General features: G+C 56.1%; 50 protein-coding genes (1 of these 50 only partly in view). 25 read left to right on the forward strand and 25 right to left on the reverse strand.

Going from position 1 to position 57,671, the window contains the following annotated elements; translation table 11 throughout:
- The 3 genes from V2S86_RS07475 to V2S86_RS07485 all read left to right on the forward strand — a co-directional run.
- Positions 1-1,905: the 3' portion of a glucose/quinate/shikimate family membrane-bound PQQ-dependent dehydrogenase gene (locus tag V2S86_RS07475; RefSeq protein WP_330761879.1), read on the forward strand. It extends 531 nt beyond the left edge of the window; 1,905 of the gene's 2,436 nt are visible here — the last part of the coding sequence; the start codon falls outside the window, past its left edge; the stop codon is at positions 1,903-1,905.
- Between the two features lie 265 nt (positions 1,906-2,170).
- Positions 2,171-4,270: a putative bifunctional diguanylate cyclase/phosphodiesterase gene (locus V2S86_RS07480; RefSeq protein WP_330761880.1), complete on the forward strand. Its 2,100-nt coding sequence runs from the start codon at positions 2,171-2,173 to the stop codon at positions 4,268-4,270.
- A 129-nt stretch (positions 4,271-4,399) separates the two neighbouring features.
- A complete protein-coding gene (locus tag V2S86_RS07485; protein ID WP_330761881.1) occupies positions 4,400-5,323 on the forward strand; it encodes an ABC transporter substrate-binding protein in 924 nt (307 codons plus the stop codon).
- 84 nt (positions 5,324-5,407) lie between these two features.
- Here V2S86_RS07485 and V2S86_RS07490 read toward each other — a convergent pair whose 3' ends face one another.
- Positions 5,408-7,216 (reverse strand): sigma-54-dependent Fis family transcriptional regulator, encoded by a 1,809-nt coding sequence (locus V2S86_RS07490; RefSeq protein ID WP_330761882.1) that lies wholly within the window; start codon positions 7,214-7,216, stop codon positions 5,408-5,410.
- Positions 7,217-7,493: 277 nt separating this feature from the next.
- On the opposite strand from V2S86_RS07490, the gene exaC reads away from it, so the two are divergent.
- Together exaC and adhP are read left to right on the forward strand one after the other, a co-directional pair.
- Entirely contained in the window at positions 7,494-9,014 is a 1,521-nt protein-coding gene (exaC, locus tag V2S86_RS07495; protein WP_330761883.1) for an acetaldehyde dehydrogenase ExaC, read from the forward strand.
- A 45-nt stretch (positions 9,015-9,059) separates the two neighbouring features.
- Positions 9,060-10,085: an alcohol dehydrogenase AdhP gene (adhP, locus tag V2S86_RS07500; protein ID WP_330761884.1), complete on the forward strand. Its 1,026-nt coding sequence runs from the start codon at positions 9,060-9,062 to the stop codon at positions 10,083-10,085.
- A gap of 9 nt (positions 10,086-10,094) precedes the next feature.
- Here the strand turns inward: adhP and V2S86_RS07505 are convergent, their stop codons facing one another.
- The 4 genes from V2S86_RS07505 to V2S86_RS07520 form a co-directional block, all read right to left on the reverse strand.
- On the reverse strand, positions 10,095-11,123 hold the full coding sequence (locus V2S86_RS07505; RefSeq protein ID WP_330761885.1) for a zinc-binding metallopeptidase family protein: 1,029 nt from the start codon (positions 11,121-11,123) through the stop codon (positions 10,095-10,097).
- Between the two features lie 96 nt (positions 11,124-11,219).
- Complete coding sequence (locus tag V2S86_RS07510; RefSeq protein ID WP_119802828.1) at positions 11,220-11,432, reverse strand: hypothetical protein; 213 nt, start codon at positions 11,430-11,432, stop codon at positions 11,220-11,222.
- Between the two features lie 41 nt (positions 11,433-11,473).
- Positions 11,474-11,572, reverse strand: coding sequence for a YoaK family small membrane protein (locus tag V2S86_RS07515; RefSeq protein ID WP_330761886.1), 99 nt, complete (start codon positions 11,570-11,572; stop codon positions 11,474-11,476).
- A gap of 166 nt (positions 11,573-11,738) precedes the next feature.
- Complete coding sequence (locus tag V2S86_RS07520; RefSeq protein WP_330761887.1) at positions 11,739-12,842, reverse strand: succinylglutamate desuccinylase/aspartoacylase family protein; 1,104 nt, start codon at positions 12,840-12,842, stop codon at positions 11,739-11,741.
- Between the two features lie 14 nt (positions 12,843-12,856).
- Here V2S86_RS07520 and V2S86_RS07525 point away from each other — a divergent pair, with 14 nt between their 5' ends.
- Positions 12,857-13,312, forward strand: a complete 456-nt coding sequence (locus V2S86_RS07525; protein ID WP_004944442.1) for an Lrp/AsnC family transcriptional regulator — start codon at positions 12,857-12,859, stop codon at positions 13,310-13,312.
- 6 nt (positions 13,313-13,318) lie between these two features.
- On the opposite strand, the gene V2S86_RS07530 is transcribed toward V2S86_RS07525, so the two are convergent.
- The 5 genes from V2S86_RS07530 to V2S86_RS07550 form a co-directional block, all read right to left on the reverse strand.
- A complete protein-coding gene (locus V2S86_RS07530) occupies positions 13,319-14,041 on the reverse strand; it encodes an ABC transporter permease (protein ID WP_330761888.1) in 723 nt (240 codons plus the stop codon).
- Positions 14,041-14,733 (reverse strand): ABC transporter permease, encoded by a 693-nt coding sequence (locus tag V2S86_RS07535; protein ID WP_330761889.1) that lies wholly within the window; start codon positions 14,731-14,733, stop codon positions 14,041-14,043. Before V2S86_RS07535 ends, V2S86_RS07530 begins: the two co-directional genes overlap by 1 nt.
- Positions 14,734-14,786: 53 nt before the next feature.
- Positions 14,787-15,560: an ABC transporter substrate-binding protein gene (locus tag V2S86_RS07540; protein WP_330761890.1), complete on the reverse strand. Its 774-nt coding sequence runs from the start codon at positions 15,558-15,560 to the stop codon at positions 14,787-14,789.
- Positions 15,561-15,587: 27 nt separating this feature from the next.
- Positions 15,588-16,349, reverse strand: a complete 762-nt coding sequence (locus tag V2S86_RS07545) for a dimethylarginine dimethylaminohydrolase family protein (protein WP_330761891.1) — start codon at positions 16,347-16,349, stop codon at positions 15,588-15,590.
- A gap of 160 nt (positions 16,350-16,509) precedes the next feature.
- Positions 16,510-17,448, reverse strand: a complete 939-nt coding sequence (locus V2S86_RS07550; protein ID WP_330761892.1) for a LysR family transcriptional regulator — start codon at positions 17,446-17,448, stop codon at positions 16,510-16,512.
- Positions 17,449-17,544: 96 nt separating this feature from the next.
- Here V2S86_RS07550 and V2S86_RS07555 point away from each other — a divergent pair, with 96 nt between their 5' ends.
- Positions 17,545-18,762, forward strand: coding sequence for an MFS transporter (locus tag V2S86_RS07555; protein ID WP_330761893.1), 1,218 nt, complete (start codon positions 17,545-17,547; stop codon positions 18,760-18,762).
- 31 nt (positions 18,763-18,793) lie between these two features.
- On the opposite strand, the gene V2S86_RS07560 is transcribed toward V2S86_RS07555, so the two are convergent.
- The 3 genes from V2S86_RS07560 to V2S86_RS07570 form a co-directional block, all read right to left on the reverse strand.
- Complete coding sequence (locus tag V2S86_RS07560) at positions 18,794-19,717, reverse strand: substrate-binding domain-containing protein (protein ID WP_330761894.1); 924 nt, start codon at positions 19,715-19,717, stop codon at positions 18,794-18,796.
- A 93-nt stretch (positions 19,718-19,810) separates the two neighbouring features.
- A complete protein-coding gene (locus V2S86_RS07565) occupies positions 19,811-20,590 on the reverse strand; it encodes a TIM barrel protein (protein WP_330761895.1) in 780 nt (259 codons plus the stop codon).
- Complete coding sequence (locus V2S86_RS07570) at positions 20,590-21,606, reverse strand: Gfo/Idh/MocA family oxidoreductase (protein WP_330761896.1); 1,017 nt, start codon at positions 21,604-21,606, stop codon at positions 20,590-20,592. The genes V2S86_RS07565 and V2S86_RS07570 overlap by 1 nt, the downstream gene beginning before the upstream one ends.
- 195 nt (positions 21,607-21,801) lie before the next feature.
- On the opposite strand from V2S86_RS07570, the gene V2S86_RS07575 reads away from it, so the two are divergent.
- Entirely contained in the window at positions 21,802-23,772 is a 1,971-nt protein-coding gene (locus V2S86_RS07575) for a sigma-54-dependent Fis family transcriptional regulator (RefSeq protein ID WP_330761897.1), read from the forward strand.
- A gap of 54 nt (positions 23,773-23,826) precedes the next feature.
- Entirely contained in the window at positions 23,827-24,120 is a 294-nt protein-coding gene (locus tag V2S86_RS07580) for a SelT/SelW/SelH family protein (RefSeq protein WP_330761898.1), read from the forward strand.
- Here the strand turns inward: V2S86_RS07580 and V2S86_RS07585 are convergent.
- Together V2S86_RS07585 and V2S86_RS07590 are read right to left on the reverse strand one after the other, a co-directional pair.
- Positions 24,117-24,935: a heme/hemin ABC transporter substrate-binding protein gene (locus tag V2S86_RS07585; protein WP_330761899.1), complete on the reverse strand. Its 819-nt coding sequence runs from the start codon at positions 24,933-24,935 to the stop codon at positions 24,117-24,119. The two genes, V2S86_RS07580 and V2S86_RS07585, sit on opposite strands and share 4 nt — an antisense overlap.
- Before the next feature lie 107 nt (positions 24,936-25,042).
- Positions 25,043-27,400 carry a TonB-dependent receptor domain-containing protein gene (locus V2S86_RS07590; RefSeq protein ID WP_330761900.1) on the reverse strand — a complete coding sequence of 786 codons (2,358 nt, stop codon included), beginning with the start codon at positions 27,398-27,400 and terminating at the stop codon, positions 25,043-25,045.
- 715 nt (positions 27,401-28,115) lie between these two features.
- On the opposite strand from V2S86_RS07590, the gene V2S86_RS07595 reads away from it, so the two are divergent.
- The 4 genes from V2S86_RS07595 to V2S86_RS07610 all read left to right on the forward strand — a co-directional run bounded on the left by V2S86_RS07595 (position 28,116) and on the right by V2S86_RS07610 (position 30,414).
- Complete coding sequence (locus V2S86_RS07595) at positions 28,116-28,610, forward strand: TIGR00645 family protein (protein ID WP_330761901.1); 495 nt, start codon at positions 28,116-28,118, stop codon at positions 28,608-28,610.
- Positions 28,611-28,868: 258 nt separating this feature from the next.
- Positions 28,869-29,324 (forward strand): 3-hydroxyacyl-ACP dehydratase FabZ, encoded by a 456-nt coding sequence (gene fabZ / locus V2S86_RS07600; protein ID WP_330761902.1) that lies wholly within the window; start codon positions 28,869-28,871, stop codon positions 29,322-29,324.
- 35 nt (positions 29,325-29,359) lie between these two features.
- Entirely contained in the window at positions 29,360-30,148 is a 789-nt protein-coding gene (locus V2S86_RS07605) for a spermidine synthase (RefSeq protein WP_330761903.1), read from the forward strand.
- 71 nt (positions 30,149-30,219) lie between these two features.
- Positions 30,220-30,414, forward strand: coding sequence for a ribbon-helix-helix protein, CopG family (locus tag V2S86_RS07610; RefSeq protein WP_004944384.1), 195 nt, complete (start codon positions 30,220-30,222; stop codon positions 30,412-30,414).
- 53 nt (positions 30,415-30,467) lie between these two features.
- On the opposite strand, the gene V2S86_RS07615 is transcribed toward V2S86_RS07610, so the two are convergent.
- On the reverse strand, positions 30,468-31,682 hold the full coding sequence (locus V2S86_RS07615; protein ID WP_330761904.1) for an MFS transporter: 1,215 nt from the start codon (positions 31,680-31,682) through the stop codon (positions 30,468-30,470).
- Between the two features lie 198 nt (positions 31,683-31,880).
- Between V2S86_RS07615 and V2S86_RS07620 the strand changes: the two genes are divergently transcribed.
- Positions 31,881-32,495 (forward strand): TetR/AcrR family transcriptional regulator, encoded by a 615-nt coding sequence (locus tag V2S86_RS07620; RefSeq protein ID WP_330761905.1) that lies wholly within the window; start codon positions 31,881-31,883, stop codon positions 32,493-32,495.
- A 32-nt stretch (positions 32,496-32,527) separates the two neighbouring features.
- On the opposite strand, the gene V2S86_RS07625 is transcribed toward V2S86_RS07620, so the two are convergent.
- Entirely contained in the window at positions 32,528-33,601 is a 1,074-nt protein-coding gene (locus V2S86_RS07625) for a LacI family DNA-binding transcriptional regulator (RefSeq protein ID WP_330761906.1), read from the reverse strand.
- A 267-nt stretch (positions 33,602-33,868) separates the two neighbouring features.
- On the opposite strand from V2S86_RS07625, the gene V2S86_RS07630 reads away from it, so the two are divergent.
- Entirely contained in the window at positions 33,869-35,134 is a 1,266-nt protein-coding gene (locus tag V2S86_RS07630; protein WP_330761907.1) for a maltoporin, read from the forward strand.
- A 144-nt stretch (positions 35,135-35,278) separates the two neighbouring features.
- On the opposite strand, the gene V2S86_RS07635 is transcribed toward V2S86_RS07630, so the two are convergent.
- The 6 genes from V2S86_RS07635 to V2S86_RS07660 form a co-directional block, all read right to left on the reverse strand.
- Positions 35,279-35,599: a PTS transporter subunit EIIB gene (locus V2S86_RS07635; protein WP_330761908.1), complete on the reverse strand. Its 321-nt coding sequence runs from the start codon at positions 35,597-35,599 to the stop codon at positions 35,279-35,281.
- A 69-nt stretch (positions 35,600-35,668) separates the two neighbouring features.
- The gene (locus V2S86_RS07640) at positions 35,669-37,729 is read right to left on the reverse strand and encodes a beta-galactosidase (RefSeq protein WP_330763168.1); all 2,061 of its coding nucleotides are present in this window, start codon (positions 37,727-37,729) and stop codon (positions 35,669-35,671) included.
- Between the two features lie 52 nt (positions 37,730-37,781).
- Positions 37,782-38,987 (reverse strand): glycoside hydrolase family 53 protein, encoded by a 1,206-nt coding sequence (locus V2S86_RS07645; RefSeq protein ID WP_330761909.1) that lies wholly within the window; start codon positions 38,985-38,987, stop codon positions 37,782-37,784.
- A gap of 4 nt (positions 38,988-38,991) precedes the next feature.
- Positions 38,992-39,843 (reverse strand): sugar ABC transporter permease, encoded by an 852-nt coding sequence (locus V2S86_RS07650; RefSeq protein WP_330763169.1) that lies wholly within the window; start codon positions 39,841-39,843, stop codon positions 38,992-38,994.
- Positions 39,844-39,847: 4 nt separating this feature from the next.
- Positions 39,848-41,155, reverse strand: a complete 1,308-nt coding sequence (locus V2S86_RS07655; RefSeq protein WP_442995104.1) for a carbohydrate ABC transporter permease — start codon at positions 41,153-41,155, stop codon at positions 39,848-39,850.
- A gap of 270 nt (positions 41,156-41,425) precedes the next feature.
- Complete coding sequence (locus V2S86_RS07660) at positions 41,426-42,661, reverse strand: extracellular solute-binding protein (protein WP_330761910.1); 1,236 nt, start codon at positions 42,659-42,661, stop codon at positions 41,426-41,428.
- A gap of 365 nt (positions 42,662-43,026) precedes the next feature.
- Between V2S86_RS07660 and V2S86_RS07665 the strand changes: the two genes are divergently transcribed.
- A complete protein-coding gene (locus tag V2S86_RS07665) occupies positions 43,027-44,133 on the forward strand; it encodes an ABC transporter ATP-binding protein (RefSeq protein WP_330761911.1) in 1,107 nt (368 codons plus the stop codon).
- Positions 44,134-44,334: 201 nt separating this feature from the next.
- On the opposite strand, the gene V2S86_RS07670 is transcribed toward V2S86_RS07665, so the two are convergent.
- Together V2S86_RS07670 and V2S86_RS07675 are read right to left on the reverse strand one after the other, a co-directional pair.
- On the reverse strand, positions 44,335-44,688 hold the full coding sequence (locus V2S86_RS07670; protein WP_330763170.1) for an MmcQ/YjbR family DNA-binding protein: 354 nt from the start codon (positions 44,686-44,688) through the stop codon (positions 44,335-44,337).
- A gap of 81 nt (positions 44,689-44,769) precedes the next feature.
- Positions 44,770-45,645, reverse strand: a complete 876-nt coding sequence (locus tag V2S86_RS07675) for a LysR family transcriptional regulator (protein WP_330761912.1) — start codon at positions 45,643-45,645, stop codon at positions 44,770-44,772.
- A 102-nt stretch (positions 45,646-45,747) separates the two neighbouring features.
- Here V2S86_RS07675 and V2S86_RS07680 point away from each other — a divergent pair, with 102 nt between their 5' ends.
- From V2S86_RS07680 to V2S86_RS07720, 9 genes are all read left to right on the forward strand, one after another.
- Positions 45,748-46,683 (forward strand): NADP-dependent oxidoreductase, encoded by a 936-nt coding sequence (locus tag V2S86_RS07680; RefSeq protein ID WP_330761913.1) that lies wholly within the window; start codon positions 45,748-45,750, stop codon positions 46,681-46,683.
- Positions 46,684-46,710: 27 nt separating this feature from the next.
- Entirely contained in the window at positions 46,711-47,580 is an 870-nt protein-coding gene (locus V2S86_RS07685; RefSeq protein WP_330761914.1) for an NmrA/HSCARG family protein, read from the forward strand.
- 283 nt (positions 47,581-47,863) lie between these two features.
- Complete coding sequence (locus V2S86_RS07690; RefSeq protein ID WP_442996136.1) at positions 47,864-48,460, forward strand: hypothetical protein; 597 nt, start codon at positions 47,864-47,866, stop codon at positions 48,458-48,460.
- A gap of 231 nt (positions 48,461-48,691) precedes the next feature.
- A complete protein-coding gene (locus V2S86_RS07695; protein ID WP_330761916.1) occupies positions 48,692-49,534 on the forward strand; it encodes a type 1 glutamine amidotransferase domain-containing protein in 843 nt (280 codons plus the stop codon).
- A gap of 559 nt (positions 49,535-50,093) precedes the next feature.
- Positions 50,094-50,618, forward strand: coding sequence for a hypothetical protein (locus V2S86_RS07700; RefSeq protein WP_330761917.1), 525 nt, complete (start codon positions 50,094-50,096; stop codon positions 50,616-50,618).
- An 83-nt stretch (positions 50,619-50,701) separates the two neighbouring features.
- Positions 50,702-52,309 carry a hypothetical protein gene (locus tag V2S86_RS07705; RefSeq protein WP_330761918.1) on the forward strand — a complete coding sequence of 536 codons (1,608 nt, stop codon included), beginning with the start codon at positions 50,702-50,704 and terminating at the stop codon, positions 52,307-52,309.
- 4 nt (positions 52,310-52,313) lie between these two features.
- Positions 52,314-54,065, forward strand: a complete 1,752-nt coding sequence (locus V2S86_RS07710; RefSeq protein WP_330761919.1) for a hypothetical protein — start codon at positions 52,314-52,316, stop codon at positions 54,063-54,065.
- Complete coding sequence (locus tag V2S86_RS07715) at positions 54,065-55,495, forward strand: hypothetical protein (RefSeq protein ID WP_330761920.1); 1,431 nt, start codon at positions 54,065-54,067, stop codon at positions 55,493-55,495. The genes V2S86_RS07710 and V2S86_RS07715 overlap by 1 nt, the downstream gene beginning before the upstream one ends.
- A 21-nt stretch (positions 55,496-55,516) precedes the next feature.
- Complete coding sequence (locus tag V2S86_RS07720; protein WP_330761921.1) at positions 55,517-57,661, forward strand: hypothetical protein; 2,145 nt, start codon at positions 55,517-55,519, stop codon at positions 57,659-57,661.
- Positions 57,662-57,671 lie beyond the last annotated feature (10 nt).

Consider the following 57,671-nt stretch of genomic DNA (forward strand, 5'->3'; position numbering starts at 1 on the left):
AATACCCCAGGCGGCAGCCGTTTCGTGGCGCTGGACCAGATCACCCGTGACAACGTGAAAGATCTGAAAGTCGCCTGGACCTTCCACACCGGCGATATCCCGATCAGCCCTGGCGGTAACGGCGCAGAAGACCAGCAGACGCCGCTGCAAATCGGCAACCGCATCTTCCTGTGTACCCCGCACAACAACGTTATCGCCGTCGAAGCCGACAGCGGGAAAGCGATCTGGAAGCGCGAAATCAACGCGCAATCGCAGGTGTGGAACCGCTGCCGCGGCCTGGCCTACTTCGACGCCACCAAACCCCTGCAACAACCGACAGTCCCAGGTTCAACCCCTGTGGCACCGGTTCAGCTTGCCGCCGGTGACAGCTGTCAGCGCCGTATTCTGATGAACACCATCGATGCGCGCCTGGTGGCGATCAACGCCGATAACGGCGAGTTCTGCCAGAACTTTGGCAACAACGGCGTCGTCGATCTGAAAGCCGGTCTGGGCGATGCCTCGGATCCGAAATACCAGCTGACCTCCGCCCCTACGCTGGCGGGCACTACCGTCGTCGTGGGTGGCCGCGTGGCTGATAACGTGCAAACCGACATGCCTGGCGGCGTGTTGCGTGGCTTTAACGTGATCACCGGTGAAATGCGCTGGGCGTTCGACCCAGGCAATCAAGACCCGAACGCGGCGTTGAAACCGGGCCAGACCTTTGTGCGCAGCACACCGAACTCCTGGGCACCAATGTCCTACGATCCGGCGATGAACACCGTGTTCATGCCGATGGGCAGCTCTTCTGTGGATCTCTGGGGCGCCAACCGCAATGCGCTGGACCACAAATACGGCGCGTCCATTCTGGCGCTCGATGCGACAACCGGTAAAGAAAAGTGGGTTTATCAGACCGTACATAACGATCTGTGGGATTTCGATGTCCCGATGCAGCCTAGCCTGATCGATTTCCCGATGAAGGACGGCACCACCCGCCCTGCGCTGGTATTCGGCGGCAAAACCGGGCAGATCTTCGTGTTGGATCGCCACACCGGCAAGCCACTGACCGAAGTGAAAGAGCTGCCGGTGAAACCCCGCAACATTCCGGGCGAGCAGTATTCGGCAACACAGCCCTTCTCTGTCGGCATGCCGCAGATTGGCGCAGAAAAGTTGACCGAATCCGACATGTGGGGCGCAACGCCGTTCGATCAGTTGATGTGCCGCATCAGCTTTAAATCGATGCGTTACGATGGCCTGTTCACCGCACCGGACACCGATCTCTCACTCAGCTTCCCAGGCTCGCTGGGCGGTATGAACTGGGGTGGATTGTCTACCGATCCGAACAACCACTACATCTTCGCCAACGATATGCGTTTGGGCCTGTGGGTGCAGATGATCCCGCAAAAAACCGACGCCAACGCCCCGGCCAGCAACGGCGGCGAATCGGTTAACGCCGGTATGGGCGCCGTGCCGTTAAAAGGTACCCCTTACGGCGTCAACAAGAACCGCTTTATGTCACCGCTGGGCATTCCGTGCCAGAAACCGCCGTTCGGCACCCTGTCCGCTATCGATCTGAAAACCCAGAAAGTGGTGTGGCAGGTACCGGCCGGTACGGTGCAGGACACCGGGCCATTCGGCATTAAAATGCGTGCCCCAATGCCGATAGGCATGCCAACGCTGGGCGGCACGCTGGCAACCCAGGGCGGGCTGGTGTTTATCGCCGGCACTCAGGATTACTACCTGCGGGCCTTTGATTCATCCACCGGTAAAGAAGTGTGGAAAGCGCGTCTGCCGGTCGGCAGCGGCGGCACCCCGATGAGCTACGTCTCACCGACCACCGGTAAGCAGTACATTCTTATCTCCGCCGGCGGCGCACGCCAGTCACCGGACCGTGGCGACTACGTGATCGCCTACGCGCTCGATAAGTAACGCTCAAGGTACGCAATAACAAAAAGCCCCCGCCACATGATGGGGGCTTTTTTTATGAATTATCGTGAATTAGCGTTAATCCATAGAAAGCCTCCCCTCACTTTACAAGAATAATCCTACTGTTTTACCCGGCATAATATCTCATTCTTTCAATCGGCTTTTTACCGCCCCAAGCCCGGTTATTGGCATATTCCCGCAGGCACGAATATTATTAAAACAGTTCCTTTTGGAGCGAATCTCAGGCGGCTTTCAGAAGGAAAAAAGCATGCATGTTTTACCTGTTCACAGTGATGACAATCATCCTGTTGATATAGCTAATGTAATTTTTGACGGTTTACCGAACCTCATTGGCGTGGGTAAAAGCCTGGGCGGACACTTTAATAAAGGGTGGCGTGAATATACCGGTGGGGCTTCATTTGATAATGAGGATGACGGCTGGTTGAAAGCCCTGCACCCGGCCGATCACGCGCTGGTTCGCAGCCTGTGGCAGCAGGCAATGGCTACCGCCACCTCGTTCGTGAATGAAAGCCGCCTGCGCCATTGCAGCGGTGAGTTTCGCTGGTTTTTGCTGTCATTCAACGCGGCCAAAGATCCCCTGCCTGAGGAACCGCGCTGGTGTCTCACCTGCGTGGATATCCACGAGCAAGTACTGGAAAAACACATCCTCGCCGCGACCTTGGCCGCGCAGCAAAACATGCTCGACGCCAGCGTCGACTGCATCAAGATCATCAATAATGACGGTTCGTTGCTGCACATGAACCGAGCGGGCTGCATTGCCCTTGGCCTGGATGAAAACCAAAAACAGTTTGGCATGTCGTGGCTGGGGTTGCTGCCGGTAGAAATACGCAAGCGCGGCAGAAAAGCGTTGCGCAAAGTATTGAATGGCCGCAATGCCAGATTCGCCGGCCTTAGCGTCACGCCAAATGGCAAGATGCAGCATTGGGATAATATCCTCAGCCCGGTCACCGATAACAATGGCCGGATACAAAATATATTGTGCGTTTCCCGCGATGTGACCTCGCAAAGAATAGCGGAGAAGCGTTTGCTGATCGCCAGTGAATATGACGACCTGACCGGTCTGCCTAACCGGCGGTTATTCAAGAAAAAATTAAAACAGGAAATGAAACGCGCCCTGAGCAACAATAAATTACTCGGGCTGATTCTGTTGGATCTCGACCACTTTAAACTGGTTAACGACACCCTTGGGCATGCTGCGGGCGATCATCTGCTGCGCGTGTTATCCAAAAGGCTCACGGCGCACCTGAACCCTGACTCTTTTGTTTCCCGGCTCGGCGGCGATGAGTTTGCGGTGGTCATCAGCGACATAGAGAATGAGCAGGATATCTTCAAAATCGCCAATAACTTCCTGCTGCAACTCGAATCGCCGATCACCCACGGCGGCAAGGCGCTGCATTGCGGCATGAGCATCGGTTGCGCCGTTTATCCTCAGGATGCCCATGACCCGTCGGAACTGATGAAGTGCGCCGATACCGCGCTGTATGAACTTAAGGACGGCGGCCGCGGCGGCGTTTACATGTTCAATCAACAGATGATGGAGAAAGCAAAGGCGCGTGCCTCACAGCTTAACCACGCGCGGCAGATTGTGCGTGATAACCGCATCCGCCCCAGCTATCAACCGAAGGTCAATTTGGTCAACGGCGAGATCGTGGGTTTTGAGGCGCTATTGCGCTGGTATAGCCCGGTGAACGGCATGCAGTTGCCGGATACCGTCAGTGAAGCCTTCAGCGACTATGAACTGGCGACAAAAATCAGCGAAGCCATGCAGATGAAAGTCTTTGCCGATATTTCACGCTGGATCGCCGCCGGCGTAGACGTCTTGCCGGTGTCGTTGAACGCGTCCCCTATCGAGTTTTTACGCGACAATTATGCCGAAACCTTCCTGCAACGATTGCTGATGTTCCGCATTCCGCACCACCTTATCGAGCTGGAAGTCACCGAACATGCGTTCAACAAACACGGTTCGAAGTATGTGTTGCGGGCCTTGCAAATGCTCAAGGAAATGGGCATCAGGATTGCGCTCGATGACTTTGGTACCGGACATTCTGCCTTTACGCACATCATGAATTACCCGCTGGACTGCATTAAACTGGATTGCGATTTTATCCGCCGGATGAACGACGAGCCGGCCATATTGGGCATCGTCGAAAGCATGGGTATTCTGGGGCAGAAATTGGCCATCGATATCGTCGCCGAGGGGATTGAAACCGAGCAGCAACGCCAGACGCTGTGCGCCGCCGGTTTTTATTTCGGCCAGGGCTTCCTGTTCAGCAAAGCCGTTGAGGCGCCCAAGGTGCTCAACCTGCTGCGGGCCAATGTGCGCGATAACGAAGAAATCGACGATTGAGGCGGGCAATATTCCGCTGCAACCCGATTTTTCTAAAATTAGTTAGTTAATTTTGTTCGTTCACAGATTTAGCGGCTTCGAGGATAGTGAGCAGACCGCCTCAACAACATAATAATGCAGGTAATAATCATGATGTATAGCGCTAAATTAACCGCAGCGGCGGCACTCCTGAGCATGTCCTTCATCGCCAATGCCGCACCGGGAATTGATCTGATCGCCAATGAAACCCCGATAAACACGGTTAAAAGCCCAGAGGCCGTCGCCAAGATCCCGGCGGGATTTAAGTTCGTTGAGCCAGGGACGCTAACCGTCGCCGTGTCGATATTGGGTAGCGGCCCGCCGTTCGGGCTGTACGCACGCGACAATAAAACGGTGATTGGCAGCGAGTCGGATATTGCCCGGCTGGTCGCCGATGGGCTTGGGCTAAAACTCAAGCTGGTGCCGACATCCTGGGAAGACTGGCCGCTGGGGGTGACCTCAGGGAAATACGACGCGGCAATTTATAACATCACCGTCACCCAAGAGCGTAAAACCAAATTCGATTTTGCCACTTATCGCCAGGACACGTTGGGTTTCTACGTGAAGGCCGACAGTAAAATCACCTCGATAAAGTCCGCACCGGATATCGCCGGCAAGAAGATCATCGTCGACTCCGGCACCAATCAGGAGGCGGTGTTGCTGGCATGGGATAAAGAGAATCAGGCCAAAGGGCTGCCCGCTCTCCAACCGATCTACGTCACCGACAAAGCGGCCTCGACGCTGGCGATCCAATCCGGCCGGGCCGAGGCGACTTTCGGGCCGAACGTAGCCGGCGCCTATCAGGCTAAATTAAACGGTAAAACCAAGTTGGTCGGCATAGTGCCGGGCGGCTGGCCGCGCAGCGCCAACATCGCCGTGACATTGAAAAAGGGCAACGGCCTGGTTGATGCCGTGCAGGCTTCGCTCAACAGCGCCATCGCCAACGGCAGCTACCTGAAAGTGTTGGATCGCTGGGCGGAAAGCGACGAGAAAATCGAACGTTCTGAAATCAATCCGCTGGGGTTGGGGGACTGATCTTCCGGCTTTCAAGGCGCCGGCTCTTACCCGGCGCCTGTCTTCAGCACTTCCGGGTTTGTTTTGCCTCAGCCGGCTAACCCGTCACTCATCTGCACCAAGGCGCTTTTTCTCCATTTTGCGATAAAGCGTGCTGCGCGATACGCCCAGTAATTTGGCCGCCTGGCTGATGTTGCCGTTGGCGTTTCTGATGGCGGCGAACACCTCCGGCTCGGTTTGCGAAACGGTGTTGGCTTCCGCGCAAAGCGGCGGCAGCGCGTTGAACTGTTCCGGCAGATCCTCAAGCGCAATCAGGTTGTCGTCATCCGCCAACGCCAGCAGCACCTTCAGCGTACTCAACAGCTGCCGTACATTGCCGGGCCACGAATAGCGGGCCAACGCGGCCAGCGCGTCCGGCGCCAGCCTGATGCCGCGCTTATCGGCGCCCAGCTCATGCCAAAGGCTGAGAATGAAGCGATCGACATGCGCCCGCTGCCGCAGCGGTGAGATGCACAGACTGAATTCCTGAATGCGGTACAGCAGATCCTCGCGGAATTCCCCGGCCGCCACCAATGTGTCCAGATTGCGGTTGGTGGCGCAGATCAGCGTAAAATCTACCGAACAGGCGTGGCGGCTGCCCAGCGGCGTGACGGTTTTTTCCTGCAGCACGCGCAGCAACCGCGTTTGCAGGCTCAGCGGCATATCGCCAATCTCGTCCAGGAACAGCACCCCGCCGTCGGCCTCCCTGATCTTGCCGGCATAGCCTTTGGGATTGGCGCCGGTAAAGGCGCCGGGCGCATAACCAAACAGCTCGGATTCGATCAGGTTTTCAGGCAGCGCCGCGCAGTTGATCGCCACGAAGTTGCCCTCCCGCCATTTGCTTTCCTGGAACAGCCGCCGGCTGAAGTGCTCCTTGCCGCAGCCGGTTTCCCCGGTAATGCACAGTGCAAGGCCGGCGTTCAAAATACGCAACGCTTTCTGTTTGTCTGCCCCGTCCCGATCAAAAGGCTGAACAAAGGGCCTGACGGCATGTGAATGCCGTTCGGGCATCTCCAGCAGCGAGTAATAACGGCGATGGTTGGCGGCCCGTGTCTGACAGGGCGCATTCAACGTCTGTCGCGACATCTCCGGGAACAGCGTGGCGAAATCCAGCGCCCCAAAGGACGCCGGTGAAAGGTTAAATTCTTGCATCGCCAGCCGGTTGGCGGCAGTAAGCACGTCATCGCGGAAGACCAGAATCAGTTCATGCGCAGTACCGAGGATATGCGCATCGCTGTGCAGGCTGAGCGTCCAGTGGTGAGCCGTGACCGTGCTCTTCACCCATTGATGTTCAATGTGTCGGACCGCCTGCAGAATCAGTGACCGGGCGTCGTCGTACGGGCGTTGCACCGGCGTTGAGATATCCAGCACCCCGCCGATTTGCCCGTCGGGCCGAAAAATCGGCGCGGCCGAGCAATAAAGCCCTGCGTTTTGATTGAGAAAATGCTCGTCGCCATTCACCTCGCACAACTCTCCCAGCGCCAGCGCGGTGCCGATCGCGTTGGTACCGCGCTCTTGCTCTCCCCACTGGTTGCCCGGTGCCAGCGCTATGCGCGACGCCTTGCGCAAGAAATGGGTATTGCCGCAGGTCTCCAGCACCAGCCCGCTGGCATCGGACACCACAATGATGGAAGGCTGTCGGTTGATTTCGCCACCCAAACGGGCAATCAGCGGTTGAGCCAGTTGCGCCACCCAGCCGTTTTGCCCGCGTACTTCATTCAGCGCGGCCGGTCGGACAAAGGGAACGTGGTCGTCGGCCCTGCTCAGGCCGTAGCGTTGGCTGCGCTGCCAGGACTCTGACAGGGGGTTGGGGAGAGGCCTGTTTTCATGGTCGGAGGCGAACCCCGTTACGGCTGTCCGGTCTTTATGCAACATGCCTTTCTCCCGCGCAAAAGTGTTGCATTTTTGTATCATGAATGTGTCTCATGCGTTGCGACATGGGACACAAAAAATAATAGAAATGAATGTTAATTCACCGTTCTTATTGGCGTCAGCGAATATTTATAATCACCAAGATGATGATATTAAAGAACTTAGCAAATAAACACCCAGGTAATGGAACAATGTGGCATAGGCAATGCTTATGTTTAGCCAAGGTGCCCCAGACTGGGCGCCCAACCTACAGCCCGTGTTCCTTTGAGAGGTGTTTAACATGAAATATGTCCATCCCGGTTTGCCTGGCTCGCTGGTTTCTTTCAAACAACGCTACGGCAATTACATTGGCGGCAAATTTGTCGAACCCGTTTCCGGTAACTACTTTACCGACACCTCCCCGGTAACCGGGAAAACCGTCGCCGAGTTCCCCCGCTCCGACGCGCAGGATATTGAGCGTGCTCTGGATGCGGCACACGCCGCCGCAGACGCCTGGGGCAGCACCAGCGTACAAAACCGTGCCAACGTGCTGCTGGCCATCGCGGATCGCATGGAATCGCAATTGGAAATGCTGGCGTTGACAGAAAGCTGGGACAACGGCAAGCCGATCCGCGAAACGCTGAATGCGGACATCCCGCTGGCGATCGATCATTTCCGCTACTTCGCCGGTTGCCTGCGCGCGCAGGAAGGTACCGCTACCGAGATTGACCAGTACACCCTGGCCTACCATATTTACGAACCGCTCGGTGTGGTGGGGCAGATTATTCCGTGGAACTTCCCGCTGCTGATGGCGGCCTGGAAACTGGCCCCGGCGCTGGCCGCCGGCAACTGCGTGGTGCTTAAACCCGCAGAACAGACGCCGCTCAGCATTTGCGTGCTGCTGGAGTTGATTGGCGATCTGCTGCCGCCGGGCGTGCTCAATGTGGTTCACGGCTTTGGCAAAGAGGCCGGTGAGGCGTTGGCGACCAGCAAGCGCATCGACAAAATCGCCTTTACCGGTTCAACCCCGGTGGGCAGGCATATCCTGGCCTGCGCGGCGGAGAATATCATTCCCAGCACCGTGGAGCTGGGCGGGAAATCGCCCAATATCTTCTTTGAAGACATCATGCAGGCCGAACCGGAATTTATCGATAAGGCGGTTGAGGGGCTGATCCTCGGTTTCTTCAATCAGGGTGAAGTTTGCACCTGCCCTTCACGCGCGCTGATCCAGGAGTCAATCTACCCGCAATTTATGGAAAAAGTGCTGGCGCGCATCACCACCATTCGTCAGGGCGACCCGTTTGACACCGACACCATGATTGGCGCACAGGCGTCCCAACAGCAGTTCGACAAGATCCTCTCTTACATCGAGATCGCCAAAAACGAAGGCGGGAAAATTATCGCTGGCGGCGAGCGCACCAGCCAGGAACAGACCTTGCAGCAAGGTTTTTATCTCCAGCCAACGCTCATCACCGGTAACAACAGCATGCGCTTCTTCCGTGAAGAGATCTTTGGGCCGGTCATCGGCATCACCACCTTCAAAGACGAAACCGAAGCGCTGGCGCTGGCCAACGACACCGAGTTCGGGCTGGGCGCAGGCCTGTGGACCCGTGACAACAACCGCGCCTATCGCATGGGCCGCGCCATCAAGGCCGGGCGCGTCTGGACCAACTGTTATCACCTCTACCCGGCGCATGCGGCCTTCGGTGGTTACAAAAACTCCGGCGTCGGCCGCGAAACGCACAAGGTCGCGCTGTCGCATTACCAGCAGGTGAAAAACCTGTTGGTTAGCTACGACGCCAAACCGCAGGGTCTGTTTTAACTGAATGTTGCCTGTTCCAACCCTACAACTTCTCGAGGTCTGAAAATGAAAACGATGAAAGCTGCTGTGGTGACTGCGTTTGGACAACCCTTGGTGATTAAGGAGGTTCCGATCCCGGAGGTCGCGCCCGGTAAAATCGTGGTCAAGATCGCCGCCACCGGGGTGTGCCATACCGATCTGCACGCCGCCGACGGCGACTGGCCGGTCAAACCCAACCCGCCTTTCATTCCCGGGCATGAGGGCGTCGGCCATGTAGTGGCGGTGGGCGCAGGCGTTACCCACGTAAAAGAGGGTGACCGCGTAGGCGTGCCCTGGCTATATTCTGCCTGTGGGCACTGCGAACACTGTCTCGGCGGCTGGGAAACGCTGTGCCATTCCCAGCAAAACTCGGGCTATTCGGTCAATGGCAGCTTTGCCGAATACTGCCTGGCCGATGCCAATTACGTGGGTATTTTGCCCGATAACGTCGATTTTCTGTCTATCTCACCGATCCTCTGCGCCGGTGTCACCGTCTATAAAGGTCTGAAAATGACCAATACCAAGGCCGGCGACTGGGTGGTCATTTCGGGTATCGGCGGTCTCGGGCATCTGGCGATCCAATACGCCACCGCCATGGGGTTGAACGTGGCGGCGGTCGATATTGACGATGACAAGCTGGCCTTCGCCAAAAGCCTGGGCGCTTCGGTAGTGGCCAATGCGAGAAACGTCGATCCAGGCCGCTATTTCCATCAGGAGTTCGGCGGCGCGCACGGCGTGCTGGTGACGGCGGTGTCGCCCAAGGCGTTTGAGCAGGCCACCACCGTGATGCGACGCGGCGGCACCATGGTATTGAACGGCTTGCCGCCGGGCAGTTTTGACCTTTCAATCTTCAATATGGTGCTGGACGGCACTACGGTGCGGGGCTCGATTGTCGGTACGCGCAAGGATCTGCAAGAAGCTCTGGACTTCGCCGGCCGTGAGAAAGTCGCGGCAACCATCTCGGTAGAGCCGCTCGAGCAAATCAACGACATCTTTGGCCGCATGCGTGAGGGCAAAATCACTGGCCGCGTAGTGGTTGATATGTTGCTTTAAGTCAACGCGTCAGGGCACTGGCAGTCCAGTGCCCTTTTTCTTCGCGTCGGCAAGGGTCTGGTGAATAAATCGCATTTTCTCCAGCACCGGTGCCGGCAACACAAAGGGATAAAGGTCGGCATGCCCCATCGAACGATTGAGCTGGTTCAGCGCCCAGGAGACCGGTAACCAGAGCGCGATCAGGCGATCAAAATCGGGCGTTTCAGCCGAATGGCCGAAAGCGGCGTCTGGCGCGGCGAAACCGTAAGCTGCCGCGGTGTCCAGGGTATCGCGAATATGCAGATAATGAGCAAAGGTTTCTGCCCAGTCCTCCGCCGCGTGCATGGTGGCATAGGCGGAAACATAACATTCATGCCAGCCCTCGGGAGCACCCAACTGGTAGTGTCGATCGAGCGCCTGCTGGTAATCCGCATCCGGGTCGCCAAACAGATCGACAAACGCCTGCCGCCGTTCGGGCTGAATGATCAATAGGCTGTAATAGTAATGCCCCACTTCATGGCGGAAGTGACCCAGTAACGTACGGTAAGGTTCGCCCATGGAAACGCGCAGTTGCTCACGGTGAACGTCATCCCCCTCCTCCAGATCCAGCGTAATTACGCCGTTCGCATGGCCGGTTAGCACCTGCCGCCGTTCGCTGGAAAGCAATTCGAAGATCAGTCCGTTGTCCGGATCGTCATTTTTACTGACGATCGGCAGGCCCAGTTCGGTCAACTCCAGTATCAGGCGGCGTTTGGCCGTTTCGGCTTCGGCAAACAGCGGGAGCGCTTCCGCATCATCATCCGCCGGCCGGGTTTGGGTCAGGCGACACGACGCACACAAATCCCCTTCTTGCTCCACCAGCCAGTTGCACTGCGCAATATGCATATTGGCGCACAGGTGCCCCTGTTCCGGCTCGTCGTCGCCCACAGGGCCGGGAGCCGCGATAACCACCAATCTCCGGCCAGGCAAATCGAACCCCAGGGAGCTTGAGCAAGACAAACACAGCGAATTTTCAAACGACAGCTGCTGCCCGCAGTTCGGGCAGGAAAAGTTGCGCATGGTCAGGCTTCCTTAGCGGCAGAGTACGTGTGGGCGCTGGCGCCAGAGACAAGTTAAGGGTAGCCAGACGGCCGTGGGTTCGTCAAACGCCCCGGTTCAGACCTTGGTCTTGGTTTTGGCTTTGGTGATTTTTGTCGCTTTGGCGGGGTTACCGGCAACGAATTCCAGGGTTGGCGAGTAGTAAAAAGGCAACCAGGCATTGTAACTGCTTTCCCACTCCCACTTGACGGGGCAAGGCCACAGAATATCTTCATATAAAATGTAATAGACCCATCGCCCATGCGGGCGGCGCGGTTTAGCTGTGCTCATAGACACTGACTTCTCTGGCCCGAACGGTTACACGATGGCGCTCAACCGCCCGGAGTGGCATAGCCGCCGACAACAAACAGGGTCAGCAGAGCCAGGGCCGCAACAATAATCGCAATAGGGAAAAAATAGCCGATCTTCATTTTTAATTCTCTTTGTCATCAGGCGTTACGGAGCACCCAGCAAATTTAACATGGACGGTGGTCGGCTAGCCATCTTTCCCGCTATTCATGTATTTCATTCATAAACTCAATATATTTGATGGGTTAATCACCTCCGCGTTCAGGCGGCGTGCGATCGCGGTGCTTATCACGACGCCAGGCCACCGCCCCCCTGATAAGGCGTTTTACCGGCAATCTTCATGATTTCCGCCCCCAGAGTGACAAAGGGTGCGCGGCGGCTGGCATAGATTAGCCCACCCGCCTGGGCACGCACCGCTTTTACGGTATCGGTGATCGGGTCAATGATTTCCGCCACGGCTTCATCCGCCTCCACCCATTCACCCGGCTGGCGCAACGGCAGCAGAATGCCGCTGGCGGGCGCGGTAACAATCTCTCCGGCGGCAAACGGCAACATGGCAACCTCCAACTGCGGTATTGCCGGCGGCTCGCCCGCAATGGCGCCACGGTGCTGCAAATAACGATAGAGACGTTCGGCATCGTTGCCGGCCAATGGGTGGCTGATATCCTGTTGTCCGCGCAGTTCCAACGTGACCGCCATGCAGCCGGGTTGCAGGTTTAACGCGGGATGCTGCTGCGCCAGCCGATGCCACGGCAACCCACAGGCTTCGTCAAACGAGCCGCCCCCGCTGTCTTGCGAAAGCAGCACCGCGCCGATCCCCATACAGCGCGCCAGCTCTTCCGCCTGCTCGCGCCAGGCCGGGTCGGCGTACATATGCAATATCGCGCGGTCATCGCAATGCAGGTCCAGCACCACATCGGCATCGCAAGCCAATAACAGCAGTTGCCGGCGCAGGGCTTCTGCCTCGCTGCGGTCCGGCATGGCATGCAAAGCTTTACGCATCGCGGCACGTACCTGCGGCACGGCAGGCTGCGACGAGACAAAGGCCGCATTGCGCAGCAACAGAGCCAAATCGGGAAAGTCGCGGTTGAAATTGCGGCCGCTGACCAGATCAAACCGCCCGACGCCGCCGTTGAGCAGCACCTGTGCCAGCCCCAAGGGATTGGCGACCGGGACAATGATTATTTCACTTTGCAGTTCCCCGCGCCGTTCCGCCTGGCTGAGTAATCTTTTAAGATAATGCAGCACCAGCATGCCGGGCAGTTCGTCGGCATGCAGACCGGCCTGCAGGTAAATCTTTTCGCCCTGGCCGGGCTGCCCGAAATGAAAACTGGTGAATTGGCGCTGCCCCCCCAGGGCATGTTCAGGTAACTTATGATGTTTACTTTTCATTGGACGCCCTATCTGTGGAAAAAAAAGCCCGGCTTGATCGAATCGACAAAAAAATCCTTGAAATACTGTGCCGGGATGGCCGCATTTCCTATCAAAAGCTCTCCGAGCAGGTCAACCTGACCGCTCGCCCCTGCCAGGAACGGGTACGCGGGCTGGAGCGCGACGGCATTATCCGCGGCTACAGCGCCATCATCGAACTGCCGGAACCGGAACATGCCTTTGTGATACAGGCGCAAATCGCGCTGGCCGATCACGGCCATTCTCAGCCGGCGTTCGAGCAGGAAATGCGCAATACGCCAGAGGTGCTGGATTGCTGGCTGGTGAGCGGCAGTTTCGATTTTCTGGTGCGTATCGGCTGCCGCAGCATGGAAAGCTACCGGTTGCTGGCCGACGCCTGGCTGACCAGCAAAAAATTCCGGGTGGATAAAATCGTGACGCTGACCGAGTTGCAATCCATCAAACGATCCTGAGCCGCCTCAGTCACGGCGAATAAAGGCCAGCCAGCGCCGTTCTGCCCGCGAAAACAGGAAAATCAGCAGGAAGGTGCAGAGCAGATAGAGCGCTGCCGCCATCAGGAAGGGAATAAACGGCGAATAGGTGGCGGCGTAAAAAGCGCGTGCCACCCCGGTAATGTCCAGCAGCGTCACCGTGCTGGCCAGCGACGTGGCGTGCAGCAGAAAGACCATCTCGTTATTCAGCGCCGGAATACCCCGCCGTAACGTCGCCGGTAACACCAGCCGGCGAATTATCTGCCACTGGCTCATGCCAAACGCCTCACCGGCGACCCACTCCTGCTTTGGAAAAGTGCCCATCATGCCGGCCAACAGCTCCGCGACGTAGGCGCTGGTATTGAGCACCAACGCCAGCGTGGCGCAAAAGGTGGCATCACGAAACAGCAACCAGAAAGGCTGATCGTTCTGCCAGCCCAACTGCACCACGTCGAACTGCGACAGGCCGTAGTAAATCAGCATCAATTGCAGATACAGCGGCGTACTGCGGAAAAAATAGGTCACGCAACGGATCAACCCGGACAGCGGGCGCGGGCCATACACCTGGCCGACCGCCATCAGCACCGCCAATAGCAGGCCCGGCACCACCGACAGCAAAAACAGTTTGGCCGTCAGCGCCAGCCCGGTCACATCCGAGCCGTCGCTCCACAAAAAACTGGGTGCCACGTCCAGCATATCTTGCAGAGTCATCAGCGTGCTCCCGCAGCGGTCGAGGAAGCCAGCGCGTAGCGACGCGCCAGCAGACTAAAGCCCCAGCTGGAGATCGCGGTAATCACCATATAGATCAGCGCCACCAGGAAGTAGAACAGGAAAGGTTTTTGCGTCGCTCGCCCCGCTTGCTCCGCCAGCCACACCATGTCCTCCAGCCCCAGGATCGACACCAGTGCAGAGGCTTTCATCAAGCCAAGCCAGTTATTGTTGATCCCGGGAATGGCGAAACTCAGCATTTGCGGCAGCAGGACGCGGCGAAACACCTGCCCTGGGCGCATGCCGTAAGCCATTGCCGCTTCCAGTTGGCCGCGTTCGACGGTGAGAAAAGCGCCGCGAAAGGTTTCCGTGTAGTAAGCGCCAAACACGAAACCAATCGCCAGCACGCCGGAGATAAAGGTGTTGAAGCGCAACGGCCCCAACCCCAGCAGGCCAAGAACGCCGTTGACCAGCATTTCGCCGCCAAAGAACAGCAACAGCATAATCACCAGTTCAGGAATGCCGCGCACCAGCGTGGTGTAACCCGTCGATAACCAGCGCAACCAGCGCGGGCCGAACAGCTTGATCAGCGCATTAATCAGGCCGAGCGCCAGCGCCACCGCCAGCGAAACCAGCATCACGCACAGCGACAGCGCCGCACCGTGAGCCAGCAACGGCAAATACTCGATGACCATTCCCGGCCTCCCATTCTTGTCTTAATGCCGGGCCAGCCGGCGTCAGTGTCGGTTTAGCCGCCGTAAATATCGAAGCTGAAATACTTTTTCTGGATGGCATCATAGGTGCCGTCGGCACGGATGGCCTTAATGGCGCCGTTGAGCGCGTCACGCAGCGCCGGGTTGTCTTTGCCCACCGCGATGCCCACGTCGGAGGAGATACTGCTGTCCGTAATCGCCGGGCCGGCGAAGGCAAATTTTTGCCCGCGCGGGGTATCGATAAAGCTGCTGGCCGCCTGGGTATTGTCCTGCAACGACGCATTAATCCGCCCGGACATCAAATCCAGATAAACATTGTCCTGATTGGCGTAAGAAACGATCTTCACGCCCTGTCCGGCCCAATGTTTCTTCGCATAGGTTTCATGAATGGAGCCGGTCTGCACGCCGACCGTTTTGCCTTTCAGGCTGGCGGCATCCGGCAGCAACGGGCTGCCCTTGCGCGCCACCAACTGCGCCGAACTGCGGTAGTAGCGATCGGTGAAATCCACTTCTTTCTTGCGCTCGTCGGTAATGGTCAGCGAAGCGATAATGGCATCGAACTTACGCGCATTGAGCGCCGCGATCATGCTTTCAAAAGGCTGTTTGACGAAAACACATTTGGCATGCAGCTGCGTACACAGCGCATTGGCGATATCGATATCAAAACCGGTGATCTCGCCGCTGGGCGAAAGCACGTCAAAAGGCGGGTAACCGCCGTCGACGCCAAAGCTGATGGTATCGAAAGACTGGGCCGCCGCCGGGCCACCCAGGGCCAGGCTGGTCAGTAGAACCGCTAATTTTTTTTTCATGGCTGAGATCCCCGGTGCAAGAAAGCGCTAGAAACGAAGTGACAGGCAGGTCAGGCCGCCGTCCATTTTTTTAAATTCGCTGGTGTCGAGCTGAACGATGGGCATGCCCAACTTTTCGATTTGGGCCAGCGTTTGCGGGTAACCCCGTGGGGTAATCAAGGTATCGTTGATCCACAGCGTGTTGCCGGCATAGGACTCTGCTTCCGGGATAACGATGGCGTTAAAACCGCTAAAGGCAGGATGGCGCTGGTAGTCTTCCGTCAACAGCAGGGTGTTGTGGCCAACATAGTTGACGATGGATTTCAGGTGCAGCCCGGCGCTGACTTCAATGGCGGTCACCCGGTAGCCATAAGGCTCGACCGCAGCGGCAAACTCGCCGATGCCGGCTTCATCGGTACGCGCCGTCAGGCCAATAAAAAACTGACGATCGACCAGCAGCACGTCGCCGCCGTCAAGGTGGCCGCGCCGGCTCATCCGTACCACCGGGCGCTCGCCTGCAAACAGCGGCGCAATGGTGTCCACCTCGCCCTGGCGGCTCGGCGCACCCGGGTGGGTGATCACGGCCAGCTCCGGCATGACCACCGCCGTGTCTTCCACAAAGTGGGCGTCCGGGAAGGCCGGGGCTGCCGGTAACACCGTCACTTTCAGCCCCAGGCGCAGCAAGGTCTCCACATAGGCCAAAAACTGACGGCCGGTGGCGGCGATATCCGGCGCGCCCAATTGAGCGGTGGTCTGGCCGCTGCCGCAGCTATCAGCAGGCAGTCTGGCAATGGCTTGAGTAAAGTGCATGGGCGATTCTCTCGAGTGAAATGGACGGTAGGTGTTTTTCGATTATCAAACAGATACCGTCGCCAATCAGGTTGAATCCGCCCGCCGGCACTCTACATTTACGCTGTTTATCGCGCCGCTGACGACCTATTCCGCTGTACGCCGCGCAAAGCCGCCGCTCTCACGGCAGTGGCGCCTGTGCACCGGTGATGCGTGGCATCACTTCTTTCATCAGCTCAAGGAATTTACGCAACCGCGCCGGATAATAACTGGCATAGGGGTAAAGCAGATAAATCGGCAAGGGCGCGGCGTGCCAGCCCGGCATCAACGGGGTAAGCAGCCCCTGCTCCAGATCCTGTTTAACCACCCAGGACGACAACATCGCCACTCCCACGCCGTTCAACGCCGCCTTGCGGACGGCATAAAGACTGTCGGTACTCAACCTGGGGACAATGTCAAAACGGTAATCTTCACCGCTGGCGGTATGCGTCAACGTCACTTCATTGCGATAAAAACTGTTTAGCGCCAGCCAGGGCAACTGTGCCAAATCACCGATCTGCGCCAATGGCGTATGGCGCGCCAGCAGTTCAGGCGCGGCCACCACAATGCGCGGTACCTGCGCCAGCAGCACCGCGACCACCGAAGGATCGGTCACCGCGCCGACGTGGATCGCGCAGTCCACGCCTTCGGGAATGAAATCGGGCGAATGATCGTTGAGCGTCCATTCCACGCTGGTCTGTCGGTAGCGTTGCAGGTAATCCCCCAACGGCCCAATCAGTTGATCCTGGCCAAAGGCATGCGGCGCACGTACCCGCAATACGCCCACAGGCTCATCACGCACACCGCGCAGTTCATCCTCCATGATTTGCCAATGCTCAATCAGCTTGCGCGCATGCTGATAACAACGCTCGCCGTCGTCCGTCAGCTTCATGGCGTGAGTCGTACGCTGGATTAATTTAACGCCAAGCAGTTGCTCCAGCACCTGGAGACGCCGGCTAATGGTGGGCTGCGAAGTGTTCATTTGCGCCGCTGCAGCCGAGAGACTGCCGCTGTCGACAATGCGCACCAGAGTTTGCAGCATGGCTATACGGTCGCCATTGGGAAATGGATTTTTATTCATACGTATTACGTATAACAGTTTTACCTGTCCAGGGGCTACAGTTTCCGCCGAAAACTGGCAAGAATAGCCCCACTTTACTTGTTCTGGATAACCATCATGAGCCTGATTTCATCAGCCACCACCGCGCCTGCCCCTGCGCTTTCCGCCAAAATCGTTTTCCTGCTGGCCGCCGGTGCCGGTCTGAGCGTGGCGTCCATTTACTACAGCCAGCCGATGCTGAGCATTATGGGCGATACGTTCCACGCCGGGGTCAGTGATACCGGCATGGTACCCACCCTGACCCAGGCGGGCTATGCGCTGGGCATCCTGCTGCTGGCCCCGCTGGGCGACCGTCACGATCGCCGCCAGATCATCCGGATCAAGGGCGTGCTGCTGGCACTCACCCTGCTGCTGTGCGGTTTTTCTTCTTCATTTCCGCTGCTGCTGCTCAGCAGCCTGGCGATCGGTTTGGCCGCTACGGTGGCGCAGGACATTATCCCTGCGGCCGCCACGCTCGCTTCAGACGCCAACCGGGGCAAAACGGTGGGCACAGTGATGACCGGGTTGCTGGCCGGCATTTTACTCTCGCGCGTGTTCAGTGGCGTGGTGGCGGAATATTTCGGCTGGCGCAGCGTTTATATGCTGGCGGCATTGGGGGTGCTGGTCATCACCCTCACCATCGGTGCGGTACTGCCGCGTTTCAAACCCAATACCACGCTGAGCTACCCGGCACTGCTGCGCTCATTGGGGAAACTGTGGGCCGATTACCCGGAACTGCGACGTGCCGCGTTGGCTCAGGGCTTGCTGTCGGTCGCGTTCAGCGCTTTCTGGTCGACGCTGGCGGTGATGCTGGCGGAAAAATATCAGCTTGGCAGCGCAGTAGCCGGCGCTTTTGGGCTGGCAGGCGCGGCCGGTGCGCTGGCAGCCCCTTTGGCGGGCATGCTGGCCGATCGTCACGGGCCGGACTATGTCACTAAAATCGGCGCCGCCATGGTGGTGTGTTCATTCGCTCTGATGTTTCTGCTGCCCTGGCTTCCGCTGCCCGCACAGCTGGCGCTCATCGCGCTGAGCGCGGTCGGTTTTGATCTCGGTATCCAGGCGACGCTGGTGGCGCACCAGACCATTATTTACGCCATCAACCCGGCAGCCCGCAGCCGCCTGAATGCCATCCTGTTTACCCTGGTGTTTATCGGTATGGCGAGCGGTGCCGCTCTCGGCAGCAAAGTCCTCGAAAGCGCCGGTTGGCAGGGCGTCGTGTTGCTGGCCACGCTGGCAGCGGCGGGCGGTTTGGCGCTGCGAATGCTGGCCAAACGCGCCCCGTCAGTGAAGCAGTAAAATCATCCAACAATAGCCGCAGAACCTGCGGCTATTGTTGATTGGCGGCCACAAACTCCGCCAGATTCTGTTGAGTGATGGTTTTATAAGGCACCCAGTTGTAAGCCTCGGTCTTTTGCTTTTCCAGCAGCGCCTTGGTGACCTGCACCGCCCCGATAGCCTGCCCTTTGGCGTCCTGGAAAATGGTCAACACCATGCCCCCGTTTTTAATAAACTGCAGACCGTCCGGCGTACCGTCAATGCCCGCCACCAGGACGCTTTTGTTTTTAGCCTGGTTCAGCGCCATGATGGCGCCAATCGCCATTTCATCGTTATTGGCGGCGATAGCGTCGATCGGTCGGCCGTTCAGCAACCACCCGGATACCACATCCACCGCTTCATTGCGCTGCCATTTGGCGGTCTGCTTTTCCAGTACCTTCATGTCCTTATATTTGGCGATCACCTCTTCCACCGCGCGGGTGCGTTCACGCGCCTCTTCGTTGGACAGCGCCCCCATCAGGATCGCCACATTACCGCGATAATTCATCTGTTTCGCCAGCGCCTCCATTTGCAACTTGCCCCCCTCCGCCGAGTCCGATCCCACATACGCCATGGCATTACCCAGCTTAACTTCCGGTTTGCGGTTGACGAAAATCAGCGGGATATGGGCCCGCTCGGCGGCATCCATCATCGGCTTCACGCCCTGGGTATCTACCGGGTTGAGGATAATGGCATCCACCCCCAGGTTGATAAAGTCGTCCACCTGCTGTACTTGCAGCGCCACGTCGCCTTTGGCGTCGACAAACTGGCCGTCCATGTTCAACTGCTTAAGCTCGCTCACCATTTGCGAGCGTAAAATGGACACGAAGTTGAGATCGAAATTGGCCAGCGCGACGCCGACCTTATAGGTTTTCGCCTGGGCGCCAAAGGCCAGAAACAGACTAAGCAATATCAACGGCAAGCTTCTGATTTTCATGATGTCATCCTGTAGGTTGAGATAAATTTATTATTAAAATCAATGCATCACTCTTCATCCCGGGCAACAGACCACAGCCCGGGTTTACTGCGGTTATAAAGTGAAATGGTCGCGGAACTGTTGCAGCGCCTCTGTGCTGTCATCGGATGCCCATCCTTCCATTGCCACTACGCCCCGGTAGCCGATCTCGTCCAACGTGCGGGCGATGGCCCGATAGTTGATTTCACCGGTCCCCGGCTGTTGCCGCCCCGGTACGTCGGCCACCTGGATTTCGCCTATCGCCGGCCCGCAGCGGCGAATAAGCTCGATGAGATTGCCTTCGCCGATTTGCGCATGGTAAAGATCGAGGTTCATCTTCAACCCCGGGCTGTTGACCGCTTCAACCAAGGCCAATGTGTCGCAGGCTTTGGCAAAGGGCGTGCCCGGATGGTCCCGCGGCAGGTTGAGGTTTTCCAGCGTGAACACCTTACCGGCGCGCTCCCCTTGCTGCGCCAGTTGGCCCAGCGTATCGGCCGCCTTCAGCCACATGGCACCGGTCACCACCTCCACCGGCTTCACCGGCAAGCCGTTGGGATCCAGGCCGGTGCCATGCAGATTCAGGCTGGGGCAGTTCAACCGCTGCGCGATGGCGAGCGACTGTTCCGCCGTTTGCAACAGTTGGGCGATATCCTCGTCGTCGGTCAGGTTACCGGCGAGATAACCGGTCATCGAAGTAAAACGCGCGCCGGTGGCAATCAGCGCATCAAGATCTTTATTTTCCCAGTTCCAGATCTCGACGCCGAAGCCGAGCGCATGAATACGCGCTACGCGTTCGACAAACGGTAGATCGAGAAACACCATCTCGGCGCACACTGACAGCTGATATCCGGCCATTATTGTCCCCCCAGCGCGATCGGTTTGCCCTGCTTCACCGATTCGATACAGGCCAATGCAATCTCCAGTGCATTGCGGGCGTCCTGTCCGGTCGCGCGCGGCGTTTCCCTCTGCTGGACACAGCGGGCGAATTCAGTCAGCTCCGCCACATAAGCGTCGTGCAGCAGATCGGTATCCTGACGCGAGGTTTCGATGGCGATGCCGCCGGCGTGATACCGCACGCAGTTATTCAGATTGATATTGCCCGCCTGCAGCATCCCTTTGCTGCCAAACACCTCGCCGCGCACGTCGTAGCCGTAGACCGCCTGGAAGTTGGCTTCTGCGGTGGCGATAGCGCCGTTATCGAAGCGAATAGTCACCACGGCGGTGTCCAGTAACCCCTTATCCTTGAAGTCCGGGCGCACCAGCGCATCCGCCAGCGCATACACTTCAACCGGCCGGGCGCCCGGGTTGAAGTGCAACAGCGTGTCAAAATCGTGGATCAGCGTTTCCAAAAAAATGGTCCAGGCGGGGATCGGCGCCGGATCGCGCAACTGAGGATCGCGGGTTACCGATCGGGAAAGCTGGGTAACGCCATTCTCCCCCTCCTTCACGGCGGCAATGGCGGCGGCAAAGCCGCTGACAAAGCGGCGATTGAATCCCACTTGCAGCACGACACCCGCCTGTTTGGCGGCGGCGATGGCCCGATCCGCCTCTTCCAGCGTAATGGCCATAGGTTTTTCGCAGAACACATGCTTACCGGCCCGGGCGGCGGCAATCACCCATTCCGCATGGGTGCGCGCCGGGGAGGCAATGACGACCGCATCGATTTCGCTGTCATCCAGCATGCTCTGCAAATCGCTAAAGGCGCGGACGCCCAGCCGGTCCGCCAACCGCTGCGCGGCGCCCGGCAGCGGATCGGCCACGGCGGCCAAAACGGCTCCCGGCACGCGCCGCGCCAATGATTCCGCATGGAAACTGCCCATTCGGCCGGCACCAATCAGACCAACGCGCACGTTTTGGGGTGAATGACTCATAGTGATTCCTTATGTGGGTTAACGCCCTTGTCGGGCTGCGGAGTTCACTGTGGGTATTGCAAAGGGGATGCCAGCTCGAAAAGCGGGGAATTTGTGAGGCGCTGCACAGATAGCCACAACAGAGTGACAACTAAATTGACATGTCAATTTCACATGTCAATAAAATGAACATTACATTCCAAACTGGAGAGCCGCATGCACATTGCCGCCGGACTGATGCCGATCAAAGATGAGAGCGACCCGATTTTCAGCCTTCCGGAAGGCCCGGAGGCCGGTGAGTGGGACAGCCTGTTTTGGCAAGGCTGGCAGGCGTTTAACGAGGGTGGGCAACCCGGCTGGATCCGCAAGTCGATCCTGCAATCCTGGCAACGTTCGCGTGAATACGGCATTGATCCCGAGGAGTTCCTATACCAGTCGCCGCCGGCAGATAAGTTGCAGATGATTCTGGCGCAAAATGGCGAGCTGATTAAGGTGGCGCACAGCATCATGGAAAACCTGCTGGCCTACAACCCTGACGGCCACATCAACCTGACCGACGCCAACGGCGTCACCCTTCACTACTGCGGCGCGGATTTGACGCCGGTCGGCAGCATTCTGCGCGAGGACGTTCAGGGCACCAACTGCACCGCGCGCTGCCTGCGGGAACAGCGTCTGGTGTATGTGTTAAGCGGTGAAAACTGGAAAATGGGCCTGCGTCAGCGCCATCGCCAATGTGCGGCGGCGCCGGTGCGTAACGCCGAGGGCATGATGATCGGCGTGCTGACGCTCACCGCCACGCCGGATAACTTCAACGCCCACACCCTGGGCACTGTGCAGGCGGCTGCGGAGGCGGTCGGCCAACAACTGCAGTTGCATAGGCTGCTGGCGGAGCAACAGTCCATTCTGGAAACGCTGAATGAAGGCGTTATTGTCTGCGATCGCCACGGCAGGCTGAAAACCGTCAATCGTTATGCGCGCCAGATTTTTGACGGGCTGGAGCCTGGCGAATTGCCTATCGATCAGTTGCTGCGCCCGCAGTCCGGCTCGCTGCTGACCATGCCGTTTTGCAATGACCGCGAAATGGTTTTTAGGCCCGAAGGCAAACCGGCCCTCTCCTGCGTGATTTCACTGATGCCCGCGCCGGATGACGGCCGGGTGCTCTCCCTACGGGAGAACCAGCGTATTCGCGCTATTACCCGCCGCGTGATGGGCGTCAGCGCCAGCTATACCTTTGACATGATTTACGGCCATTCCAGCCGCATACGGGAAACCATCGCCAAGGCGCGCACCAGCAGCCGCAGCGACAGCACCGTGCTGCTTACCGGCGAAAGCGGCACCGGCAAAGAGCTGTTTGCCCAAGCGATCCACAACGGCAGCGCACGCAGCAATGAGCCCTTCGTTGCCGTTAACTGCGGTGCCTTGCCGCGCGATCTGGTGCAGAGCGAGCTTTTCGGTTACGTGGATGGCGCCTTTACCGGCTCGCGCCGTGGCGGTTCCGCCGGCAAATTTGAGCTGGCGGATGGCGGCACTCTGCTGCTCGATGAAATCGGCGAAATGCCGCTGGATGCGCAAACCAGCCTGCTGCGCGTGCTGCAGGAGAGTGAAGTCTTGCGGATCGGCGCCACCCACCCGGTGAAGGTCAACGTACGCATCGTGGCGGCCACCAATTGCGATCTGGCGCTGGCAGTGGAAAAAGGCGCTTTCCGGCGCGATCTGTATTATCGCCTGAACGTCATCTCCCTCTCCGTTCCGCCGCTGCGCGAACGACGGGAGGATATCGTCGGGCTGGTTAACGGCTTTATTCACAAACTCTGTACGCGCATGAAAAAGATCCCGCCGCAGGTATCACCGCAGGCGATGGCCTGCCTGAGCGCCTGGCGCTGGCCGGGCAACGTGCGCGAACTGGAAAACTTGGTGGAACGAATGGTGAACCTGTGCGAAGGGCTGCAGATCGACGTGGGCGACCTGCCGGAGGAAATCGCTCGTGATCGTCCTGCCCCTGAAGCCGCACCGTCCGCCAGGCTGGAAGATAACGAACGTACCCATATCATGCAGGTGATTGGATCCAGTGGCGGCAATCTGCGGCAGGCCGCGCGGCTACTCGGGCTATCGCGCACCACGCTGTACAATAAAATCAATAAATGGCAGATCGATTTGACCCTGTTGCGCCCTGACCGGCCGGCTTGACAGGGCAGCGGCGGCATTCGATGATGAGGAAATCTTACCGCCCAGGTCCGCCCAATGAAAACGTCCCCTGTCGTCACCATTCACTATTGTTCGCAATGCAACTGGCTGCTGCGTGCCGCGTGGATGGCGCAAGAATTGCTCCACACCTTCAGCACCGATTTGGCCGCCGTGACGCTGGTTCCCGGCACCGGCGGCATTTATGAGATCACCGTGGATGGATTCGTCATCTGGGATCGCAAAATCGAAGACGGCTTCCCCGACGCGGCGGCGCTCAAACAGCGTTTGCGCGATCGATGCTTCCCTGAGCGGCCATTGGGCCACGTGGATAACAAAGGCGTTAAACCTTAAGGCGCGATGGCCTCGGCCGCCTGACGCAATTGCCCTATGGCCGTCGGCATATCCAGGCCAAAACTCAGCAAGGCGTTGTCATCAATCACCAGCAACTGCCGCTGCTTGCCCGCGGGGGTATACGCCAACCCCGGCAGTGCCCAGATATTCGCTTCTCCCCCCATCCGTTGCAGGCTGGCCTTGCCTATCACCAGCAACTGCGGCGCGGCGGCGACCAGCCCTTCCTGTGTCAGCGACTGATAGCGCGCCACGCCGGCCAGGGCATTTTCCAACCCGGCACTGCGAATGGCTCCCTCAGCGGCGGTGCCTCTACCGGCGCCCATGGCCGTTATGCCGGTATGCGCCATGATAAACAGCACCCTGACCGGCAATCGATGCGTCGGTATGGCGGCGATCTGACGATCCAGCCTGGCCTGCAAGGCTTTCCCCTCCTTTTCACGCCCCAAGGTGGCGGCAATGACGGCGATTTTTTCGTCGATCGCGCTGAGTTCGGGTTTACCCGTTACCGTCACGACTTTCACCCCAGCCTGCTCGATCTGCCGCAATGCCAAAGAGGGTTGCGCCAGTTCGCTGGCGATCACCAAAGAAGGCTTTATCGCCAGGATCCCCTCGGCGTTGAGCTGGCGCATATAACCGACGTTCGGCAATGCTGTGGCTTGTGGCGGCTGTTGACTGGTGCTGTCGCGTGCGACCAGCGTTTGCCCTGCGCCCAGAGCATAGATAATTTCCGTGACGTCCCCGCCAATCGATATCACACGTTCGCCGGCAAATACCGAAAACGGCAGTGCCAGTAACCCGATAACCCATGATTTCATCCGAAGTCTCCTTTAAGAACGGAAGGCTCAGCCTCATAAAAGCGCCACAGCCGCCCTTCATTGACGAAAGGCGGCATAAGCGCTAACGGTTGATCAAAATGCAGGCGTTAGAAATCCACGTTGACGCCAAGCTGGAAGGTTCTTCCCGGCATGACGGCCAACGCATTGTCGTAGGCATCCTGACGGGTTGAGTCCGTGAGTTCACGGCTGCTCAGGTAATCGCGGTATTTTCTGTCGGTGATGTTATACACGCCGCCGCTCAGTTTCACATTGCGGGCAACCTGCCAGTAGGCGGACATATCCACCAGGCCGTAACCCGGCACGCGCAGATATTCCGTGGTGGCGTCGGTGAGCGTACTGCCGCTGGCGTTGTTGTAGCTTTCACGGTTGGTCGCCGTCGCCTGCTTGCCTTTGACGAAGGTTGCCGTTACCGCCGCACCGTAGCGTTTCGCCGGATCGTCCCACGCCACGCCCACGATGGCTTTCATTGGCGCTACGCTGTCGATATCGACATATTTATCGCCGGAATAGCTGGACTTGGATTTGCCCTGGTTATACCCCAGCGCAAAATTCGCGCTCAGCCCGTTAACCTGCTCGAACCAGGTGCCAAAATTCAGCCTGGTACTGATTTCAGCGCCGTAGATATAGGCTTTATCACGGTTTTCCGCTTGATAAATGGTGTAGATATTGGAAGGCACATTAGCGAACTTGTCCGGGCTGCCGGCCCGTTGATAACGGGTATACGCAATGAAGTTTTTATAGGTGTTGTAGAACAGCGACGTGCGCATTGTCACCCCGTCCACGACGTCTCCCTTCACGCCCCATTCCAGATTGTTGCTGGTCTCGGTGTTCAGCTCGGCGTTGCCGATCAACGCATACTGCGCCGTGCCCGCATAGCTGGAGCCGAGATTCCATGAGCCGTACAGCTGGCTGGCGTTCGGGAACTGTGCGCCACGCTTGTACTGCAGATAGGTCAACAGCGCCGGCGTAATATCGTACTCGAGGCTGAGAGACGGCAATATCTGGGTGTCGGTGTTGCTTTTGCCGTACAAGGTTTCCAGTTCAGACTCCGTCAGCACCGTGCTGCCGGTGGTCAGGCTGGTCAGGTTCTGCGGCTTGGTGCTCTGGTGAGCCACGCGCACGCCCGGCACCACGGCAAAACCCTGCCCATCGAGATCAAATTGGATCTTGTCCTGCACAAAACCGCCCAACGCGTAGCTGCGGCTGTCTGATTCCGGTTGCATGATGGCCGTGAACGCGCTGGGTGCCGGCTCTTCACGGAATGGCCGCTCGGTATCGGTTAACCTCGCGTTTAGCCCTCCGCTCAGCGTATGGCGACCCAGCGTTTTGGCCATCTGCGTTTCAAAACCGTAGGTATTGACGTTGTAGTCGGAGTAAACCCGCTCCATGCTGCCGGTGCTGGTGGGCATGTAGGTGTTGTCATGCGCCTGGGTCTGCTGGTAATAGGCTTTTGATGTCAGGGTGTCGACGAAATCATTGTACGGCGTCCATTCATCTTTCAGGCTCACACCCCAGCGGCGCGTATTGCTTTGCTGCTGTGCGGTACCCAGGATAGCGCTGCCGGCCGAGTTCCAACTGTCGTAATGGGTGTGGTTGGTTTTATCGTAGTAATCCACCGTACCTGTCAGTTTGTGTTCGTCACTTGGCTGCCAGATCCCGGACGCCATCAGCGCATTGGAATGCCAGTTGGCCGGGTAAGCCTGGTGAGTGCCACTGTTGTTGCGCGTTTCCTGGCCGTCGCGGCGGCTATAAACAAACACCCCGCGAAGTTGGTCATCGCCCGCAGCTGCGGTAATGCCGTTGTGCCAACTGCGGTTGGACGAGTCGTAATCGCTCTGGTAACCAAAGTAAGTCTGTTTGGACGGCGACAGGTACTGATCTGCCGACTTCGGCGAAAACGAAACGGCACCGCCGATAGACGTATTGCTGCGTTCAATCGAGGTCGCTCCCGATTCGATCTCCACCTGGCCGTACATGTAAGGGTCAATATAGTCCCTGCCGATGCCAAAGGTATTAAGGCCGGCTCGGCTGACATAGCTGCGCCCGGTGGCGTCTGGCTGTGGAATGCCGTCGACATCCAGGCCGACGCGATTGCTCTCCAGGCCGCGAATGTTATACCCGGTGTAGCCGCTGCGATCGAAACCGCTTTTGCCCGAGGACGAGCCCCCGCTGACGCCCGTGGCGCTAATCAGCGGTTCATAACGCATGATCGAACCGAAATCGTTACCCCCTTTTTTCTGCATGTCTTGCGCGGTAATCGTGGTTATTGTCCCGGCCTTTTTCTCGATAACGGGCGCGACAACCGTTATTTCCTCTTCATTTTGCGTGGTCTTTTCTAATGGCGTTTTATTTATTTCAGCATTAGCGTTAAAGGAGTTGGTGATCAATGTCCCCCATAGGATGGAATGCCCGATAATTCCCTGGTAGTTAAAAGTTTTGCACATGTATTAGCCCTGCAATAATTATTGGTATTTGCTCGCAGTTGCTTCGCCCCGGTAATTCATCGGGATCAAGGGTATTAACGAAAATTAACAATCTGATAAGAAGGGTCTTTCTACGTAGACTTAATAAAATACATGTTAATGATAATGCTTATCATAAGCAATATCATTCTAATGAATGTATTACGGCGAGATTTCCAAACCGCTTACGGAAACCTTGCAAAGCGATCCGTCAGCGAAAGAAGAGGCACCAGCGGAACCAGGGGGTTAATCAGTAGTCGGCTTCGGCATTGCTGTGGTTGGGGATGCTAAGAGCCTGGTGCGCACTCCTGACAGCGGTCAAGACATGATGAATTGATAACCTTTCGTGTTTTGCATTGTCGGTGGCGCTCGGTGAATATCATCTGCTATCTCACCCTTAAAAATTTAGGATTTTGTTATATATACAAGTGGTATAAAAACCCGGCACTCTGAATGGGAAAAAGAATTTAACGTTACCCCTTTACCCCATCTGCTGATGGGGTTTTTTTCTGGTTTTTAATCGAGCCTTCATTCTCTCATCCCTTGTCTGGGGGATCCGTTGATGGTTAAGCCATCATCTCTGTGGCGGTAATTCGCTACACCATTAACGGCAGTTGCGCGATATCCCGCGACTTGCCTTTCTCCGGGCGTCCTGAGCTATACTGTGCGCCTCTTTTGGTAACAAACTCAGATGACTATGGAACGCTTTATAGAAAACGCTATGTATGCCTCTCGCTGGCTGCTTGCTCCGGTGTACTTCGGCTTGTCGTTGGCGCTGGTGGCGCTGTCGATCAAATTCTTCCAGGAGATCCTGCATGTTCTGCCGAACATTTTCTCCATGACCGAAGGCGATCTGGTGCTCACCCTGCTTTCGCTGATCGACATGGCGCTGGTCGGTGGCCTGCTGATCATGGTGATGTTCTCGGGCTATGAAAACTTTGTTTCGCAATTGGATATCAGCGAGCACAAAGAAAAGTTGAGCTGGCTGGGGAAAATGGACGCCACCTCACTGAAGAGCAAGGTAGCCGCATCCATTGTCGCTATCTCTTCCATTCACCTGTTGCGGGTATTTATGGATGCCAAGAACGTGCCGGACAATAAGCTGATGTGGTATGTGATTATCCATCTCACCTTCGTGCTTTCCGCTTTCCTGATGGGTTACCTCGATAAAATAACGCGCGATAAACACTGATTCGCCGCTCTGGCCGTCATCATCCTGATGGCGGCCCTCCTTATCTTCCATTAAAACCCTATACATCAACTTGTTAGAGGCTGGTTTTTAGCGCCGATTTCAGGTTACGTTGTCACCGTTCATCGCTAATGCCCGTCCTGCCGATTTTTCAGTTAGTGCATGAGATGATAATAACATTATAATGTCATTACATTCCCGCCGGGCGCAGAGGCTACCGTTGGCCACGTTTCGTCCCGTTGACAGGATCCAAAATCAATCATGCCGCTGAATGGTAATCCCCTACAGTACCAGGATGTTCAATCTATCCTGCCACACCGGTTCCCCTGTCTGCTGGTCGACCGCATTTTGCCCGCCGGCACGTCGATTACTGATGGGCGCTTAAGCGCCATCAAAAACATTACCGCCAATGAGCCGACCTTTTGGACCGGCCATCACCAGACTACCGTTTTCCCCGGTATCCTGATGGTGGAGGCACTGGCGCAGAGCACCGGTCTGCTGGCTCACTACTTTCTCGGCCCGCTGTCGCAAGGCGAGCATTATTACTTTGCGGCCATTCAGCGCGCCCGCTTCTACCGCTCTGCCCGGCCCGGCGACCAGTTGCGTATGGACGTCGCCTTTGTCCGGCAACGATCCGGCATTGCCCGTTTTTCCGGGCTGGCCACGGTCAATGGCCGCCGCATTTGCACCGCCGAATTTATGTGCGCCCGTAAATGAGCCCCATTTTCTAAAGGAGACAAAGCGAAACCACCATGTCTATTGTTGATCACTTACTCAATAGCCTTGATTTTTCTCCCCGTGGGCAGGTGATCGCTCGGGAGGAAGACCACTGCGGCGAAATTATTGTTTCTGACCACAAAGACTATCGAACCCTGCGTTTCGACGGCATTTGCGAGCAGAGTAAAATGTGCATCAGTGCGCCGCAGGTGCCGGTTCACAACTACATCAAAACCATGCTGATGGCGGTGGCCTGGCAACCCCCTTCGGCTGCGTTGATCCTCGGTCTGGGCGGCGGCAGTCTGGTGCGGGCACTGCATGCCTATGATCCCGGCATGCTGCTGGACGTGGTGGAACTGCGCCCGGCGGTGGTGTCTGTCGCCCGCCGTTATTTCACCCTGCCCGCTGACGAAAGGGTCATCTTGCACACCGCCGATGCCGCCGATTTTTTGCAGGCTCCCGCCACGCGGCATTATGATCTGATATTTTCCGATCTCTACAGCGCCTTCGCGATGGACCCGCAGCAGGGTACGCGGACTTTTCTGGAACAATGCGCCGCTCGCCTTTCGCCTCAGGGCTGGCTGGTGTTGAACTATCACGAAGTCCCCGATGAAGGCACGTTGCTGTACCACAGCTTGCACTGCGCGTTTAAAACCGTTCTTTACTGCGTGGCACCCAGCGGCAACGTCATCATTTACGCTAGGCCGGGCCAACTTGAGACGCCGCTCAGCCTGCTGCGCCGCCTTTCCGCCGCCGTCGGGCCGGCCTTTGGCTGTGACCTGGGTTTTCTGTCGCGCAAAATTGAGCGGCTGCATTTTAGCTAACGCGGTGAATTAAATGGCCGATTACTCAGCATGCCATTATCATTTGATTATCATCCTCTGGAGGAATCCTCATGGAAAAGAAAACGGCGCGACTGACGATACTCATCGACCCGGATAAGAAAAAAGCCCTTGAAGAGCTGTGCCTGCAACAGGACGTCACCCCTTCTCAGGTGATCCGGCAACTGATACGGGACTATTTGCACAAGCATCAGGTGGAATACCCCAGTCAACCGACACATTCCAATCCCCGGGTAGATAACACCTGACCCGATGTTGGAAACCGGATGGCGCACGGAATGCGCCATCTGCAAACCCAGGTTCAGCCCTGGCGTCTCCCCGCAGAAAACCCATGCCGTTTAGCCGCAGCCGCGACAGCCAGTGCGCCCAACAACAGCGCCAGCGCGGCCCAGGGGAAAGACGCCGGGCCATACCGATCAAGCAAGATCCCGCCGAAAATGCCGCCGCCCGCGATGGCGCTGTTCCAGGTGACCACGTTCATGGCCAACGCCGCATCCGCACCTTCACCGGCGGCATCCGCCAGTGCGGTCTGCAAGAGCGTCGCCGCACCGCCGAAACTCAATCCCCACAGCACCATGCCGGCATAGATCACCCCCGCATTCTGAAGCCCCGCGCCCAACAGCACGCTGGTGGCGGCAAAGAGCGCGAGGCTGGTCAGCACCGCCGTTCTCAGGTGGCGATCAACCACCCGACCGGTGATCCATATCCCCGCCAGCGACGCCAACCCGAAAATAAGCAACACCGTATCAACCCGGTCGCCAAGGCCGGCCGGCGCAACAAAGGGCGCAACGTAGGTATAGAGAATGTTATGAGCGAACATCCACAACAGCACCACGCCCAGCACCGATCTGACGCCGGGGGTCATCAATACCTTGTACAGCGGCATCCGTTTTGCCCCCGACTGCCCCGGATAATCCGGTACCGTTGACAGCACCCAAACGATTAACGCCAACGACAGCAGCGACATGACGCCAAAGGCGGCGCGCCAACCGACCACCGATCCCAGCCAGGTTCCTAGCGGCACGCCCAGCGACAGCGCTACCGGTGCGCCCAACATCGCCACCGCCATCGCCTTGCCCTGAAGATGAGGCGCCACCATCCGGCGCGCATAACCGGCGAGCAGGCTCCAGGCCAGCCCCGCCGCCGCGCCGGCAAAAAAGCGCGCGGTCAGCGTAACCGCAAAGCTGCCCGACATGGCCGTGATCGAGTTAAAGAGAAAAAAACCCGCAATGGTCAGCAGCAAAACGTTACGCCGCCGCCAGCGCTGAGTGGCGAGCGTCAACGGAATGGCAGCCAGTACCGAACCCAGCGCGTAGGCGGTGATCATCTGCCCGGCAAGCGAAGGCGACACCTGCAGGCCGGGGGCGATCTGGGCCAGCAAACCGGCGGGAAGAGTTTCGGTAGCAATGCAAATAAATCCCGTCATGGCTAATGCCAGCAGCGCGGCAATCGGCAAAGGCTGTGCCGCCTCGGGGTTTGCCCTGGCATCGCTGCAATGGGTCGTTGTTTGGCTCATGCTTTATCCATTTATGTATCGATCAGTACAAATATAGGCGACAGCGAAATGCACGCGTTTCGCCAGCGTGCATTTCGGTCAGTTCGTCACTGGAATTGATTTATGTATCGAGTGGTATAATTATGCTAAGGAGCTATCATCTGAGTGTCAACAAGATTTATACTAATCGGTATATAACTTACAAACCTGGAGTCAGTCATGGCACAACTGGGTCGCCCTCGCCGGTTCGACCGCGACGAGGCCGTTCAGCAGGCATTGCATCTGTTTTGGCAACATGGGTATGAGGCCACGTCTTTGGCTCAGCTTAAAGCGCAGATTGGCGGCGGCATTACCGCGCCCAGCTTTTATGCCGCCTTTGGTTCGAAAGAGGCGCTGTTCAGAGAAGCGGTAGCCTGCTATCTCAACAGCTATGGGCGGGTCAATGATGCGCTCTGGGATGACTCGTTACCCCCCAGAGTGGCGATTGAAACCTCGCTGCGCCGCTCGGTGAAGATGCAGTGTGAGGATCAACATCCCAAGGGGTGCATGGTCGCCTTGGGCGTCATGTCAGGCGGTGCGGAGGAGCACTCGGCGGTGCTGAAACCGCTTGCCGATTCGCGCCGGCGTACGCTGAACGGTTTTATTCACTGCATCAAAAGAGGCATTGCCGGCGGCGAACTGGCCAGGGATACCGACGCTGCCGCCATCGCCACCTTGTTCGACAGTTTCCTGCTGGGCGTTTCGACGTTGGCGCGCGACGGCGTCAGCCATGCGGTGCTCGATAGCGCCATCACGCCCTTGCTGGCGGTTTGGGACGCAAACACCGGAGCCTGACAATACCGATGTCGAACAACGCCTGGCCGCGATCACTGCTCCAGGCGTTGCGCCAGCAGACGCAGCTGTTCGGCAATCTGCTTCAAGTCCTTGTCGTTATGCTCGCGCGGCCCGGTGGAATTACGGATCACCAGCTTTGCCGACAAAATCGATGACGCGCGAGACGGCTCGCTCTCGCTGGTATTGAGCACCTTCCTGACCGCTTCCTTGCCCTGTAAATCCAGATCCAGCGAGACGGTGGTCAACGCCGGGTAGAAGAAGGCGCTTTCATAAGCATCGTCATAGCCAATCACCGACTTTTGCCCCGGTATCGGCAGTTGGTTCTGATGGAAAGCGCTTAGCAGCCCGAGCGCCATTTGGTCATTCCCCACCAGCACCGCCGAGAAATGCGGGGTCTCGCGCAGCATCTGCAATGCGCCGGCGTAACCGCTTTGCGCGTCCCAGTTGCCGTGCAGCACCGTGACCGGCGTCAGGCCATAATCCTGCAGCGCCTCCTGCCAGTTCTTGAGCCGCAGATTGGCCGAAATGGAATATTGCGGCCCAGCCAGCAAGGCAAAGTCGCGGTGCCCCAGTTCGTATAAATACTTGACGCTGGCGCGGGTGCCGTCCGCCGGGTTGAAAGAAACGTTAAACACGGAACTGTAAGGGTCAACGTCGAGGAACAGGCAGGTAATGTCATCGTTGTCGGCGGCAATTTTTTCCGCTGCCGTCGTCTCCAGCGGTACGTTGATGATAACCTTTTCTACCCGCTGCGATTTGAGATCGTTGATCGAGTCCTGTATGCCATGATTGACGTTCTCATCGATCATTGAAATCAGTACCTGATAACCTTCCGCATTGGCGTAACGTTTTACCGCCGCCGCCACCTGCGAAGGGGCATGCAGAGCCAGGGAGATGGTGACCAGCCCCACCGTTCGGCTCTGTTTGCCCACCAACTGCTGCGCCAGGCGATTGGGCACGTACCTGAGCAATTCAATGGATTGCTCGACCTTGCGACGCGTGGCTTCAGAGACATTGGCCGACTTGTTCAGCACCCGTGAAACCGTCTGGTAAGACACGCCGGCATGACGGGCAACATCCTCTAACGTGGTGCTTTTCGACTTCATAATCCGTTCCCTGTGATTGCTCTGAACTGATTGTAACAGGCCCCCTCCTCACCGCATAGTTACCCCGATCACATCCATCAAATTTCCAAAAAAGTTATTCGTTCACATGCCATGTCTTAGTGATCCCTCTCACTAACCGTTACAAATCCCGCTGTTTTATTTGCACTAAATCACAATAAATCAACAATGCGATTGTTTGTTGTCATGATTAGCCATTCTATTGCTGCGTGGATGTGAACGTAATACAAAAAACATAATGAGGCATACATGAAAACAAGACTACGCACATTGTCTGTCGCTTTGGCGATGGCGCTTTCCTCACCGGTCGCCTTTGCCGTCGAGACCCCAGGGATCGATTTCCATGGCTACCTGCGTTCCGGGGTCGGCGTATCGCAGGATGGTGGATTAGAAGAATGGCAGAAAAACAAAATTGGCCGTCTGGGCAACGAGTCCGATACCTACGGTGAAATCGAACTGGGCAGTGAAGTCTACAAAAAGAACGACGTCAGCTTCTATCTCGACACTATGGTCAGCATGGTATCGGACGGCTCGAACGACAGCGAAACCACGCTGGGGGATGACGCCGAATTCGGGTTGCGTCAGCTTAATCTGCAAATCAAGGGGCTGATCCCGGGCGACCCGAACGCGGTGATTTGGGGCGGCAAGCGCTACTATCAGCGCCATGACCTGCACATCATAGATACCAAATACTGGAACATATCCGGCGCCGGTGCCGGCGTGGAAAACCTCTCCTTCGGGCCGGGCGCCATCTCCGTGGCCTGGATCCGCGGTGACGGCAACGACGTGGACTACCGTGTCGACAACGATAACGACCTCAACATCAACTATATCGACCTGCGCTATGCCGGCTGGAAGCCGTGGACCGGTGCCTGGACCGAGTTTGGTATCGACTATGCGATGCCGAACCCGACCAACAAGCAAAAAGAGTACGGCGGCCTGTATGACGCAGAAAACGGCGTGATGCTGACCGGCGAGATCAGCCAGGACATGCTGGGCGGCTATAACAAATTGGTGTTGCAGTACGCTACCAAAGGTCTGGCGCAGAACATGGTGTCCCAGGGCGGCGGTTGGTATGACGTCTGGAACAATACCCGCGATGCCACCGGTTATCGGGTGATCAATACCGGGCTGATCCCGATTACCGATAAGTTCTCCCTTAACCACGTGTTGACCTGGGGTTCGGCCAACGACCTCAGCGATGCGATCGACAAAAGCAACCTGATCTCTCTGGTGGGCCGGGCGCAGTACCAGTTCACGCAGTACGTGCGCGGCATTGGCGAAGCCGGCGCTTTCTACCAGAAAGATGACCACAAAGACGGCAGCCATTACAAGCAAGGCGGCGAGAAATACACGCTGGCGCTGGGGCTGGCGGATGGGCCGGAATTCATGTCCCGCCCTGAATTGCGCGTATATGCCTCCTATCTCAATGATTCAGAGCAAGGCAATTCATTCAAGGACGGCACCGCCAGCAATACCTGGAACTTTGGCGTGCAGGTTGAAGCCTGGTGGTAACAGGCATGCCCCAGGGTAAATAACGACTCTTGGCTTATTGGCAGACCTTAACTTTCTCTCATCATTATCTCCTGTGTCTTTGACGACGCTCTCCGGTTGCTGTCGTCCATGGGTAACCACCCTTGGGTGGTTACCCATTATTTTTTATTCCTGATGATTAACCGAGAACCGTTCCGCCAATAATTTACGCAAATTATCCGACTGCTTGCCAAATATCGCGTGAACCTCCTGACCAATAATAATGACCCCCAACGCGCCCGACTGCTGCAAACCTTCCGTATCGACTTTGGCTAAATCCACCACCGTCACGCGCAAGCGGGTAATACAGGCATCGACATGCCGGATATTTTCTCGGCCGCCCAGATGCCGCATCAGCGTTTCTAAAAACGGCATATCGACGTTATTATCTTCCACCGGCGATTTCGGGTGCGAGAAATAATGCGTAAAGGCTTTTAAACTGACCATGGTTATTTCCTCATAAGATACGGGCGTAAAAAAACGCCCGTTCGACTGAACGGGCGCAAGGGGAAGAAACTAGGCCAACTTGCGGGTCAATATGCGGCAGCCCCAAGGGGCCAGAGTCATTTCGCCCTGCAAGGTCGCCGCATCCGACATATCGACATACACCGCAGGCAGCGCCACGGCTTTTGCCTTGTCGCTGTAGTTTTGCACGATAATAAACTCGGATTCCCCGTCGGTGCGCCGCTGTGCGGTCACGGCCGGCGGCAATAGGGTATCCAGTGCGCGCGGCAACGCCAGTTCTTGCGCTATCGCCATAAAGAAATCGCGCTGGAAAGAGGCATCGTTGCGCGAAGCGACGTACCACGCCTTGCCGTCGCCAACGCGGTTGACCGTCAACGCCGGGCGGCCGGCATAGAAATCGCTGCCGTAGACCGCCTGCGCGGTGGCGCCTTCCAGGTTGATCAACTCGCACAGATGGCGCGCCTGATAGCTGCCCTGCAAGCCCAGTTCGTTGCCTGGCACACCGCGAATGCTGTTGGTTTCGTCATCCGTCAGGCTGTCGATCTCTTCCGCCCAAACGCCCAGCAACGGCCGCAGTGGCCCCGGGAAACCGCCCAAATGGCACAGATCGCTTTCATTGACGATGCCGCTCCAGTAGCTGGCGACAAACTGGCCCCCCTGCCGGACAAAGGCTTCCGCCCGCTCGGCAACGCCTTCGCGCACCATATACAGCATTGGTGCAATCACCAGCTTGTAGCCGGAAAGATCGCAATCGGCGTTGATGATATCCACCGCGATGCCCTGCTCCCAGAACGGACGATAATGCTCCACCACCGTCTGCTCGTAATGCAGCCCGGCGTTGCGCGGCCCCTGCGCATCGTCCATCGCCCAGCGGCTTTCCCAGTCGAAGATAATCGCCACCTGCGCCTCGACACGGCTACCGGCGACCGGTGCCATGGCGGCCAGCAAGCGGCCCAGCTCACTCACTTCCTTGCCGACGCGGGTATCCAGCCGCCCGGAGTGGTCAATCACCGCGCCGTGGAACTTCTCCACCGAGCCACGGCTTTTGCGCCACTGGAAGTACTGCACCGAATCCGCACCGTGCGCGACCGCCTGCAGTGAGGAGAGAATATGCATGCCCGGTTTCTTCAGCTTGCTGATCGGCTGCCAGTTGGTGACGCTCGGCGTCGATTCCATCAATACAAAAGGCTTGCCCTGCTTCAGGCTGCGCATCAGGTCGTGGAACATGGCGGTATAGCAGGCCAGGCCGGTTTCGTCCTGCCGGTTATGCCACATCGGGTAGCTGTCCCAGGAAATGAAATCGATGACTTTCGACATCTGCCAGTAATCGTAATCGTAGAAATATTCCATAAAGTTGGTGGTGGCCGGCAAGTCCGGATTGGCCGCCTTCAGCGGCGCAATTTCCTGCGCGCAGAAATCGGTGGCCTGGGTGCTGCAAAAACGCCGCCAGTCCAGGTTCAGACCGTGAATCGACACCTCGCCCTGCGGCGCAGGCGATTCAATCTGTGACCAGTCGCTGTAGGTATGGCTCCAGAAATCGCTCCACCAGGCCTCGTTCAATTGCTCCAGCGTCTGATAACGCTGCTGTAGCCAAGCGCGGAAATCGCTCTGGCAACGGCTGCAATGGCATTCGCCGCTGTATTCGTTGGAAATATGCCAGCCGATCACCGCCGGGTGGTGCGCATAGCGCTGCGCCAACGCCAGGTTGATCTCTTTCACCTTGCGGCGATACACCGGGGATGACAGGCAATGGTTATGTCGGCCGCCGTGCAGCGCCGGTACCCGATTGCGCCCTACGCGCAGCACCTCCGGGTATTTCTGCGACAACCACGCCGGGCGCGCGCCGCTTGGCGTCGCCAAAAACACGTGAATGCCCTGCCCATATAACTTATTCAGCACCTCGTCCAACCAGGCGAATTGATATTTACCCTCTTCAGGTTCCAGCTTCGACCAGCTGAATATCCCCACCGACATAATATTGCAGTTAGCCTGCTTCATCAGCGCGACATCTTTCTCCACCATGCCCGGATAATTAACCCATTGTTCCGGGTTGTAGTCGGCTCCATGCAATAGGCCAGGCACCTTTGCACTCAAAGGAGGAAATTTATTCATCATGATTCCTTAGGAAATAATTACCGAAATTCTTTATTACGGACTGGCACAGTTAATTAAATGACTTTAAGGAAGGCAGCACTTTACCCCGGCAATCAAACAGCGCCTGATTTTCACGCGCATTGCCATCCTTGCCGGATTCACCGATATATTTCATCCCGGCCGGCGTAGCCCAACCGGCGCCCGGCACGGCGATCCAGGTCGGTTCCCAATAAAACACGCCTTTGCCACGGTTATCCGGCACGTTAATAATGCTCTGCATCAGATCGCGAATAAAATCGGCCTGCCCCTGAACGGTACCCGGATATCCCCCATCCTGCGCTTCTTTGGCGGAGAAACTGTTGTCGGTATCGTCGCAATTTTCCAGGCCATAACCGTAAGCGGCCTCTACCACAATCACGTCCTTGTTATACCGCTTGCTGATGTCGTCCATATTGGTTTGCAGCTTTGAGATAGGGCCGTCCCAATAGGTGTACATCGACAAACCTATGACATCGAACGGCACATTGCGCCGGGTTATCTCGTCAAACCACCAGCGGAAAGTGTCATTCTTGGTGCCCTCGGCCAAATGCAGCATGATTTTCACCTGTGAAGGCGAATCGAGGTTTTCCCGCAGCCCGGCGATCGCCGCGTTCAGCAACCCGGCCAGCCGATCGAACTCCCCGCCGCCCTGGCCCCAGCTTTTGCCTTCCGGCCACAGAATGCCGCCATTAATCTCGTTGCCGATCTGCACCATATCCGGCAACACGCCTTGCTGCTTGAAGCTGGCGATAGTGTCGCGGGTATAATCATGGATCGCCGTTTTCAGCTGGTCATAGCTCATTTTGTCCCAGGCCTTCGGCTTGAACTGTTTGCCGGGATCGGTCCAGAAGTCGCTGTAATGGAAATCCAGCAGCAGATTCATGCCCTGCGCCTTGACGCGCTTGGCCAGCGCCAGCGTGGTGGCGAGATTGTTATTGCCGGCGCCATAAGGTTGGCCTGCGCTGTCTTGCGGATCGACCCACAGGCGCAGACGCACATAGTTCACGCCGTTGTGTTTGAGGATGACCAGCGGATCCTGTTGAACGTTGTTCTGGTCGTAGAACTTGCCGCCGTGTTGTTCCACATCCGCCAGGGTAGAAATATCCACGCCCTTGATAAAGCCGGCCGGAACATTGTTCAGCGGTTTGATGATGACGCTGTCCGCCGCAAACGCCGTGGCGGACAGCAGCCCGGCCGCCAGACACAGGCTTAATAAAGCCGGTTTGAATGTTTTCATCGCATTATCCTTTTGTGCTGCCAGAGGTCAGGCCGGAAACAAAGTACTTTTGCAGGGCCAGGTATAAGATGGCGACCGGCAGCGCGATCAACACCGCTCCCGCCGCGTAAGTGGTGTAGCTGGCGCCCATCTTTTGCGACACCAGGTTATACAGGCCGATGGGCAGCGTATATTGGTCCGGAGTACGCAAAATGGTGCTGGAGAGGATGAAATCCCCCAGCGGGCCGGTGAACGAGAACAGCGCGACCACGGCGATAATCGGCTTGGAGAGCGGCATGATGATCTCGATGAAAATCCGGAAGTTGCCGGCGCCGTCCATTCGGGCGGACTCGTCCAGATCCTTCGGAATCGCATCCAGATAGCCCTTCATCAGATAGGTGTTCATCGGGATCATCCCCGCCACGTAGATCAACACCAGCGCCATATGGCTGTTGATCAGCCCCAGCAACTGCGACAGCACAAAAATCGCAATCAGCGCGGAGAACTGCGGGATCATCTGCAACAGCAGGAACAACATCAGGCCGTTCTGCCGCCCCTTGAAACGAAAGCGTGAAAACGAATAGGCGGTAAAACTGACGCTGATCAGCGTCAGCACCATGGTCAGGAAGCTGATTTTCATCGAGTTCCAATACCAGGTCAGGTAATTGACCTTGCCGTTGAACAAGTCGGCATAGTGCTGAAACGACAGGTTCTCCGGGATGATCGAACTGCTCAACAGGCTGTTGCCGGCATTGAGCGACGCGCCGAGGGTCCACACCAGCGGGTAGATGATGATGGCGGACACCAGAATAATCACCAGCCAGGACAGCGATAAACGCACCCACTTCTCTTTCTTGATGCTCTTTGACATTGCTATCCCCTTAGGCCGCGTCATCGTTCTTGAACGAATGGGTGGCGCGGAACTGCCACAGCGCGATGCCCACCACGAAAATCGACAACAAAATGGTGATGGTGGCGGCGATGGCGTATTGCGAAGACGACATCGTCAGCTTGTAGATCCAGGACACCAGAATATCCGTCCCTCCGGCGTTGGAACCGGCCACCGCCGGGCCGCCGTTATTGAACAGGTAGATGATATTGAAATTGTTAAAATTGAAGGTGTATTGCGTGATGATGATCGGCGCAATCGAGTAAAGCACCAGCGGCAACGTGATGGTGCGCAGCTTGGTCCAGGTGCTCGCCCCGTCCATGGTCGCGGCTTCGTACAGGTCATCCGGGATCGCCTGCAGCACGCCGGTGGTCATGGCGAACACAAACGGGAAGCCCAGCCAGGTCTGCATCAGGATCAGCGCTGTTTTGGTCCAGAACGGATCGGTCATCCAGGCTTTCGGCGCGATGCCGAAAAACGCCAGAATGGCATTGTTGATCACCCCGAACGAGTCGTTGAACATGCCGGCGAACACCAAAATGGTGACAAAGCCCGGCACCGCCCAAGGCAAAATGAAAATGGTGCGGATCAGCGGTTTGAAGCGTAAATCCTTTTGATTGACCAGGATCGCCAACATCACCCCTACCGTGCATTGCAGCGTGGTGGCCAGCAGCGTCCAGACCACTGTCCATTGCAGCACGTCAAAGAAGGTGGAGCGCCAGATCGACAGCGTGAAGATATTGATAAAGTTCTTGAACCCGACCCAGTCAACCAGCTTGGCCGGCGGCGTGTGATACAGGTTATAGTTGGTAAAGGCGATAGAGAAACCAAACAAAATGGGGAAGATCACCACGAACACCAACAGGATAAACCCCGGCGTGATCATCAGATAAGGAAAGCCTTCGCTCAGCAGCATCTGGTATTGCTTGCGCACGCTGTTCAGCGCCATGCCGGCATCGCGCTTTCTGCCGTTCACCCAGGCGTCGCGTATCGACAGGCCGTAAATCGCCAGGCCAAAGCCAATCACCAGTACGCTGAGGATCCCCTCCGCCAACAGGAAAATGGAGTTATCGCGTGGCACTTCACTGCCGAGCGTATACAGCCCCCACAGCCCTTCGGTGAGGAACTGCCAGGTCACCCCGACAAAGCTGCTGAGCAGCACCAGAAAGATCAGCCCTTTCGCCCATTGGCGATGATAGAACTGACCAAACCCGGGGATCAGCGCCAATATCAGCGCCCCCACGGAATGGCTGTATCGGCCCCGGTCGGCGGACAACTTTTCACTTGGAGTGACAATCACACACTGCTCCTTCTTGAAAACGGGAGGAGACCTCCCGTTGCAGACTGCTGGCAAAGCCCGTTATTAGGGAGAGCGTGCCGTAGGGGTCGTAGCGGCTTGCCCGCCGACCAATTTGCCTGGAGCAAATTGGAACGACTCCATGTCGGCCCGTAGGGTGGGACACACGGATGTGTCCCATAATGGCCCCTCGGTGCGCTAGACCCGGGTATCTCGGGTTCAAAGACAACTTTGTCATCAAACTCAAACGAGAGGAGACCTCCCGTTGCTCGGTTACTGGTTGCTGGCCTGCATCGCTTCGATTTGCATTTTGATTTGTTTGACAGCATCGTCCAGCGCCGCTTTTGGCGGTTGTTTGCCGGTCATGCTCAGCTCCAGCGCCGCGTTGGCCGGCCCCCAGACTTCCTGCATTTCCGGAATGCCCGGCATGGCGGTCGCGTGGCTGGCCTGAATGGCTACCGCACTGGCCCTTTCGTCGTTCTTGATGAGCGGATCCTCAATCATCGCCACCAGCGGAGGGATCTCTTTGGTCACCTGATAGCGCGTTTTCACGTAGGCCGGCTGATTGATAAACTCGATGAACTTCTGCGCCAACGCCTTATCCTTGCTCCAGGTGGAGACCACGTAGCCTTTCACGCCCAGGAAAGAGTTCATCGGTTTGCCGTTCGGCAAGGTTGGCAGTGGCGCTACGCCATAGTTGATGCCCGCGTCGGCATAAGGCTGGAAGGCCCACGGGCCGTTGATCACCGCTGCGGCTTTCTTCTCGGTGAACAGGGAATCGATAGCGTTCAACCCGCCATCGCCGATGATGCCAGCCGGGAACAGGCCATCGGCGTAGAATTTTTTCAGGTAGGTTACGGCTTCAACCGCACCGGGGGTGTTCAGGCCGATATCCAGTGGATTCAGCCCGCCTTTACCGTCGTTGCCGAAGATATACCCCCCCATGCCGGCGATCGCGCCGCGGCTGTAATAAATCTGGTCAAACTTGGCCAGCAGGCCGTATTTGCCCGCCGCACGCTGCTGTTTGGAGAAATCGTAATAGGCATCCAGATTAGCCAGCGGCTGCGGCAGCAAATCCTTGTTGTAAATCAGCACCAGCGTTTCTACCGCTTTCGGCACGCCGTACAGCGTTTGATTCATGGTGAATGCGCCGATGGACGGCTTGGTGAACGCGTCGGCTGCGGCCTGATCCAGCTTTATCGGCGATAACAAACCTTGCACCACCGCCGCCCCCACCTGATCGTTAGGGATCACCAGCACATCGGGGCCGATACCGGCCGGGCCGTCCAGCCGCAGCTTTTCAATCTGCTGCGCGAACGGCATTTCCAGCACGTTAACCTTCACGTCGTTCTGTTTTTCGAAATCGGCGATGGCACCCTTGATGCCGTCGGACTTTTTGATGTCTTCCCAGACGGTAAGCTGTTGGCCTGCCGCTGCGAGGGCGAAACCGGAATATTGACTGGCCGCCAATGTGGCCAGTACCAGAGCAGTGATTGTTTTGGTTTTCATTACCCACCTCATGTGAAGGTATTACATTTTTGTTTTATCACTTTGGGATTAGATGCTTCAGGCCAGTCACAATGTTCAGTATTACAACGTTTAATGCGATAACCTTGCCATTGTCTCGGCTTGTTATACGCTACGCTGAGAAGCGCGCCAACTCTATACAATTATCACCATTGTGTGATCGTTATTGCAGAAATGAAAACCGGTGATATGGCTTGAAATCCAGCGCAGTTATAGTCTTTTCAAGACTTTCTGGCCGTTATGTCGATGAGAAAATAATTGTTATACGTATTACATAAAGACGAAAAAAACAGCCAGAAAACGCCCTGACAGGCTTTGCCTATTGATAACTTCCGAGGATCAACAAGATGTCCAGCATAAGACTGAGGAATGTCACCAAACGTTTTGGTAAAACGGTGACGTTGCACAATATCAACCTTGAGATTAAAGGCGGTGAATTCGCCGTGTTCGTGGGGCCGTCAGGCTGCGGTAAATCTACGCTGTTGCGCATGATTGCCGGGCTGGAGGAGATCAGCGACGGGGATATCCTGATTGGCGAAGAACGGGTTAACGATGTGGCTCCCGCTCACCGGGGCGTCGCCATGGTGTTTCAGTCCTACGCGCTCTACCCGCACATGACCGTCGCCGAAAACATGGGTTACGGGTTAAAGGTGAACGGGACGCCAAAAGAAGAGATCCGCCATCAAATCGAGATGGTGGCAAAAACCTTGCAGCTTACCCACCTGCTGGACAGAAAACCCAAACAGCTTTCCGGTGGCCAGCGCCAACGCACCGCTATCGGGCGCGCCATCGTGCGCAATCCCAAGGTCTTCATGTTCGATGAACCGCTTTCCAACCTGGATGCCGAGCTGCGGGTCGATATGCGCCTGCATATCGCCAAACTGCACCAGGAGCTGAAAACCACCATGGTGTATGTCACTCACGATCAGGTTGAAGCGATGACGCTGGCCGACAAAATCGTGGTCATGAATTACGGCAAGGTGGAACAGATGGGTGCGCCGATGGCGCTGTATTACAACCCGATCAACAAATTCGTCGCCGGGTTTATCGGCTCGCCGAAGATGAATTTTTTACCGGCCACCGTGGTGAGCTGGACGCCAGAGCTACTGACCGTCTCCATAGGCCCGGACAAAACCCTGGCGCTCGCCCTCTCCACCCTGCAGGTCGCTGCCGGCGAGCCGGTGACGCTCGGCATCCGCCCCGAGCACCTGACAACCCACTCCGATTCACCGCTACGCCTTGATTTCCACTGCGAAGTGGTAGAGCGGCTCGGCAACAACACCTATCTGTTCGGCCAATGTCACGGCCATGACGGCTTCAAAATGCTGCTGCCCGGCGATGCGCATTTCCGGCCCTATCAAAAATTGCAACCGGGATTCCAGGCACAGCAATGCCTGGTGTTTGATGCCGACGGCGCGCGCATCAGCGCCGATATCGTCATTCCGCAATCCTGATACGCCGCCACACCCGGAAAGAAGTCATGTCGGTCATGCGCTGTGGTAGCGAGAGATATCCGCGATCGCAGCGCGACAAGCCCGGCTATACCGCGCCGGTGACCATACTATCGCGCCCATCTGATGCCCCGTTACGGCACAGTCGTTCAGCCATCGCGATGTCTGCACTATCACGCGTATCCCGTTTTTCGAATGATGTTGTCAGGACGTCAACTCATGGCTGTCGGCAAGCAGTTCATGTATTTCCTTTGGCGTGAGCGGCCCGGAAAGAAGCACGCTGACCCAGTGCTCTTTGTTCATATGGTAAGCGGGCAAAATGCCCTCTTTTTTACGCAACGAACCGATGTACTCCGGCCTGACTTTCACTTCGAGGACGTCTAACACATCCTCCGTCTTCAGGCCCAGCTTTGTACCCGGTACATTCATCACGAGACCGAACCATTTGGCTCCGTCATGATGGCGAAGTACGGCATAACCCGGCAGCTTGCTCCAGAGATATTCCGGCTCAGATTTAAAATGTTCCCGGGCGTAACTGAATAATGCCTCTCTCTTCATCATGATTCCCTTTTTATCCAGAGGGTCAAAACGTTCGATACCTGTCTTTACTTTCCGCGATACTTCATCGGTATTGTAACCTCACCCCGTCAGAACCAGCGACATGTCCGGGTATCTGGCGCACAGGAAATCGACGAATGCGCGAACCTTTGGCGCAGCAAGTCGCCTGGAGGTATGCAATACCCAGAGTGTTCGCTCTGCACCCGATACGGTGCCCCACTGAACCAAATCGCCACGGGCAAGCTGGTTCCATGCGATGGACTGCGGAATGAGGGCAGCACCACCGCCGGCAATAGCCGCATCCCGAACCATCAGCAACGAAGAGAAGCGCAGCTTTGGGATCGGCTCCAGGACCAGTTGCCCACCATCGAGACTCCAGTGGGTAAACTGGAAATTCGAGGTTACGATACTGGGAACGCGCCTGATTGCGCCGGGTGCCGGCTTGAGTATTCCCGGCGCGGCCACGACAACCAGTTTGTCTTTGGCGAAACACCGCCCGACCAAATTGCTGTCGGGGCTTGGGTTGATCCGAATGGCAACGTCAAATTGTTCCTCGACGAGATCCACCATGCGATCTTCCGCCACGACCTCAATCTCAATTTCCGGGTAGGCCGCACAAAATTCGGCGCCAATGCGCCCCATCGAAAGCTGGGAAAACAGAACGGGTGCTGCTACACGCAAACGTCCGCGAGGCGTCACTCCCCCCTCACCGACCGCCGTCATGGCTTCGGTCACCTCACTCAGCAGACCTTCGGTTCGGGACATCAGCATCTCGCCGGCTTCGGTAAGCTTTAAGCCGCGAGCACTACGCTCGATCAGCCTCACGCCCAGTTGCTCCTCAAGATCGGCGATCCGTCGCGATAGCGTGGCTTTGGAAACGCCGCTCGCACGGCTTGCCTTCCCCAGCCCTTCATTCGTTGCGACGAGTATAAAATCAGACAGTGCGTTCAGGTTCATGGTGTTCCATTTTTGAAACAATGTGTCTACGTTTTATGCTCTTTGTTTTTTTATTGCAACGGAATACTGTTTCGTTATCAAAACTTGATACGAGGAACTGCAATGAACAACATTCAACGCGCTGTCCTGATCCGAACCTACGGCGGGGTTGATGCCGCAGAAGTGGCCGGGATCGAAAAACCAACACCAGGGCAAGGCCAGGTTCTGGTTCGGGTTCAGGCCGCTGGGGTAAACGGCATTGACTGGAAAGTCCGTGAAGGCCAGGTACGAAATGCCTTTCCGCTTCCCTTCCCCATCATCCTGGGCGCCGAGCTGGCAGGGATCGTCGACGCTGTCGGGCCCGATGCCTCTCGCTTCCGCGTCGGCGATCGCGTCATGGGCGCAATGGCAGGACTGGGGGCATACGCCGAGTTCGTGGCAATCAATGAAGCAAGCCTCTCCCCGACACCCGAGGGTCTGGACGACGTCCGTGCTGCCGCCATCCCCGTAGCCGCCGTCGCAGCCTGGAACAGCTTGCATCACGCAGGTCCGCTCTATCAGGGGCAACGGATCCTTATTCATGGCGCGGCCGGTGGGCTGGGCGCCTATGCCGTGCAATACGCCAGACGGGCCGGTGCCGAGGTCTTCGCGACTGCGGGTACGGCCGATCTGGACTTTGTGCGCCGCCTCGGTGCCGATTGTGTCATCGACTACCACTCTCAACGTTTCGAGGACGTCGCCCGGGACATAAACCTGGTGCTCGATTACGTCGGGGGGGAAGTGCTGGACCGCTCCTGGCAGGTACTGGCTCAGGACGGCGTGGTGATCGGCACGTCGTCGCCGGACATTCTGGCCCGCACACCAGCGAACCGCCGGGGCCTCTGGTTCATGAATAAACCCGATCCCGAACTGCTGGAAAAACTGGCCAAAGAGGTCGCCGACGGCACCCTTCAGTCCAGAATTGGCGGCGTAGTGGGCTTCGCAGATATTCCCGGAGCAATAGAACGCAATCGTACTGTTTCACGGACCGGCAAGGTCGTTGTGGACTTCTCTCGTTAACCCTATACCCATGCAGGAGTTTCAAACATGAGCATTCTCGTTACCGGTGCCACGGGCACTATTGGTTCACTCATCACTCAGGGCCTGGCCGACGCCGGCGCCGAGGTCAAAGCCCTTGTCCGCCAGGCGGGTAAGCGTAGCTTCCCGGCAGGCGTCACTGAAGTTGTTGCAGATCTCACCGATGTCGCTTCGATGCGCGCCGCGCTGTCCTCGGTGCGTACGCTGTTTCTGATTAATGCGGTTACGCCCGACGAGGTTACGCAAGCTCTAATCGCGCTGAACCTCGCTCGCGAGGCGCGCATCGAGCGCATCGTTTACCTGTCGGTGATTCATGCCGACAAGTTTACTAACGTCCCGCACTTTACCGGCAAGCACACGGTTGAACGCATGATCGAAAGCCACGGCATTCCCGCAACCATTTTGCGTCCGGCTTACTTCATGCAAAACGACCGCATGGTTCAACAGACGATTGAGAACTACTCGGTATACCCGATGCCAATCGGCTCGGCAGGCGTCTCAATGATTGATGCGCGCGATATCGCGGACGTCGCCGTGGCTGAGTTGCTGCGACGCGACAAAGCATCCTCTGCGCTGGAGCCTGTAACGCTGGAGTTGATTGGGCCGCAACCGCTTACCGGTGCGTCCGTGGCGCAAATATGGAGTTCTGCCCTGGGTCGGGAGATCCTATACGGCGGGGATGACGTCGCGGCTTTCGAAGGCCAACTCACTTCATACAGTCCCTCCTGGCTGGCTTATGACATGCGTCTGATGATGGCAGGTATCCAGGCGTTCGGCATGCAAGCCGCAGAAGGAACCCTGGAACAGCTTCAGACCCTTATCGGGCACCCGCTGCGCACTTACGAAGACTTCGTTCGCGAGTCTGTTGCCGGGGTTTAACCACCAGACAAAGGGGCGGGTTTACTGCCGGGCAGCGCGCCGCCCCTGCATCGAGCCTGCCTCGTGCATCTCGTAACGGACGGGAGAGAATCCAGCACTGCCCTTCAAGGGACCGCTCAAAATATTTATGAAACCTGTGGTAATTCAGAGGTAAAAATTGATACAACCTTACCCTTGTTTCACAACGGCCGCCGTGCGTATCTCTGTTTTAATAACAGCTAAAGCCATGGAATGCGTTGTGGCAATCGATGCAGGATCAGGGTTCTTAAGGGAGTAATAAATGGTGGTACTCGGATTTGTCACTAAGAGTGCTCTGGCTGGCTGGCAAAATGTACCGCCATATCTGCCGCACTTTCAATTCTATGAGCGGCATCGCACCGTCATAAGTACTACTAGCCCCGAAAAAATATTACCCATAATAGCGGCTTATGATATCCAGCAAGATGTCATTATCAAAACGTTAATGTCGATACGGCAACTGCCGCAAAAATTGCGACGCCATAAATCTGAAAGTGCCAGTGTTCCGTTTGGGCTACACAGTTTCACTTTGTTGGAAAACTCACCAACCGAACTTTGCTATGGCTTAAGAGGACAATTCTGGCGAACCGATTTTGGCCTTGAAGACATACCGGATATCAGTGCCTATTGCGCCGCGCTACGGCCGGGCAGCGCAAAGCTGCTGCTGCGATATCAGGTACAACAACTCACCCCCGATGAATATGCACTCTGCACGGAAACCTTCATCCACTGCCCTGACAGAGCGACACAGTTAAAAATGGCCGGATACTGGCTGGCGATCAGAGCGGGAAGTGGCTGGATTCGGCAAAGGACATTGAAGGCAGTAAAGCTTGCGCTCGAAAAAACGGCCAACAGCGTTTAAACCGGATAATAACTCCCTCCATTGAGGCTGGCCGCACGGCGGCAGCAAGGCGAAAGGCCGGCATCAGACAGAAGCCTGAACAATGCGCCATCAAGACGATTTGCAGGTCATTTACAGGGTCTAAAAGTCGATTCATCTTGTCCCGAAAAGAACAAATGTTTTCCTTTTCACCTAATTTATCTCTCATAAAGGCAAGGATAAAGTGGCGGCATATTCACAAGGAGAACCGCCATGAACCCGATCCGTAAATTCGCTCTCGCTGTCACGCTGGGTTTTGCCGCCATGCAGGCGCAAGCCGCCAATGTGTTGGTGGTATTGTCTGATGCCGACCATTTGGACCTCAAAGACGGCAAAGTATTTTCTACCGGCTTTTATCTGAATGAACTGATGCAACCGGTCAAGCTGCTGCTGGATGCCGGCCACCATATCACCTTCGCCACCCCGGAAGGCAATGCGCCGACGCTGGACGCCTCTTCGGATGACAAGATGTATTTCAATAATGACGTCACCGCGTTGCAGGCTCACCGCGCGTTGTTGTCCAAGCTGAAACTGACCTCCCGCAGCGAATCACCGGTCGTCAGCTTGTCGCGCGTTGCCCAGATGGGCTATGCCAGTTTTGACGCAATCTACGTACCCGGCGGCCATGCGCCGATGCAGGATCTGTTGACCAGCCCTGAACTGGGCAAGGCGTTGCGGGATTTCCATGCTCAGGGAAAACCTACCGCGCTGGTTTGCCACGGCCCTATCGCGTTACTTTCAGCCATGACAGACGCACCGGCGTTTACTCGGCAGTTGGCCGCGACCGGCCACGCGGTAAAACCCACAGGTTGGATTTACGCCGGTTACCGCATGACGGTGATCAGCAACGCTGAAGAACAATTGGCCAAAGGCTTGCTCAACGGCGGAGAAATGAAGTTCTACCCGCAGACGGCGCTGGAACAGGCCGGTGGCGTATACAGCAGCAATACGCAGCCGTTTACGTCGCACGTGGTCACCGACCGTGAGCTGATTACCGGCCAGAATCCGGCTTCCGCTGTCGGCGTCGCTGACGAACTGCTTAAAAGACTGAAGTAGCATTCTCCCCCGGCCTGACGGCTGGGGAATTTGGCCTGTTTGAATCGAAATCTGGTTCACCTCGGTGAGCTTTACGGATCCAAAAGATCTGACAGCTCATTGCAGCTGCATATAGTTAGCTTCGAATAAATATGACCGTTGATGTATTATCATCGATATTTCTTCTGTCATCACTCATTTCCATAACTGCCATTAATAAGTAAATCCCTAAGCAATACATTGATTACAGTGCTAACAGTTACCCTTAATGACAGGCCACACTCCTCTTTGAAACCATGGTATTTTTCAATGTATTGATTTGATAAGGCTAACGCACGAAAGAAACAAAAACAGAGCCATCGCATCCTCTTTTTTTGATTATTTAAAAGATTTGTCATCTGTTTTTTTAACGTCGTGATTTACTTGATTATCTCGATACCAACAAAAAAATACTTCATTTATTTTTATGTGTCTGTTGATTTTTTAGTCGCCATTGCTATTGTTGAAGGTGAGTAAAGCACCGCGCAAAACCAACAAATATATTCTATTTTTATACTCGCAAGCGTATGAGGATCTGACTATGCCCATTAAAAAATATGTCATTCTTGACAGCGACCCTAACGCTGTCGGGAATAATGATTTCATTCTGCTAGGTTTGAAAGCCATCGGTTTCGCCAGAGGTTGCCCGATGTTATTTGGAGGAACGGCCGATGCAAAAGACGGGCCGGTTGACGGCAAGGATTTTGCCTTAAAAGTGATAAAAAGAGAAACCTGGGAAGAAACCTTGGAGAATATCGAAGTCAATCAGGTTGTTCGTTATCAGACTTATCCAAATGATATCAGCGTTTATACCAGTAACGACTTTATCTTCACCGGTCGTGTGACCCTTGGCGGTGAATTCGCCTGGATACGCAAAGTCAGCAAAGGGAAATTAAAGACCTACTTTCAAAATAAGCCTTCCGCCACCAAAGATATGTTTGCTCAAGAACTTTTCAGCCTGACTGCGGACCCCAATATCGACCCGACCGAGGGTGAATTCGAAGCCTATCTTGGCTCCAACAGCCTGAGCGCCCTTTACGCCTACTGCAAAGAAACCTGCAAATAAATTCGCAAGTTAATTTATCGCCAATTTTTATACGTCGATACTTTCGCACGAGAGTGCCGGAATTTTATTGGGTGCCTGACATTATGATCACGCAAGGTTATACCTCCGATGAAAAGAGTATTGTTAAAGCGGTTATCAACCGGTATAGCAATACCGGCATATTTATTATTGAACCCAACAATTCTTTATTGGTCTATTTTTACGATATCCAGTTAAGACTGGCGGGGATCACTCCAAGCGTTTCGCCGCAATTCACCCAACGCTGGCAACAATCGAAACAGAGTAAAGGTACGGCAGGCCGGCTGAGCGAGGCCGGCAACGGCGATGCCCAGCCGGTTTACAGCATCGTACGGTTGGACTCCATCGACGGCAGAAGCTATCGCGCGGATGCCATCGGTTCCCTGCCGGTTTCCGCCACCAATGTGACGCAAACGCTGGGTTTATTTGACGGCGAGGCAACCAATGTTGGCCAGGTGACATCCAACAAGGCCTATATTTACGCTGCGGATTGCGCCATTAGCGCGAATGGCGATTATCCGCAAAGCCAGCTTTCCGACGATTTTCCGGTCACGGTCATTTATACCTTTGCGCAAACTATTGACCAAAATACTTTTTATGGTGCGGAAATCATTACTACGCAAAGCTACCCTAAAAGTATTTACAATGATTCACCGCGAGGCATCTATAATCAGGATGCAATAAAAATTTGTTTAACGCGTGACGCGGCAGATTGCGACTATCGTTATACTTACGATGGCGACGGCACGGTAAGGGTTCCCATTAAAGGCAGCATCACTTATTACGGTAAAATAGACATTGTCGAGGGCCGACCGGTCAATGCCAAAAACATTATTTATCTGATACGCACGCGTGCCGGAGGCGACCCGGTGACACCTTACGACGATTTAAATATTTTCAACTCCCCCAACACTCAAATTAATGACGATACCTTGTCCTGGGATTTGAACTGGTTGAAATTCAAGCAGGTTGATTTTGAGTCTGGCGAATGGGTTTATTATGTATTCAGAGTCAATCTAAACGTCGAGGGCAGAAACATCGTCGCATTTATTACCAATGCGCCAAAAAACATTGAACCGGAGCAGCGTTTTTTAAATACTGCCCCATTAAAACCCATGTGTATTGTTTACGGTTGCCTGGGCGAGAACACGAACATCCTGATGCAGGATGGCAGCGAGAAACTGATTGGTACCATAAGTACCGGGGAATATATACGATCGCAACATGGCAACGCACTCAGGGTCGATGATATCACCACCGGACATGAGCGACATTATGTTGAAATTACCGTAAGAGATAGCGGCAATAAAATAAAGAACATCACCGCCAGCCTTGGGCACCCATTTATCACATCAGATGGGGTTGTCATTGCACGAGAGCTAAATCACGCCAGCAGAATTATTACGCTGGATGGTGAAGCCGAAATTATCAGCATGGTGCAAAAAGAAGGCGATATTAAGGTTTATAACCTGCAATTACCGATAGATACGCCGGCAAACACCGCGTTTTACGACAATAACACGCTATACGCCAATGGCATCTTGGTCGGCGATAACCTGATGCAAAGGGTCTGTGAGGATGAATATCATCAGCGACCAGTCAATATCTTGAGCAAACTGCCGCAAGAATGGCATCAGGATTACCACAATCATCTCAACCTGGCGGGTAAATAATATCATGTACCAGGGATACCCGGATTTTCAGCAAATTATCATCTGCGATAACCAAAGGTTTATCGCCGGCTATCAGCAAAATGACGCCTATTTCTTATACCCGGACTCCGTCAGCATCCTGGCGGCGAATCCGCTGGCCTTCTCGCTGGATATTGTTCGCAGTTACAGCACCGACAGCATTTATGGTTGGCTAAACTTCACTACCGAGCTGCAATTTGCCGGCGTACAAAGCCTGACGGAATTCAAACAGCAACACCCGGATACAGCCGTAAGGGTGCTGCCGGTGTTGCCCGGCAGTCTGGGGTTTGACGTACCTATCGAGTATCACAGCGCCCTGAGCGGGCAAAGCTATGATGCCACCTGGTATTCGGCACAGTGCATCCAGTTTATTATTTTGCTGAATTCGGCCAGCACCCAACTGATTGAGAAAACGCTGCTCGATGACACCCTCGGCTTTAATGCCCGGCTGGATGGCTTTGTCGAAGGGGTATCGCCGCGTCTCGCCTATGCCGTCGAGTTTGATCCCCGGGTGCTGATGCTTGAATTGGCCGCCGGGGTCAAAGGTGCGTACCCCGTTGAGGGGGAGCGCGTAGCTTTTGACTACGGCCTGTTGACCCAATATCTGTACCAGAATATCGCGCTGCTGCCGTTGAAAATCACCCCGGCACTGCCGATTAACGCCCCCGAGGAAACCTTGCTTTTCAGTCAGGCGTTTCTTGATCGGCTCTATAACCTGCTGGGCACGCCCTATGCCGGCCCCGCCACCAGCAACGCGGCACTGATTTGTCTGAGGGTACCGGCGTACGGTGGGCGGGTGATCTTCCCGTTGGAAACTGAGGTACTGAGCCGCCGACCGCTTTGCTTCATTCTGGATCCTTTCGCCGCCGCGCAACAAATCGCCAAGGTTTCTCCCGAGACCATCATTCACCGCACTACCGCGCCGCCGCTACCGGCGGGCGAACTGGAGATCGACGTTTTTTACTCCTTCCCGCTAGGGTTGAAAAGTAACGTCTTTATCGATATCCAGCTCACCGTACCGGCGGGCGATATTTACCCGCTTGAGCAGAGCCAAACGCAAGTGCTGACGCCGGATAACAGCAGGTTGATCTTCAGGTTTCAAAACAGTGCGCTGGATAACGAAGACTTCTTCTACCAAATTCGCGTCAACTATCCGCAAGATGGCGTCTGGAAGACCCTGAGCGGTGAACGGCAGCGGTGTGCAGAGCACGCTCTGGTGCTGGATTATGCCGCGCTGCCCTGCCATTTTCTGACCATCGGCATTGATCCTGAATTTGCCCGGCAAGGCCGGATTAGCGGTATTTATCATTCTGCCGGTTGGCTGCAGGATCTGGCGTTGACCGAGGCGGCACCCTATTTCAGTTGCCCGATCCTCGGTGACGATACCTATGCCGAAGCGACAGCGTACGCGTTGTCCGACAGCGAGGCCGTGCCGCTGCCGCTGCCGATTACTCAGGCCACCACCATCGGCGCCTACAGCTTCCCGCAGTTTGGTTCACAGCAGGCGCGGATCACCGTTCATTTGCCCACCGAAATGCTCAAAGCCGTGTTGACCTTTCAGGCGCAAAACGACAGCCGCACTACGGAACATACCTTCACCCATCCGCAGAACAGCTTCGAATATCAATGGAATGTCACCTCTATTTTTGCTGCCGGATTCCGCTACAAAACCGCTGCTGGCCCATGGTCGCCCTATGTAACCGGCGATCAAACGATTGATATCAAGGGTGAAAAATAATGACTGACGCTTTGAATCCCCAACAAGGTCTGCAGAATTTTTTCCTGCTCGGCAGAGCCTTGGCGTTTCACGATCAAACCTTGCCATCGGAGTGTTACACCTACGGCAGCTTTACCCCGCAGGTGATACAGGACACCCCGGCAGGCAAAGTCAGCGCACTGCATTTGCTGACCAGCCCCGGCGGCGGTCTGGCGACCTTTATCGCGCCAAACATGCCGGTCGATACGGCGGCGATCGAATCCTATATCCGCCAACATTTCATCCCGGCACCGGGGAAAATCAGCCTGTCGCAAGGCGATATTCGCCAATCCTTATTCCTGCGCTTTGCCCATCAGCCGGAGTCAGACAGTTATAACCTCGAGTTTGAACAGTCAAAAATGCCGCTGACCCACGCCGAAGCCGGCCTGCTGGACAACGCCATTCGCGGGGCCAAAAACCAGGTTTACCTGGTCACGCACAGTCAGTTCAGCGTCAGCAGCCGCGTCGCCGCCAGCCTGGATACCGACTGGGTCGCGTTTTTAACCCTGGCCTTCAACGAACAGGCACGCCAGCCGGAGGCAATCGCCCTGTTGCTCAACCAGCAGATTGACGCCGGCGTGATTGCCCTGCTGGAGCAGTTTGACAATGCGCCCTCGGAACAGACACGCGAGCTGGTGAGAAACTCACTGGTGAAGACCGCGGCGCAGCTGGTCAGCAACACGTTACGCAACATCCACTCGGTAGATGAAATCCCCAACAAGCTCAGCTATGACGTCAGTGACAGCAATAGCGTACCGCAGCTCTATTTGCTGGCGCAGCAACAAGATATCGCCACCCTGCTCGGCCAACTGCCCGCCGACAGCATCATCTCTTTTACGCCAACGCCGTTGCCGGAACCCACCCGGCCGGACAAGCCCATCGAACACCGTCAATGCGTGGTCAGCCTGGGGTTCAACCCTAACGGTTTCAACATCATGTCTATCGAACTGCGTTGGGCGGACCGGCAAACGCCAATGCAGTGGCCCAGCTTCCCGCCGGTGACCTTAAAAACCGAATCTGCGGTCAGTGACATCACCCTCAAAGTGACGTTTTCCGACTACTCCAGCTATGAACGCCAATTCGGCTGGCAAGACGCTGTCGCATTGACGCCACAGGATCTGGGTTTTTACAGCGTGATATTTGAAGCAGAACATCTGAAAGCCGAATTTAAAACGCTTTCAGGCAATGCCACTTATCGCCCTGCCGGACAGGTTAAAAGTCAGAGCTTCAACTTTGCGTTTTCCAACCAGCAATGGCAGGCCAACTGGTGGATCAACGCCCATGCAGCCGGCTTAAACGGCCGAATCGATTACCGCTGGCAAGGAAAAACCTCGTCGCTATTCCCCAAAACCTACGACTCTGGCCCGCAGCAGGCCAGCGCCAGCCCCATCAAACTGCAATACAACAAGTGATATACACAAGAGGAATTCCCTATGTTAACCACAGCTTTGCAGCAATCGGTCAAAATCGCCGTGACCAAATACCTTGGCATCAAGGAATATGCTTATACCTGTTACGGCGACAGTGTCGACAAGGATATTTATTACGTGGTACCGGAAATCCCGGTATTTGTCGCGAGGGAGCCGGAAACCCCAAGCTTTATGTTCTACAAGTATCGCGGCGATGACACGCAAGGCGGCTATGCGCAATTTACCGTCATGCTGCCGCATCCTGAATTGGACATGCAAGAGAAGATCCGCGCCCAGTTGTTTGGCAACATTCAAACGCAGCTGGAAGCGAAATCCACGTTGATTGTTCAGTATGTTAAAGCGGAGCAGGCTTACGTGGCGGATCCGGAAAATCCGAGCAAAAAATCGGCAATGGATACGGCGCTGAAAAATACGGGTCTGGACGACGATCAAGCCGCCAAATTTGTGGCGCTCTATGACAGCGGCAAAGGCAATGACCAGTTCCTCAACGAGTTAATGCCGGAAGATGCGGCTAAAATCAAGCTGTTGCAACCGCGATTTACGTCGGCGCAGGCCTCATTGATTCTGGATAACAACGATAAATTCCATCGCCAAATCCCCACCACGCTGTCGCCCTCCGGCCTGGGGGACAACAACACCGTGTTCAGCCTGTCGCTCACCGGCGAAGGCGCCACCATGTTCGAAAAAGTGCTGCAAGGCACCGATAAAAACTCAAGTGTCGCGGTGCGCTTTGACTTCAACCTGGATGCATCCCTGCCGGCGGCAAAGGTAACGGTCAGCTACGACAGCGAGATAACCAAGTCGGTGACGCAAGAGATCTCCTACCACACCTGGTCGGCCGATGAGAAAAAGATTGAGCGCGAATATATCGAAAAAGGCGCCATTAGCATCGACGTCGAAATCGGCCTGACCGCAGCAGAGATGGGCATGACGCCGGAGCAGTACATTAAATGGAAAGACGGTCTGCGCGACTGGGGACAAAAACAGGTTGAGCAAATCCTCAGCAGCCAAACCGGGCTGGACATGAGTCTGGAGCTGCTCAACGACGCCGATGGATTTGGCAAATTCAAATCCAGCCTTAACCAAACCAAAAGCTTTACCCGGGTCTACGATGAGAACTCGGTGGTATCGTTTTCCATTGCGCCGCAGGCCCAACTGCCGTCGATCCAGTCCATCGTCGGCGCAGAACATCTGGACCAGTACTTTAAAGAGTACGATCTCAATGACCCGTTCTACCAATACCTGCAGCCCGAATTCTTTGTCACCGACGATCTGGAGAAATATAACGTCGCCAATATCGTGGTAACCGCCGTCTACGACAAAAACAATCACAGCACCCTGCAGTTTTCCCCGGGTGACACCAAACCGAAAAAAACCGACAAATGGTTTATCAACCCCGAGTTGGGCCGTTCATTTTCTTACTCCTATACCGTCAGTTTTACCGGCATGCAGGCCAAGCCTTACCATTCCGGCGAGATCCAGGCCAAGGATGAGTTGGTTGTCACCATTAACGTTGCGCAGTGCGGTATCGTTTATGCGGATATAGCGACGTTGCTTGACCCTATGGGATGGAAAATCTTCAGCCAGGTGGTGGTCAAAACGCTATATTCCGATTCGGCGCACAACGTCGATAAAAAATTGGTCAGTCAGATTGTCAATGAGTCATCGCCCCCCAAACCCTTTATTTATCCGATCGGCACTAAAGTCGAACAACCGATTTATTACTCCGCCGATTACTATGTCCTGGATGGCGACAGCCTGACTTACGTGCCAAGCGGCATGGAAACCAACCCGCAGTTGCCTGACTATGACGGCATTCGCGGCAACCAAATCCTGATCGCCAACGCCCTGCCGAAGCAGCAGAAATACACCATTATCTTAAAGCCTACGCAGAAAGATATTTCACTGATCACCTTCGATATGACGGTGTATTACCCAAAATGGGATTTCACGCAGGCCCAATCCTTTCCCTTGACCGAGTTTGATCCCAAATCGATGACCCAATACCTGACCTTCAACCTGATGCAGCCGGAGAAAGACAATGAGCCGCAAATCCACTACACCGCCACTGTGTATTTTGGCGCCGACAATGACCATAAAGAGGTCACCAAAAACGTGACGAGCAGCATCGTGGTCGTGACGTTTTGAGGGGCTGAGG

The organism is Serratia sp. C2(1), assembly GCF_036352655.1.
Classification (GTDB): Bacteria; Pseudomonadota; Gammaproteobacteria; order Enterobacterales; family Enterobacteriaceae; genus Serratia; species Serratia inhibens.

What these genes read in the sequence shown, in the direction of transcription:
- V2S86_RS07665 (WP_330761911.1), top strand. Translation starts at nt 43,027, where the DNA reads ATGTCCAGCATAAGACTGAGGAATGTCACCAAACGTTTTGGTAAAACG.
- V2S86_RS07625 (WP_330761906.1), bottom strand. Translation starts at nt 33,601, where the DNA reads ATGAAGTCGAAAAGCACCACGTTAGAGGATGTTGCCCGTCATGCCGGC.
- V2S86_RS07595 (WP_330761901.1), top strand. Translation starts at nt 28,116, where the DNA reads ATGGAACGCTTTATAGAAAACGCTATGTATGCCTCTCGCTGGCTGCTT.
- V2S86_RS07700 (WP_330761917.1), top strand. Translation starts at nt 50,094, where the DNA reads ATGCCCATTAAAAAATATGTCATTCTTGACAGCGACCCTAACGCTGTC.
- V2S86_RS07705 (WP_330761918.1), top strand. Translation starts at nt 50,702, where the DNA reads ATGATCACGCAAGGTTATACCTCCGATGAAAAGAGTATTGTTAAAGCG.
- V2S86_RS07720 (WP_330761921.1), top strand. Translation starts at nt 55,517, where the DNA reads ATGTTAACCACAGCTTTGCAGCAATCGGTCAAAATCGCCGTGACCAAA.
- V2S86_RS07535 (WP_330761889.1), bottom strand. Translation starts at nt 14,733, where the DNA reads ATGGTCATCGAGTATTTGCCGTTGCTGGCTCACGGTGCGGCGCTGTCG.
- V2S86_RS07480 (WP_330761880.1), top strand. Translation starts at nt 2,171, where the DNA reads ATGCATGTTTTACCTGTTCACAGTGATGACAATCATCCTGTTGATATA.
- V2S86_RS07635 (WP_330761908.1), bottom strand. Translation starts at nt 35,599, where the DNA reads ATGGTCAGTTTAAAAGCCTTTACGCATTATTTCTCGCACCCGAAATCG.
- exaC (WP_330761883.1), top strand. Translation starts at nt 7,494, where the DNA reads ATGAAATATGTCCATCCCGGTTTGCCTGGCTCGCTGGTTTCTTTCAAA.
- V2S86_RS07605 (WP_330761903.1), top strand. Translation starts at nt 29,360, where the DNA reads ATGTCTATTGTTGATCACTTACTCAATAGCCTTGATTTTTCTCCCCGT.
- V2S86_RS07545 (WP_330761891.1), bottom strand. Translation starts at nt 16,349, where the DNA reads ATGCACTTTACTCAAGCCATTGCCAGACTGCCTGCTGATAGCTGCGGC.
- V2S86_RS07710 (WP_330761919.1), top strand. Translation starts at nt 52,314, where the DNA reads ATGTACCAGGGATACCCGGATTTTCAGCAAATTATCATCTGCGATAAC.
- V2S86_RS07685 (WP_330761914.1), top strand. Translation starts at nt 46,711, where the DNA reads ATGAGCATTCTCGTTACCGGTGCCACGGGCACTATTGGTTCACTCATC.
- V2S86_RS07490 (WP_330761882.1), bottom strand. Translation starts at nt 7,216, where the DNA reads ATGTTGCATAAAGACCGGACAGCCGTAACGGGGTTCGCCTCCGACCAT.
- V2S86_RS07620 (WP_330761905.1), top strand. Translation starts at nt 31,881, where the DNA reads ATGGCACAACTGGGTCGCCCTCGCCGGTTCGACCGCGACGAGGCCGTT.
- V2S86_RS07715 (WP_330761920.1), top strand. Translation starts at nt 54,065, where the DNA reads ATGACTGACGCTTTGAATCCCCAACAAGGTCTGCAGAATTTTTTCCTG.
- V2S86_RS07640 (WP_330763168.1), bottom strand. Translation starts at nt 37,729, where the DNA reads ATGAATAAATTTCCTCCTTTGAGTGCAAAGGTGCCTGGCCTATTGCAT.
- V2S86_RS07530 (WP_330761888.1), bottom strand. Translation starts at nt 14,041, where the DNA reads ATGACTCTGCAAGATATGCTGGACGTGGCACCCAGTTTTTTGTGGAGC.
- V2S86_RS07520 (WP_330761887.1), bottom strand. Translation starts at nt 12,842, where the DNA reads ATGAAAAGTAAACATCATAAGTTACCTGAACATGCCCTGGGGGGGCAG.
- V2S86_RS07515 (WP_330761886.1), bottom strand. Translation starts at nt 11,572, where the DNA reads ATGAAGATCGGCTATTTTTTCCCTATTGCGATTATTGTTGCGGCCCTG.
- V2S86_RS07570 (WP_330761896.1), bottom strand. Translation starts at nt 21,606, where the DNA reads ATGAGTCATTCACCCCAAAACGTGCGCGTTGGTCTGATTGGTGCCGGC.
- V2S86_RS07575 (WP_330761897.1), top strand. Translation starts at nt 21,802, where the DNA reads ATGCACATTGCCGCCGGACTGATGCCGATCAAAGATGAGAGCGACCCG.
- V2S86_RS07615 (WP_330761904.1), bottom strand. Translation starts at nt 31,682, where the DNA reads ATGAGCCAAACAACGACCCATTGCAGCGATGCCAGGGCAAACCCCGAG.
- V2S86_RS07510 (WP_119802828.1), bottom strand. Translation starts at nt 11,432, where the DNA reads ATGAGCACAGCTAAACCGCGCCGCCCGCATGGGCGATGGGTCTATTAC.
- fabZ (WP_330761902.1), top strand. Translation starts at nt 28,869, where the DNA reads ATGCCGCTGAATGGTAATCCCCTACAGTACCAGGATGTTCAATCTATC.
- V2S86_RS07485 (WP_330761881.1), top strand. Translation starts at nt 4,400, where the DNA reads ATGATGTATAGCGCTAAATTAACCGCAGCGGCGGCACTCCTGAGCATG.
- V2S86_RS07660 (WP_330761910.1), bottom strand. Translation starts at nt 42,661, where the DNA reads ATGAAAACCAAAACAATCACTGCTCTGGTACTGGCCACATTGGCGGCC.
- V2S86_RS07580 (WP_330761898.1), top strand. Translation starts at nt 23,827, where the DNA reads ATGAAAACGTCCCCTGTCGTCACCATTCACTATTGTTCGCAATGCAAC.
- V2S86_RS07560 (WP_330761894.1), bottom strand. Translation starts at nt 19,717, where the DNA reads ATGAAAATCAGAAGCTTGCCGTTGATATTGCTTAGTCTGTTTCTGGCC.
- V2S86_RS07680 (WP_330761913.1), top strand. Translation starts at nt 45,748, where the DNA reads ATGAACAACATTCAACGCGCTGTCCTGATCCGAACCTACGGCGGGGTT.
- V2S86_RS07555 (WP_330761893.1), top strand. Translation starts at nt 17,545, where the DNA reads ATGAGCCTGATTTCATCAGCCACCACCGCGCCTGCCCCTGCGCTTTCC.
- V2S86_RS07590 (WP_330761900.1), bottom strand. Translation starts at nt 27,400, where the DNA reads ATGTGCAAAACTTTTAACTACCAGGGAATTATCGGGCATTCCATCCTA.
- adhP (WP_330761884.1), top strand. Translation starts at nt 9,060, where the DNA reads ATGAAAACGATGAAAGCTGCTGTGGTGACTGCGTTTGGACAACCCTTG.
- V2S86_RS07585 (WP_330761899.1), bottom strand. Translation starts at nt 24,935, where the DNA reads ATGAAATCATGGGTTATCGGGTTACTGGCACTGCCGTTTTCGGTATTT.
- V2S86_RS07675 (WP_330761912.1), bottom strand. Translation starts at nt 45,645, where the DNA reads ATGAACCTGAACGCACTGTCTGATTTTATACTCGTCGCAACGAATGAA.
- V2S86_RS07695 (WP_330761916.1), top strand. Translation starts at nt 48,692, where the DNA reads ATGAACCCGATCCGTAAATTCGCTCTCGCTGTCACGCTGGGTTTTGCC.
- V2S86_RS07540 (WP_330761890.1), bottom strand. Translation starts at nt 15,560, where the DNA reads ATGAAAAAAAAATTAGCGGTTCTACTGACCAGCCTGGCCCTGGGTGGC.
- V2S86_RS07630 (WP_330761907.1), top strand. Translation starts at nt 33,869, where the DNA reads ATGAAAACAAGACTACGCACATTGTCTGTCGCTTTGGCGATGGCGCTT.
- V2S86_RS07645 (WP_330761909.1), bottom strand. Translation starts at nt 38,987, where the DNA reads ATGAAAACATTCAAACCGGCTTTATTAAGCCTGTGTCTGGCGGCCGGG.
- V2S86_RS07565 (WP_330761895.1), bottom strand. Translation starts at nt 20,590, where the DNA reads ATGGCCGGATATCAGCTGTCAGTGTGCGCCGAGATGGTGTTTCTCGAT.
- V2S86_RS07670 (WP_330763170.1), bottom strand. Translation starts at nt 44,688, where the DNA reads ATGAAGAGAGAGGCATTATTCAGTTACGCCCGGGAACATTTTAAATCT.
- V2S86_RS07505 (WP_330761885.1), bottom strand. Translation starts at nt 11,123, where the DNA reads ATGCGCAACTTTTCCTGCCCGAACTGCGGGCAGCAGCTGTCGTTTGAA.
- V2S86_RS07550 (WP_330761892.1), bottom strand. Translation starts at nt 17,448, where the DNA reads ATGAATAAAAATCCATTTCCCAATGGCGACCGTATAGCCATGCTGCAA.
- V2S86_RS07610 (WP_004944384.1), top strand. Translation starts at nt 30,220, where the DNA reads ATGGAAAAGAAAACGGCGCGACTGACGATACTCATCGACCCGGATAAG.